Source organism: Sphingopyxis sp. H115 (assembly GCF_001468465.1).
In the GTDB taxonomy this organism is placed as follows: domain Bacteria; phylum Pseudomonadota; class Alphaproteobacteria; order Sphingomonadales; family Sphingomonadaceae; genus Sphingopyxis.
The window spans coordinates 1-55,315 of sequence record NZ_LNSA01000025.1 but is presented as its reverse complement, the minus strand read 5'-3'; the positions used below and the strand labels follow the sequence as shown (position 1 = coordinate 55,315).

Genomic DNA, 55,315 nt, shown 5'->3' with positions numbered 1-55,315 from the left:
CAATTCTGGCTTGGCAATGAACGGGACGGAGTGAAAATCCTCCCCATGCCCGGGGGCATGGGGAGAATCAAAGATTAACGGTAGAAGATATGATTGTCGATCTGCGCGATGCGCGTCTTGCGCCAGCCCGGCGAAACATAGCGTGCATGGAAGAAAAGCGCGCCGGGCGCATGGTTCTTCCAGGTGCCGTCGCGCGCGATCTGCGCGATCGCGAGGGCATTGTTCCACTGCGCCCCGTTCCGGATCGCGGGCATCCGGCCGCCGCGTACGAAGCTGAACTGGCTTTTCTGGTGGACGACGCCGCATAGGCTCTTTGGAAAGCGACCCGACTGCGCGCGGTTGATCACGACATGCGCGACCGCGAGCTGGCCCGGAAGCGATTCGCCGCGCGATTCGAAATAGACCGCGCCGGCAAGGCAGCGCAGTTCGGGATCGATTTCGGCCGGTTTCGGCGTCGCGGCGACGAGTTCGGCGAGCGAGGCAGCGGTCACCGGGGCCGGGGCAGGCGGGGGAGCGGTTTCGCTCTCGATGATATTGTTGTCTTCAACCGGGGTTTCGATTTCGGTCGAAAGGTCCGCTTTTTCGACTGTCGGCGCTTCGGCGTCCGGCAGGAGGATCGCAGGAATATTGGCTTCGGCGGCAAGATTGCTTGCAAAGCCCGGTTCAGCCAAAAGCAGCATGGCGGCGGCAGTCATGCCGACGGCGGCCATACCGGCAGCATTCAGAATGCGACTCATAGTGTCCGTCAAACGTGCGGCCGATGAACCGAACCTCTCAAAACAGGCGGGGGACTATGGTCCAGTATCGCCGCCTGCGGTCATCGTCCGACTGCGTGTCCAATCCGTTTTGCCGGGGCCTTGCAAAGGGCAGGGAACCCGCGGAACGACCTACGCGTTATCGAAGCAGCGCCAGTTATTGTGCGCCGCAACAGAGTCAAGTTAACGCAGCCCACTCCGCGACGAGTCGTGGCGCATCTGCGATATCCAGTTCGACGATCCACAGGTCGGGATCGGCCCGTTGCCGCCTGTCCTGATAGTTTTTACGCAATTCACCATCTTTTGCGTCGTCAGGACCGACAGCTTCCCAGATATAGCGTCCGTCCGCCGAAAAGCGCCGTTCGAGCAGCGGCCCCGGCTCGCCGCGTTCGCTGCACTGGACGAGGATGATTCCCGATGTGTCGTCGCCTTTGGCGAGTACGGTCGCGAAACCGCCGGCCGCTTCGGTACTGCGGAGCAGCAAATCGACTAGGAAACGGCTCTTAAGCCGGGTCATAATGATCACCCCTGGCGCGCAGCGATGGGAGATGGCAGCGACGAAGCCACTGACGGCGGGGCAAGGACGCCACGTTGCAGCACCTCCGCCATTCGCTTCGCGAACGGTCCCCCTCCCCGTGTTTGCGGCACAGGGAATATCCAGCTTGAGCGCGTCGCCTTGTCAGGCCGCGTCGCGCGTTTCGGTGTCGGCGAGCAGCGCATAGAGCGCCTCGTCGTTCTTCGCGCCGCGCAGCCGGTCGGCGATCGCCTCGTTGCGTAGCATCCGCGATACGCCCGCGAGCGCCTTCAGATGATCGGCGCCGGCATCCAACGGCGACAGCAGCACGAAGAGCAGATCGACCGGCAGCCCATCGACCGCGTTGAAGTCGATCGGCCGCGCGAGCTGCAGGAACAGGCCGCGAACCCCGCCGAGGTCGGCCATCTTGGCATGCGGCAGCGCGATCCCGCGGCCGAACCCGGTCGAGCCGAGGCGTTCGCGTTCGAGCAGCGCCTCGCTGACTTCGCCGGCATCGAGGCCGAGCGAACGGCTGGCGAGATCGCCGACGAAGGGAAAAAGCGCCTTTTTCGAATCGAGCTGAACATGCGCGCGCACGGTCGCCGGATAGAGAAGGGAAGAAAGATTCATTGCTCTGGTCAAATCTTGTATAACGCCGGCCGCCGCCAGGAACTTGGCTGGCAAGCGATCGCGGATCTGTCGTGGCAGGCCCCCCGCCATCCCGGCTTCGGGCATCGTTGGGCGCGGCCCTTAAGCCGGATGGCGGAGAAAATCCAGCCCTATCGTGGTTCGACCCAGCCGATCGTCCCATCGTCGCGGCGATAGACCATATTATGCGCACCGGTCTTGCTGTTGACGAAAAGCAGCGCGTTGGTGTTGCGAAGGTCGAGCATCATCACCGCGTCCGAGACGCTGCTGCTCGGGATATCGACCCGCGTTTCGGCGATAATCGCGGGCGCATCACCCGCATCCTCTTCGTCGGCGCCGCCATCGAAAACCGTGTAGCTGGCGTTATCCTCGATCTCGTCGATCGTCGGCGACGGCTCGGCCGGACCGTTGTTGCGATCCTTTAGTCGGCGCATATAGCGCCTGAGCTGCTTTTCGATGCGTTCGGCCGCGCCCTCAAACGCGACATGCGCGTCCTGCGCCTGGCCATGCCCCTTGAGCACCAACCCCTGCATCACATGCGCGACGATGTCGCATTGGAAACTGTCGTGTGGTCCTTTTCCGAAGGTCGCGTGCGCCCCGATCGCGCGCGAGAAATATTTGTCGGCAATCGCGTTCATCCGGTCCGACACATGCGCCTGGAGCGCTTCGCCGGTTTCGATCTGGTGGCCAGAGACGCGGATTTCCATTTTTCTTCTCCTTCTTGGCCGGTGTGATGACTTAAGGGAGCGTCATCACACCGTATCGAGCCACAGCGGCTGGTTCAGCCCTGCGACAAATTCGGCATGGCGCGCGAGTTCAGCGGCCGACGCCATATGGGGACGGGGTTCGCGAAAGGGACGGTCGGGACGCGGCGGCGCGGGTGCCACCGCCACCGACGGGGTGATGCTCACGGCCGACGCGGCAAGGCCGAGGCCGATCTGCCTGCCCCCGGTCATCTCGATATAGAGATGCGCGAGCAGTTCGGCGTCGAGCAGCGCGCCATGCTTGACCCGGTGGCTGCGGTCGATGCCGTAGCGCGTGCAGAGCGCGTCGAGGCTGTGCTTGGCGCCTGGATGGAGCTTGCGCGCCATCTGCACCGTGCAGCACATGCGCGCCATGTCGAGCGCGCCGCGCCCGGCACGCGCCAGTTCGGCATTGACGAAGCCGAAGTCGAACGCGGCATTGTGCGCAACGAGCGGCGCGTCACCCAGAAATTCGAGCAGTTCGTCGACGCGAGTCGCGAACAGCGGCTTGTCCGAAAGGAACTGGATCGACAGCCCGTGCACCGCTTCGGCGGCGGCGGGCATATCGCGCTCGGGATTGAAATAGGCGTGAAAGGTGACGCCGGTTTCACGACGGTCGATCAGCTCGACACATCCGATTTCGACCAGCCTGTCCCCGTTCCTGGGATCGAAACCCGTGGTTTCGGTATCGAAAATAATCTCGCGCATCGAGGTTATAATCTGGACCCTATCGGGCGTGGAAACAAGAGGTGATGAAACGAATTTGGCGGTGCGTCTCGCTTTTGGGACGGCCCGTTTCGATGATGAAATCGGCGCGCGAGCGCTTGACGCGGTCGGGAACCTGCAGGCGGCGGATCGCTTTCAATTTCGCCGGCGTCATGCCGGGGCGTCGCATCACGCGTTTGCGTTGCATCCACGCCGGCGCCGAGACGACGGCGATCGCGCCGACCTTGCGCCAGCCGCCCTTTTCGAAAAGCAGCGGAATGTCTAGCACGACGACGTCGCGCGCTCGGTGGCGAGCGAGAAATCGCTTCTGCGCTTGGGCGACCGCCGGGTGAACGATCGCCTCGAGCGCGGCGAGCTCATGGCGGTTGCCGATCACGCGCGCGCCGAGTTCCTGCCGGTCGACGCCGTTTGGGCCCGTGGTCCCCGGAAAGCGCGCCTCGATCGCGGCGACAAGCGCGCCACCGGGCCCTTGCAGCCGGTGCACTTCGGCATCGGCGTCGAACACGGGAACGCCCTCACGCTCGAACATCGCCGCCGCGGTCGACTTGCCCATGCCGATCGAGCCGGTGAGGCCGAGAATGAACGGGCGGCGCAGCCGCGAGCCGGGGTGCGGCCAGTGGGTCATGCGGTCAGCAGCGCGCGGAGTTCCTCGTCGCGGCCCTCGGGGGGCGCGGCGCCGAAGAAAAGCTCGAAGGCGAGCGCGGCCTGGCCGATCAGCATGTCGAGCCCGTCGACCGTGTCGAGCCCGCGCGCTTCGGCCGCCTTGAGAAGCCCCGTTTGCAGCGGTGAATAGACAAGATCGTAAACGATCGCGTCGCCGGGAAGCGGAGAGAGGTCGAGGTCGAGGGGCGGCTGACCCTTCATCCCGAGGCTGCTGGCATTGACGAGCAGGGATGCCGGGGGAAGCTGCGCGTCGAGCGCGACGACGTCGCCTTTAAGCCCGAACGTCGCAAGCAGGCCCATCGCTTTCAACGGGCTGCGATTGAGGATCGTAACCGGGCCGACATTGGCCCGTGCGAGCGCGAACAGCACCGCGCGCGCCGCGCCGCCGGCGCCGACGACCGCGACCGGCGCGCCCTCAAGATCGAGTTCGGCGAGCGGCGAATAGAAACCCGCAGCATCGGTGTTGGTGCCGATCAGCGCACCGTCGCGCTGGCGGACGACGGTGTTCATCGCACCGATCGTGCTGCGGATGTCGCCGGGATCATCGACGAGTTCCATCACCGCGCCCTTATGCGGCATGGTGACATTGCAGCCGCGCCAGTCGGGATCGGCGCGGCGCTGGGCGATATAGGCCGCGAGATCGTCGGGTTTCAAATGCGCGTGACGGTAGTCGCCCGAAAGGCCGAGCGCGCGGAGCCAGAAACCATGGATCAGCGGGGATTTCGACTGCACGATCGGATCGCCGATCACCTCTGCGTAAGGCGTGCTCATTCCGGCGCCAGCCCGATCGCGCGGAGCCAAGCCAGCAGCGGAAGCATCGGCATGCCGATGATGGTCCAAGGGTCGCCTTCGACCCGGTCGAACAATTGCACGCCCGCTCCTTCGATTTCGTAACAACCGACGGTCCAGCGGATGCTGTCCCAGTTTTGCGCGACATAGTCGGCGATGAAGGCGTCCGACAAGGGGCGCATCCACAGCTTCGCTTCGCCGATCGCACGCCAGACAGGCGCGCCGTCGCGCGCAGCAACCGCGGCGCTGAACAGCCGGTGGCGGGTGCCCGCCATGCGGCGGAGATGCTCGGCCGCATCGTCGGGGCTCGCCGGTTTCGACAGCATCGATCCATCGTCGAGCGCAAGGGTCGAATCGGCACCGATCACGGTCACGCCGGGCAGGCGGGACGAGATTTTTACGGCCTTTGCCTCGGCAAGCGCGTCGGCGATGTTGCGCGGGGTCTGGCCTGCCACGCGCAGCGAGGCGGTGAGCGCTTCCTCGTCGACATGCGCGGCGCTGGTTTCGAAGGCGAGACCGGCGGCGCGGAGCATCGCGGCGCGGCCGCTGCTTTGCGAGGCGAGAAGCAGCGTCATGCCGCGCTGCGATCTTCGACCAGCTTGATCACCGCTGCGGCGGTTTCTTCGATCGAGCGGCGCGTCACGTCGATCACCGGCCAGCCATTGTCGGCGAACATGCGACGCGCATAGGCAAGTTCGGCCTTGACGCGCTCGTCGTCGACATAGGCGGTCTCGGGCGCCTGGTTCAAGGAGAGCAGCCGGTTGCGGCGCACCTGCACGAGCCGGTCGAGTCCGGTGGTGAGCCCGACCACCATCGGCCGTTTCAGGTTGAACAAGGCGTTCGGTGGCGGCGATTCGGGAACGATCGGGATATTCGCGGTCTTGAAGCCGCGGTTGGCGAGATAGATGCTCGTCGGCGTTTTCGAGGTGCGTGACACGCCTGCAAGGACGATGTCAGCCTGTTCCCAATTTTCCCAGCCGATGCCGTCGTCGTGCGCGACGGTGAACTGGATTGCCTCGACGCGCGCGAAATAGGCGGCGTCGAGCTGGTGCTGGCGACCGGGGCGCGCCTTGGCTTCCTGGCCGAGCATGCGCGACAAGGCATCGGTCACCGCGTCGAGCGCCGCGACGGTCGGAAGACCCTGCGCCCCCGCGCGGCGTTCGAGGCTGGCACGCAGCTCGCCATTCACCAGCGTGAAGAGGATCATGCCGGGGCTGGCCTGCACTTCAGCCATGATCCGGTCGAGATGCGATTCCGATCGCACCATCGGCCAGAAATGGCGCACGACCTCGACATCGTCGAACTGCGCGATCGCCGCCTTGGCGATATTTTCGAGTGTCTCGCCCGTGGAGTCGGATATGAGATGCAGGTGAAGCCGGCCCATCGCGGCACCATGGCGGGAAAGCCCCGAAAAAGGCAAGTCAGGAAGCGTTCAGCGGCCCTGTGGATAAGTTTAGGCATAAGCGCAGGGACAAATTCGGCACGCAGGAATCATCCCCGGACGCGTCGATTCCGCGCCACCGCTTATCCACATGGGATGAATCTTATCCACAGGCTGTGAATAAGGAGGAAAGCCGGAGACGACTCCGCTGCAACTCCTGCCCGTCCAGGAGTCAAGCTGTTGGCAAAAGGGACGCCCGGCCCTAAAGCCACGATTGTCCGCCGACCAACAAACCACCACAATCTTATTAAGTATTATATTGTGAAGAGAGAAAGAAGGGCCGCGTGAAGGCGTCACCGAAAAGCTTGCTGGCAGTGCTGCGCGGGGTGCGACAGGAGCGTCCGCCCCTCTGGCTGATGCGTCAGGCGGGACGTTATCTGCCCGAATATCGAGCCCTTCGCGAAACCAAGGGCGGTTTTCTCGAACTCTGCTACGATCCCGAAGCGGCGGCCGAGGTGACGTTGCAGCCGATCCGACGCTTCGGTTTCGACGGGTCGATCCTCTTTTCCGACATCCTCGTGATTCCGCACGCGCTTGGTCAGAATCTGTGGTTCGAAGCCGGTGAAGGCCCGCGGCTCGCACCGCCGCTGGTCGACAGCGCCTTGACGTCGCTCGACGCGGCGCCGCAGCGGCTCGATCCAGTTTATGCGACGGTCTCGCGCGTTGCCGCAGCCTTGCCGCGCGAGACGACGTTCCTTGGCTTCGCGGGCAGCCCTTGGACCGTCGCGACCTATATGGTGGCGGGGCAGGGGTCGAAGGATCAGGCCGCGGCGCGGCGCATGGCGTTCGGCGATCCGACCGCGTTCCAGGCGATCATCGATGCGATCGTCGATTTGAGTGTCACCTATTTGTCGGGCCAGATCGAAAATGGCGTCGATGCCGTCCAATTGTTCGACAGCTGGGCGGGCAGCCTGTCTCCCGCCCAATATGAGCAATGGGTGATCGCGCCCAACGCCGAGATCGTGCGCCGCTTGCGCACGCTCCATCCCGACACGCCGATAATCGGCTTTCCGAAGGGAGCGGGCGGCAAGCTGCGCGCCTATGCCGATGAAACCGCCGTAGACGCGATCGGGCTCGACGAGACGGTCGATCCAGCCTGGGCCGACGCGATCCTGCCGTCACATCTGCCCGTGCAGGGCAATCTCGACCCGCTCGCGCTCGTCGCTGGCGGCGCCGCGCTCGACACGGCGATCGACCGCATCCTTGCGGCTTTCCCGTCGCGTCCCCATATCTTCAATCTCGGCCATGGCATCGTGCCCGACACGCCGATCGCGCATGTCGAACATCTCATCAAACGCGTTCGCGGCGGATAATCTATGGAACTGGCAGGTTTTTTGGGGGCGACGATGCTTTGGGTCAAAGCGGCGCATATCATTTTCGTGATTTTCCTGATGGCCGGGCTGTTCATGATGCCGCGCTTCTTCGTCTATCATCACCAAGCGCCCGTCGGATCCGAAGAGGACAGGAAATGGATCGAGCGCGAGGACCGGCTGCGGCGGATCATCCTGAACCCGTCGCTGGTCATCGTCTGGATTTTCGGGCTGATGCTCGCCTTCAACGGTGATTATTGGCGCGAGGGCTGGTTCATCGCCAAATTGCTGCTCGTGATCGCACTGTCGGGCTATCACGGCTGGATGATCAGCTATTTCAAGAAGCTCAAGAGGGGCGAGCGGCCGCTGAGCGAAAAGCAGCTGCGCCTGCTCAACGAGGTTCCCGGCATCGCCGCGGCGATCATCGTCATCCTCGTCGTCGTCCGACCCTAAATCTTGGTTGTCCGGCGCAGCCCGATTGACTTGCACCCGGCCCGGTTATAGGGGCCGGTCAATCCCGCTCCGTGCGGGCGGCGCGTCCCCCGCGCCGATGCTATCGAAACGGTCGTCCCACGACCGGATAGGCACCCCGGCGGTGCATATGATTATGTCTTAATTTCTCCCGAATACCTATCTGGAATCCATCCATGCATCTCAAAGAACTTAAAACCAAAGCCCCCGCCCAGCTTGTCGAAATGGCAGAAGAACTGGGTGTCGAGGGTGCATCGACGCTGCGCAAGCAGGACCTGATGTTCTCAATCCTGAAGGAGCTCGCCGAAGAGGGCGAGGAAATCATCGGATCGGGAACGATCGAGGTTCTCCCGGACTCGTTCGGTTTCCTGCGCTCGTCCGACGCCAATTATCTCGCCGGTCCCGACGACATCTACGTCTCGCCGAACCAGGTCCGCAAATATGGCCTGCGCACCGGTGACACCGTCGAGGGCGAGATTCGCGCGCCGAAGGATGGCGAACGCTATTTCGCGCTGACCAAGCTGATCAAGGTCAATTTCGACGATCCCGAAGCGGTGCGCCATCGCGTCAATTTCGATAACCTCACCCCGCTCTATCCGAACCAGAAACTGTCGCTCGACACCGTCGACCCGACCGTCAAGGACAAGTCGGCGCGGGTGATCGACCTCGTCAGCCCGCAGGGCAAGGGCCAGCGCGCGCTGATCGTCGCGCCGCCGCGCACGGGCAAGACGGTGCTGCTGCAGAATATCGCCAAGGCGATCACCGACAATCATCCCGAGGTCTACCTGATCGTCCTCCTCGTCGACGAACGGCCCGAGGAAGTCACCGACATGCAGCGCAGCGTGAAGGGCGAGGTCGTATCCTCGACCTTCGACGAACCCGCGACGCGCCACGTCCAGGTCGCGGAAATGGTGATCGAAAAGGCGAAGCGCCTCGTCGAGCACAAGAAGGATGTCGTCATCCTGCTCGACTCGATCACGCGTCTCGGCCGCGCTTACAACACCGTCGTGCCGAGCTCGGGCAAGGTGCTGACCGGCGGTGTCGACGCCAACGCGCTCCAGCGCCCGAAGCGCTTCTTTGGCGCTGCGCGCAACATCGAGGAAGGCGGCTCGCTGTCGATCATCGCGACCGCGCTGATCGATACCGGTAGCCGAATGGACGAAGTGATCTTCGAAGAATTCAAGGGCACGGGTAACTCGGAAATCGTCCTCGATCGCAAGGTCGCCGACAAGCGCATCTTCCCGTCGCTCGACGTCGGCAAGTCGGGCACCCGCAAGGAAGAATTGCTCGTCGAGAAGGACAAGCTTTCGAAGATGTGGGTACTGCGCCGCATCCTGATGCAGATGGGCACCGTCGACGCGATGGAATTCCTGCTGGACAAGATCAAGGATTCGAAGACCAACGAGGATTTCTTCGACAGCATGAACCAGTAAGCCTGGATCATGGCCGTCATCGAACACGCGTTGCTGCCCGTCAGGGAGGGCAGTGAGGAAGCGTTCGAGGCGGCCATAGCCAAAGCAAAACCGCTGATCGAAGCGTCGCCGGGCTTTATTTCTCTCGAAATTCGTCGCCCTGTGGCAACCGGACAGGCCTATCTGCTTTTGGTGAGGTGGAGGTCGGTCGCGGATCACCGCGACGGCTTCCGGCAATCGGACCGCTACAAGCAGTGGCGGGCATTGCTGCATCACTTTTATGACCCTATGCCAGAGGTCAGCTATTTCGGAGAGCCGCTGTGATTTTGGAATTTCTGACTCAGGCCGCTGCGCATGCCGGCGGTTTCGGCGGTCCTGCGGGAATGTGGGACGCGATCGTCAAGGATTTCTCGAACATTACCGAGCCCGCCGCCTTCGCCGCCTTCCTGCAGGTGTTGATGATCGACCTCGTCCTGGCGGGCGACAATGCGATCGTCGTCGGCGCGCTCGCCGCTGGGCTGCCCGCCGATCAGCGCAAGAAGGTCATTCTGATCGGCGTGTTGGCCGCGCTGGTGCTTCGCATCGCCTTTGCGCTCGTCGTGACGCAGCTGATGCAGATCGTCGGGCTGATCTTCGTCGGCGGGCTGCTGCTGATCTGGGTGGCATGGAAAATGTGGCGCGAGCTGCGCCACGCGGGTCAATCACAAGGGTCGCCTGAGATTGCGGGCGACGAGCATTCGGGCCTGAAACCGGCAAAAAGCTTTGCCGGCGCCGCATGGGCGGTTGCAGTCGCCGATGTCAGCATGAGCCTCGACAATGTGCTCGCGGTCGCGGGTGCGGCGCGCGAACACCCTGGCATCCTGATCGTCGGCCTGATCTTTGCCGTTGCGCTGATGGGCGTCGCGGCGAACATCATCGCCAAATATATCGAACGTTACCGCTGGATCGCCTATCTTGGTCTCGCGGTGATCGTCTATGTTGCGGTCAAGATGATCTACGAAGGCTGGATCGACCCGAGCGTCGGCGTCGGGACGCTGTTCGGCTGAAGCTTTTTCGGCGTGAAATGAAGAGGCCAGCTCCGGAAGGGGCTGGCTTTTTCGTGTTAGCTTCCCATCTCGCTGCCATGTCCCAGCTCCACATGACTCGCGTTGCCGTCGGCTGTTCCGATTATCCGGCGCTTGAGGCGCGGATCGCCAACTATGCGCAAGATGGCGAAATCCGGTTCACGACGCGCTTTAAGCCGAAGCGTGCCGATGAGCTGATCGGCGGCAAGCTGCATTTCATCGTCAAGCATACGCTCGTCGCGCGCGTCGAAATCCTGCGCTTCGACGATCGCAGCGACGGGCGCGTCGATATCGTGTGCGTTGCATCGCTGGAGCGGGTGCACCCGCAGCCGAAACGCGCGCATCAGGGATGGCGTTACCTGATCGACGCCGACGCGCCAAAGGGCATCGACGATGCGGACGGTGTCGGCGACCTGCCGCCCGAGCTATATCGCGAACTCGCCGGACTGAGCCTGATCTAGCTGGCAGACTGCGCCGTGAGCATTTCGGCCATTTTTTCCCACACCTTGTTGATCGCCTTTAGCGGCCTGACCATCACCTTGAAATCACTTATTTTTCCGTCTTCGTTCCAGCGAATGATGTCGACGCCGTTGATCTGGATGTCGTCGAGGCTGCTCTGGAACTCGAGCACGGCCTGATCGCCATCGACGATTTCGCGCAGATATCGGAAATCGTCCCCCCCGAGGACATGACTCGCTGCGTGGAGATAGGCGAAGACCTTGTCGCGCCCCGCCTGCGGCGTGTGGACGACGGGCGAATGGAAAACCGCATCCTCGGCGAGCAGGTCGCGCAACGCCTGCGGATCGCCGCCGCCCGCCATATAGGCGTGCCAGGCGGCGAGACCGATATTTGCGCTCATGCGAGATGCTCGGCGAAAAAGGCGCGCGTACGGCTGTCGGCGAGCTGCGCGCCGTCCTCGTCGCGCCGGTTGCCCATCGTCGCGGCAAAACCATGGTCGAGCCCCTGATAGTCGTGGAGCGTCACTTTCGGATGCGGATCGAGCCCTTCATGGATTTTCTTCTGCGCCTCGTGGTCGACAAGATGGTCCTCGGTCGGGATGTGGAGCATCAGCGGCCGCGCGATCGCGTGGCTTTCGCCCAGCATCTGGTCGATCATGACGCCATAATAGCCGACCGACGCGTCGATGTCGGTCCGCGCCGCGGTCATATAGGCGAGACGGCCGCCGAGGCAGAAGCCGACCGCCCCGACCTTGCCGGCGCCTTGCGCGTGAAGCCAGCGGATTGCCGCCTCGATATCCTTGACCCCGTCGTCGGCATCATATTGGCCGAAATAGCCGAAGGCTTCCTGCAATTCGGCTTCGACATCGGGATTGAGTTCGACCCCGGGCGCGAAACGCCAGAAGATGTCGGGGGCGATCGCAAGATAGCCCTCGGCCGCCCAGTCGTCGCATTTCTTGCGGATGCCTTCGTTCACGCCGAATATCTCGGGAATAACGATGATCGCACGCATGCTGTCGGCATCGGGACGCGCGACATAGGCGGGGAGCGTACCGGCGCCGTCGAGCTTCGGGATGTCGGTGTTGGTCGCGGCCATGTGGGGAGCTCTCCTGTCTCTTGCTTCTTTGCTGTGAAAGCGCGAAGCTAGCGGGGCAATGAGCAGGGCTCAAGCGGCTAACCGGCATTTTCGGGGCGGAGACAGGCGATGAAGTTCAATATCGAGATCGATTGCACCCCCGAGGAGGCGCGGCGCCTGTTCGGGCTTCCCGACCTCGAACCGTTGCACGACATCTACCTTGATCGTGTCAAGGAGCTGATGGCAAAGGGGATTACCCCCGACATGGTGCAGTCGATGGTCAAAACCTGGGTGCCGATGGGAGGCAGCGGGCTTGAACTCGTCCAATCGCTGCTCGGCCAGTTCGGCGGCGGGCTGATGGGTGGCGCGGCCAAATCGGCGGACGCGACCGATGACGATAAGCCCGGCAAGGGACGCAAAACCTGAGTCAAACTTCTGTAAAGGATACGATTTTTGCGCTTTCGAGCGGCAGGCCGCCGGCGGCGATTGCTGTCGTGCGCGTGAGCGGGCCGATGGCGGGGGCCGCATTGACGGCGCTGGCGGGCCGCCTGCCGCCGGCGCGCCGAGCCTCGCTCGCCCTGTTGAAGGACGCCGCAGGCGCGCCGCTCGATCGCTCATTGCTGCTGTGGTTTCCCGGACCCGCGACGGCGACGGGCGAGGATCTCGCCGAACTGCATCTGCACGGCGGTCGTGCGGTGGTCGCTGCGGTCGAGGCGGCACTGGCGACAATCGACGGATTGCGGCGCGCCGAGCCGGGCGAATTTACGCGCCGGGCGTTCGAGAATGAACGGATCGACCTTGCCGAGGCCGAGGGATTGGCCGACCTGCTCGCGGCGGAGACCGAAAGCCAGCGCGTGCAGGCACTCGGTATGGCGAGCGGGCATGTGTCGCGCACGGTGGCGGGATGGCAGGAGCGGCTGCTCGAACTGATGGCGGGGGCGGAGGCCGAACTGAATTTTGCCGATGAGGATGATGTCGAAGTTGTCGAAGGTGCCGTGCAGCGGTTAATTGCGGGGATGCGTGGGCTGGCCGAGGAGCTCGGTCTTTGGCTGGCACGGCCGGCGGCGGAGGTGATCGCCGAGGGGCTGTCGGTGGTGATCGCGGGGCCGCCCAACGCCGGAAAATCGACTTTGATCAATGCCTTGGCGCAGCGCGAGCTGGCGATCGTGTCGCCGATCGAAGGAACGACGCGCGATGTGATCGAAACCCCCTTGGCGCTGGACGGAATCGCGATGCGCTTTTCGGACACGGCGGGGATCAGGGCGGAAGGTGCCGATGCGATCGAAACGATCGGTATCGACCGCGCGAAGGCGGCGGTCGAGGCCGCGGACATCCTGCTATGGCTGGGCCCGCCGAAAGCGGTGCCCAATCACCCGCGCGCGATCCTGATCGCGGCGCAGGCCGACCGCTGGAAAGGCGATGCGGCGGCCGAAGCCGATGCCGCACGATGCGACCTCACCCTGTCGGCGATGACGGGCGAGGGGATGGACAGGCTGCACCGGATGATCGTCGAGATGGCACGGACGCTGTTGCCGCGCGAGGGCGAGGCCGCGCTGCGTCAGCGCCAGCGCGCTGCACTCGCCGAAGCGAAGCTATGGCTTACGGTAGAAGCTGATTCGCGCGAGGCTAGAGATTTAATCCTTCTTGCAGAAAGACTTAGGCTCTCCGCTACGGCGCTCGACCGCATCACCGGGCGCGCGGGGGTCGAGGAGATGCTCGACGCGCTGTTCGGTCGTTTCTGCATCGGGAAATGATGTTCCACGTGAAACATCGCATCGGTCGCGGGGCGGTGGATTCGAGGCGCGCTTTACGCTATGCGCGCCGCCATCATGCAAGATAGCGCGATTTTCGATGTCATCGTTGTCGGCGGCGGGCACGCCGGGACCGAGGCCGCCGCGGCTGCGGCGCGGCTCGGCGCGCGCGTCGGGCTCGTCAGTTTCGATCCCGCGCTGATCGGGACAATGTCGTGCAACCCGGCGATCGGCGGGCTCGGCAAGGGCCATCTAATGCGCGAAGTCGACGCGCTTGACGGGTGGATGGCGCGCGCCGCCGACAGCGCCGCGATCCATTATCGAATGCTCAACGCGTCAAAGGGCGCGGCGGTGCAGGGACCGCGCATCCAGGCCGACCGGAAATTGTATCGCGCTGCGATCCAGAATTTTCTTGCCGCCGAGGAGACGATCACCGTCGTTGCGGGCGAAGCGGCGGCGCTGCGGTTGTCGGGGAATGGGCGCGTCGCGGGGCTCGAGCTCGCCGACGGAACGGCGCTCACCGCGCGCGCGGTCGTGCTCGCGACGGGGACCTTCCTTGGCGGCAAGCTGTTCCGCGGCGAGGAACGTATGGAAGGCGGGCGCATCGGCGAAGCCGGCGCGCATCGGCTGGCGCAGCAGCTCCGCGCCGCCGACCTGCCGATGGCACGACTCAAGACGGGCACGCCGCCGCGGCTCGACGGCCGCACGATCGATTGGGCGCGGCTCGCCGAACAGGCGTCGGACAGCGCCGAGGGGGCGAGCTGGACCTGTTCCACGTGGAACAGCGACCGCATGGTGCCGCAGATTTTCTGCGCGATCACGCGGACTAACGCCGAAAGCCACGCGATCATTGCGGCGAACCTCGACCGCTCGCCCTTGTTCACGGGCGCGATCGGTGCGGCGGGGCCGCGCTATTGCCCGTCGATCGAGGACAAGATCCACCGCTTTGCTGATCGCGACGGGCATCAGGTGTTTCTTGAGCCCGAAGGTCTCGATACGCATCTTGTTTATCCGAACGGCATTTCGACCTCGCTGCCCGCCGACGTCCAACTCGCGATGCTGCGCACGATGGAGGGGCTCGAAACGGTCGAGATGGTCGTGCCGGGCTATGCGGTCGAATATGACCATATCGACCCGCGCGCGCTCGACCGGACGCTGCAGGTGCGTGGCTTGGCCGGGCTGTGGTGCGCGGGGCAGATCAACGGCACGACGGGATATGAAGAGGCCGCGGCGCAGGGACTTGTTGCGGGCGCCAATGCCGCGCTTGCGGCACAGGGTCGCGAACCGCTGATCCTTGACCGGTCCGAATCCTACATCGGGGTTATGGTCGACGATCTGGTGCTGCAGGGCGTGACCGAGCCGTACCGGATGCTCACCGCGCGCGCAGAGTATCGGCTGCGGCTGCGTGCGGATAATGCCGCGACGCGGCTGACGCCCAAGGGGATCGCGCTCGGACTGGTGCGTCCGGCGACCGCGGCGTTGTTTGCCGGGCGGCAGGCCGAGCGGGTGAGGGCTGAAGCGCTGCTCGATGCGCCGGTGGCGACCGCCGACTATGTGGCGATCGGACTGGCGCTGCCCGGCGACGGAACCGCGCGCAAGCGGATCGACCTGCTGCGCTATCCCGATATGTCGATGGCGCGGCTCGCTTTGCTCGCGCCCGAGCTGGCATCGATCGATCCAGTGATCCTGTCCGAAGTCGCCGAGGACGCGCATTATGCGCCCTATATTGCGCGGCAGGACGCCGAACTGCGGTCGCTCGCTGCAAATGAGGCGATTCTGCTCGATCAGGGGCTCGACTATGCCGCGATCGGCGGACTGTCGCGCGAGATGGTCGAGCGGCTGACCAAGGCACGCCCCGAAACTCTGGGGCAGGCGGGCCGGATCGACGGGGTGACGCCGGCGGCGCTCACCGCGATCATGGTGCATAGCCGGCGGCGCGCGGCTTGAGCTTTCGGGTGCCGTGGGAGAGCGTTAGTTAGGGGGTGGGAGCGGACCTTGCTCGCCCGCCCTTTCCGAGCCATAACGAGGCATGGACTGGGAATTGGTTTCAACTGGCTTTGAGCCAGATGGCGCGCTCAGAGACATCAACATTCGCAACACCACGATTGCTGATTGGCAAGCCGTCATCAACGTGTTGACGACCCACGTTCCCGGGCTGGAATATCGCATGGCCGGCGAGGCAGTTGACCCGCCCACTGACATTTCAAGATTGTTCCGTAGGCAGACTAGTGATGTGGGTTTTGAGCTGCATGTTCCAATGGGCATGACCACCTTGAACTGCCACTTCTTTACTGAAGACGAGGTTGAGTTCGATCTGGACCCGCGAGAGATGAAACCCGAGTTTTTTGCCACGCTTGTCGACTTCTTCAGGCTGCTGGGAGAGGCCACGACCAAGCCAGTCCTGCTGACGATGGAGAACATGCCTGAAGCCGTGATCATGCGCTTCGAGCCTGCGACCGGAATGGTGGAATATGTCGGCCCGGCGTTCGATTAGCGAACGTCAAAAATCGGTCGAGAGTAGTCGCTTGATTGGTCCCCGGACGAAAGCGCGCTCATCCGGCGCGCAATTGGGCCCCGGCTTTCGCCGGGGTGCACAATGGGCGTTCCCTGTCGTTTCACTCTCATTGCCATCCTCGAACGCGACAGGTGACTTGTTCGACTTGATCCGGGATCCGTTGTAGCGCCGAAGTCATGGGCCCCGGAGCAAATCCGGGGTGACGGGGAGGTGCTTCCCGTCTCCTTTGGGCATGAGGACTTTCACTGCCGCATGCAAAGGCGCTAGGGCGCGAAGAGTGGCTGGATTCCCGCTTCAGCGGGAATGACGAAAGGTGGGCGGGTAGCTGGTGAATACAGGCAGCGTGATTCTGATGAGCGAAGATGAGGCGCGGGCCTGGATCGCGAATGAGCTTTCGCCGACCGCGGCGCAATGGGCGCGGCTCGATCGATTCGCTCAAATGCTCGTTACCGAGAATGCGCAACAGAATCTGATCGCGGCGTCGACGATTCCGACGATCTGGGTGCGGCACATCGCCGACAGCGCGCAGTTGCTGGCGCTCGATGCGGGTGAGGGAAGGGGGCTCTGGATCGACCTGGGGAGCGGGCCGGGGTTGCCAGGGCTGGTTGTCGCGATCTTGTCGGAGCGGCCGATGCTGCTCGTCGAATCGCGCAAACGGCGGTGCGATTTCTTGCGCGTGGTCGCCGCTGAACTGGATCTCAAGCATGTCGAGGTCGCCGAGGCGCCGCTCGAGCGCGTCGAAACGCGGCCCGCGGCCACGATCAGTGCTCGCGCCTTTGCCCCGCTCGACAAGCTCGTCGACTTATCCGCCCGTTTTTCCACCGAATCGACGCACTGGCTGCTGCCAAAAGGCCGAAACGCGGTTAAGGAACTGGCTTTGCTGCCCCAGCCATGGCAGAGAATGTTCCACGTGGAACAGAGCCGCACCGACGCCGAGAGCCAAATTTTGGTCGGCACCGGGAAAATTGCGGAAAAACAGCGAGGAAAGCGATGATCCGCATTGCCGTGGCGAACCAGAAGGGTGGGGTCGGCAAGACGACGACCGCGATCAATCTGGCGACCGCGCTCGCGGCGACGGGTTGGCGCACGCTGATCATCGACCTCGATCCGCAGGGCAACGCTTCGACAGGGCTGGGGATCAAGCAGTCGCAACGCGAACTTTCGAGCTACGAATTGCTGCGCGGCGACGCGACGGTCGCCGAATGCGCGATTCCGACCGCCGTACCTCGGCTCGACATCGTCAGCGCGACGGTCGATCTGTCAGGCGCCGAAATCGAACTCATCGAATTTCAGGACCGGTTGCACCGGCTCCAACAGGCCCTCTCGGGCGCCGAGGCGGGGCAGTGGGACATTTGCCTGATCGACTGTCCGCCTTCGCTCGGCATGTTGACGCTCAACGCGCTGATCGCGGCCGAATCGTTGATCGTGCCGTTGCAATGCGAATTTTTCGCGCTCGAGGGGCTCAGCCAGCTGCTGACCACGGTCGAGCGCGTGCGCGAGCGTTTCAACCAGAAATTGTCGATCCTCGGCGTGGCGCTGACGATGTTCGACCGCCGCAACCGTCTGACCGACCAGGTCTCGGACGATGTGCGCGAAGTGTTGGGACCGGTGGTGTTCGAAACGGTGATCCCGCGCAATGTCCGCTTGTCCGAGGCGCCCAGCCACGGGCTGCCGGCGCTGATCTACGATCATCGCTGCGCCGGGTCTGCGGCCTATATCGCCCTTGCGCGCGAGCTGATCGATCGGCTCCCCGAAATCCGCAAGGCAGCATAAATGACTGATAGTAAAGATGAAAATGGACCAACGCCGGCGCGCAAGCGGCCGTCGGGGCTGGGTCGCGGGCTAAACGCGCTGTTCGGCGATGTCGCGGTCGAGGCGCCGGTGCTCGCAACGCCGGGCGGCGCCGCCAAGGCTGCCCCGGTGGCGGGCGACGCCGTTCAGCATGTCGCCGTCGGGTCGATCCGCCCGCTCCCCGGCCAGCCGCGGCGCCATTTCGACGAGACGGCGATCGCCGAACTCGCCGATTCGATTGCCCTGCGCGGACTGTTGCAGCCGATCATCGTGCGCCGGTCGCCGGATGGTGAGGGTTTCCAGCTTGTCGCTGGCGAACGGCGGTGGCGCGCGGCGCAGCGCGCGGGGTTGCACCAGATCCCCGCGCTCGTGCGCGAGCTTGACGATGCCGCGACCTATGAGATCGCGCTGGTCGAGAATATCCAGCGGCAGGACCTCAACGCGATCGAAGAGGCAAGTGCCTATCGCCGCCTGATCGAGGATTTCGGCCACAACCAGGAGGCGCTGGCGAAGCTGGTGGGCAAGTCGCGCAGCCATGTCGCGAATTTGATGCGCCTGCTCGACCTGCCCGACAGCGTGCAGGCGCTCGTCGGCGACGGGTCGCTGGCGATGGGCCATGCGCGCGCGCTGATCGGCGCCGACGACGCCGAAGCGATCGCACGCCGCGTCGCGAAGGAAGGCCTGTCGGTACGCGCGGTCGAGGCGCTGGTGCGCGCCGGCAAGGGCGGGGCCGCACCGCGTCAGGCGCCGCTCGAATATAAGAGCATGGACGGCAATCGCGACCCCGATATCGTCGCGGTCGAACGCCATCTGTCCGAGCTGCTCGGTATCGGCGTCGGCATTCAATATGCCGGCGAGGGCAAGGGGTCGTTGACGCTGAAATTCGCGTCGCTCGACCAGCTCGACATGATTTGCCAGCGGCTATCGGGCGAAGCGATCTGATCCCTCGCGTCGGACCGACGACGCCCGAAAAGGCCTTGCCTTCCCCCCGGCGCAGGAGCAGCGATTCGCGCGCCATGTCCAGTTGGGCGAATCGGCGGGGCACCTACTCATATTGTGCCAGCCCGGGCCGCCGAGGCGGGATAAACGGTCGCCCAAGCCCACTCGACATGGAATCAAGTTTTTGATTTACAACGATTATCTCGGTTTGGGTGCGTCAATTGCTACCGCGCCGTTAACCATGCTTGCTGGCAAAAGCTGAACGGGTCGTCCTCTAAACGGGTCGGCGAATGGGGTGGGATATCCATTCGAATTTCGACTGTTTCAAGGGACCAAAACTTATGCGCAAATTTGGAATGAAGCGCGCCATCGTTGGCGCCGCGATTGCTGCCCTCGCCATGAACGCCTCGGCGGCGCATGCGGCGTCGGCCACGGGCACGGCGAAGGCCAAGATCCTGCGCCAGATCACGCTCACCAATACCAGCGACCTGCAATATGCGACGATCATCAGCGGCGCGACCGCTTCGACCGTCGCGGTGTCGACCGGCGGCACGCGCACCTGCGGCGGTTCGTTGACCTGCACCGGCACCGCCACGGCGGCGAACTTCGACGTCGCCGGCACCGACGGCGCGGTGGTCGTCGTCGGCGGCGATTCGAGCGTGACGCTCAACGGGTCGCTCGGCGGCACGATGACGTCGTCGCTGACCTATTCGTCGGCGACGATCACGCTCGGCGCCACGGGCGGCAGCTTCCAGGTCGGCGGCACGCTGAACGTTGGCGCCAACCAGGCATCGGGCGACTATTCGGGGACGTTCAACGTCACCGCCAATTACCAGTAATTGAGGGGGGACGGCGGGCGCTGCGCTCGCCGGCCGAACGAAGGGAGGCCGCCGGACGATCGTCTGGCGGCCTTCTTTTTGTACGGGCGGCGCCGATGGTTAGCGAAATATCAACCATGTTGGCGCAGGCAGGATGCGACCATCGGGACGGTGTGGGGCCGTATCCCGAAACGATTGTGGGGATCGTATCCATGTTGCGTTTTGTGAAGGGCTTCGGCCTGTTTACCGCGGTTGCGCTGGGCGTCGCCGCTGCTCCCGTCCATGCCGCGGGCGACCTGTTGGTGGCGCCGACGCGCGTCATCCTCGACGGGTCACGTGGCACCGAGGTTGTGCTGAACAATATCGGCTCCGAACCGGCAACCTATCGCATCAGTCTCGAGATCAAGCGGATGACCGCCGAAGGCGGGCTCGACGAGATCGCCGAGGACGAGGCCAACCCGGCCGAGCGGGCCGCGCTCGACATGATCGCGTTCAGCCCGCGTCGCGTTACCCTGCCGCCAAACCAGCCGCAGGTGATCCGCGTCGGCGTGCGCGTTCCCGAAGGAACGCCGCAGGGCGAGTATCGCGCGCATATGCTGTTTCGCGCGGTGCCCGATGCGGCCGCCGCGGCGCCAGCCGCCGCGGCCAAGCCCGCGGGCGAAGGCGTGTCGATCGCGCTGACCCCGATTTACGGCATCACCATCCCGGTGATCGTCCGCGTCGGCGACCTCGGCGCCGAAGCCTCGATTGGTGAGGCGTGGGTCGGCGAGACGCCCGACGGCCCGGCCTTCAACTTCGACCTGGCGCGTACGGGCAATCGTTCGGTCTATGGCGATATCGAAGTGACACGGCCGGGGGTCGCGGAGCCCCTGCTCGTCGCGCGCGGTATCGCGGTCTACCCCGAAGTGGCCAAGCGCAACGTATCGCTGCGCGTACCCGGCGAGCTCGCCGCGAAGCTGAAGGGCCCGGTGCGGATTCGTTATACCGAGGACCGCGAAATCGGCGGCGGCACGATCGACGAGGCCGAGCGGATCGTGAAATAGCGGGAACCGGCCGGAAGGAAAGCGGGCGGGGCGATGATCCACGCGGCGCTGGCTCGATGGAAACCGGCGATCCTCGCCGGGCTGGCGCTGGCCGGGCTTGTCCCCGCCGGCGCGCAGGCCGTCGACAAGGCACCGGCCGCGATCGCTCCGGACAATTGGGCGCCGAACGACGAGGATAGCTGGCTGTTCGACGTGCGATCGGGACAGTATCGGCTCGGCGACGGGGTGCGCGGTTATCAAACGCCGCAGGGAATCTGCGTCGACCTTGCCGATGTCGTGCTCGCGCTCGACCTCGCGGTGCGCGTCGATAAGAAGTTGCGCCGCGCAACCGGCTGGGTGTTCGACGAGCGCCGTAGCCTGACGATCGACCGCGACACGGGCGAGGTTCGCGCGGGCAGCCAGCGGTTCCGCCTCGCCCCGACGACGATCCGCGACACGCCCGCCGGCTGGTGCGTCGATCTGGACAGCCTCAACAATTGGCTCGGCGTGCCGCTGGCCGCCGACCTGTCGAACGCGGTGCTGCGCATCGATTCCAAGGAAAAGCTGCCGTTCCAGCTCGCCGCCGAACGCCGCGCGCGCGCTGCGGGAATTCGGCCGCAGGCGTCGTTCGACCTTGCCAGCCTGCCGCAGGCGGCGCGGCCCTATCGTGCGTGGGCGACGCCGTCGGTCGATGTCGTCGCGTCGGCGGGGATGGTGTCGGACAAGCGCGGCGGATCCTATGTCCAGGCGCGCTACGAGCTGTTCGCCGCGGGCGAACTGCTCGGGCAGAGCTTCGACGCGCGGCTGTCATCGGACAATGAGGGCGTGCCCGACAGTTTGCGGATGCGGCTGTACCGCACCGACGCGGAGGGGCGGCTGCTCGGGCCGCTGAAGGCGACGCATTATGCGGTGGGCGATGTCAGCCTGTTGTCGACGGGAATCGTCGCGGCGTCGGCGCCGGGGCGCGGCGCGGTGCTCACCAATCGCCCGATCGAGCGCCCCGACGCGTTCGACAAGACGGACTTTCGCGGCGACCTTCCCGCGGGCTGGGATGCCGAGCTCTATCGCAACGGCCAATTGCTCGCCTTCACCAGCCCGAATGGCGACGGCCGCTATGAATTCATCGACGTGCCGCTGCAATATGGTGCGAATCGCTTCGAAATCGTGCTTTACGGGCCGCAGGGGCAGGTCCGGCGCGAGATCCGGCAGGTGCAGGTCGGCATGGATTCGATCCCGCCGCAGCAGACCTGGTACTGGGCGGGCTTTGCGCAGGAAAATGCCGATCTGATCGAATTCGGGAACCCGCGCCGCGGCGCGTTCCGGCGCGGCTGGCGCGGAACATTGGGGATCGAGCGCGGACTCGACACGCGGACCTCGGCCGCCGCCTATGTCCACAGCCTGATGATCGAGAATGTCCGTTACAATTATGGGGAGGCGGCGCTGCGCCGATCGATCGGTCCGACCCTGCTCGAAGTCGCCGGTTCCTTCGCCGACAATGGCGGCGCCGCCGCGCGCGCCAGCTGGCTTGCGGCATTCGGCGAAACCTATGTCCGCGCCGATGCCATGCGCGGGTGGGGCGGGTTCGTGTCCGACCGGTTCATCAACAATATCACGGGCATTTACGCGATCTCGGTCGACCAGTCGGTGAAACTCGGCCGAACGATCCTGCCGCTCCATTTCGACGTGCGGCAGGTCAACCGGCGCTCGGGCATCGAGAGCCTGGAAGCGAGCGCACGTGCGTCGGCGAGTTTCCGCGCGATGACCTTTACCGGCCAGCTCGATTGGGCGCGGACCAAGGTGCCGGTCGGGCCCGACCCGCCCGACAATCTGACCGCCAGCCTGCTCGCCAACGCCCGCATCGGCCGCGTCCGCGTGCGTGGCGAGGCGCGTTTTGCGCTGTCGGGCGACAATGGCGACACGCGCATGACCGTGATCGGCGAATGGGCCGGCGCCGGAAAGCGCGAGGGCGACGCCGAATGGCGCGCCGAGCTCGGCTATGACCGCGCGCTCGACCGCGCGCGGGCAGGCGTTGGGTATACGCGCCGTTTCAACAAGTTGCAGCTAACGGGCTTTGGCGAAATCGCGAGCGACGGATCGGTCGCCGCGTCGCTGGCGCTCGCATTCAGCTTTGGGCCGAAGCCCGATGGCGGCTGGCGCGTGTCGAGCGAGAAACTCGCAAGCCGTGGTCAGGTGATCGCCGACGTGTGGATGGACGATAATGGCGACGGCGTCCGCCAGCCCGGCGAAGCGGCGCTGCCGGGGGTGCCGTTGACCGCGGGGCATGCCTATGTCGAAGCGTCGACAGACAAGGCAGGGCGGGGGACGATCGACGGGCTGGAGCCGTTCCGCCCGGTGATGATCGGCATCGACACCGGCAGCCTGCCCGATCCCTATATCCAGCCCGCGCTGCCCGGCGTCGTCGTCTCGCCGCGTCCGGGCGTGGCGACGCGCGTCGCACTGCCGATGGCGGCGGCGGGAGAAATCGAAGGCAGCATCCGCCGCAATGGCGGCAATCCGATCGAGGGGCTGAGCCTTGAGCTGGTCGATGCCGAAGGCCGCGTGCGCGCAACGACATTGACCGAGTTCGACGGATATTTCCTTTTCGAAGCGGTCGCTTACGGGCGCTACACGGTAAGGTTGGGCAAGGCCTCGGCCGCTGCGCTGAGGCTTGATGCGGGCTTCGCGATCGGCGCGGTACCCGGCAAGGCAACGCCGCGCGTCCGGCTCGGCACACTCGCGCTGAAGCCGCTGCACCGCGATGTCGCGATGCAGGACGATGACACCCCGCCGGGAGCGAACAGTGCGCGCGGCCCGCCGGTGCCGCGCGAAAAGGGCGGTGCGCCGGCTCGATGAGGTGCGCGGCTTTTCGGGCGTTCGAGACGTGCCGGGGCGGGAAACGGCGCCTTTCGGCGAGAAACGGGGCCCGCGTTAACCAGTTTTTATCCATGATTGGTCACAGCGGACAGGAGCTGAATTGCCTGTGGGGAACAATCGAATGACCGATGCTTCTGGTTCTACGAACCGACCGACCAGCGCCGACGTCGCCATCATCGGCGCGGGGCCGGCCGGGCTGACCGCTGCTTATCTGCTGACCCGGCAAGGCTATAGCGTCACGGTGATCGAAAAGGACCCCGTCTATGTCGGCGGCATCAGCCGCACGGTCGAGCATGAGGGGTTTCGCTTCGATATCGGTGGGCACCGCTTCTTTTCGAAGAGCCGCGAGGTCGTCGATCTGTGGAACGAAATCCTTCCGCACGACTTCATCGAGCGCCCGCGGATGAGCCGCATCTATTATGAAGGCAAATTCTACTCTTATCCGTTGCGGGCATTCGAGGCGCTGTGGAACCTCGGGGTCGTACGCTCGACCTTGTGCATGGTGAGCTATGCGCAGGCGAAACTGTTTCCCAACAGGAATGTCCGCAGTTTCGAGGACTGGACGATCAACCAGTTCGGCAAGAAGCTCTATTCGATCTTTTTCAAGACCTATACCGAGAAGGTGTGGGGCATGCCGTGCGACGAAATGTCGGCCGACTGGGCGGCACAGCGGATCAAGGGGCTCAGCCTCGGTGCGGCGGTGATCGACGGGCTCAAACGCAGCCTGGGGCTCAACAAGAAACCCAATGACGGCATGGCGACCAAGACCCTGCTCGAAACCTTTCGTTATCCCCGGCTTGGCCCCGGCATGATGTGGGAGGCAGCGGCAGGCAAGGTCGTCGCGGGCGGCAACCATGTGCTGATGGGGCACAGCTTCAAGCAATTGACGCAGGATCAAAAGACGGGGCGCTGGCGGATGACCGCGACCGGCCCCGACGGGGATGTCGTGATCGACGCGGCGCATGTCATCAGTTCGGCGCCGATGCGCGAGTTGGCGGCGCGTATTCATCCCTTGCCTGCCTGCGCGCTGACCGCCGCGCCGAACCTCAAATATCGCGACTTCCTGACGGTCGCGCTCAAGATCCGGTCGGAGGACCTGTTCCCCGACAACTGGATCTATATCCACGACAGCAAGGTCAAGGTTGGCCGGGTGCAGAATTTCCGCAGCTGGTCGCCCGAAATGGTGCCCGACCCCGAACTTGCCTGTGTCGGGCTCGAATATTTCTGTTTCGAGGGCGACGGGCTCTGGTCGGCGAGCGACGAGAAGCTGGTCGCGCTGGCGACGAAGGAAATGGAAATCCTGGGTCTTTGCGACCCCGAGGATGTCGTCGGCGGCGCGGTGGTGCGGCAGGAAAAGGCTTATCCCGTCTATGACGACGATTATGCCGCGCATGTCGAAACGATGCGCGGCGAGCTCGAGGCGCGCTATCCGACGCTGCACATGGTCGGGCGCAACGGCATGCACCGGTACAACAACCAGGATCATGCGATGATGACCGCGATGTTGACGGTGCGCAACATCGTCGCGGGCGAGAAAATCTATGACATCTGGGGCGTTAACGAGGACGCCGAATATCATGAAAGCGGCACCGAGGGCGAACAGGCCGCGCTGGCATCGGTCCGCGAGGTGCCTGTGCGCGTCGCGAAGGCGGCCTGAGGCTTGGCGAGGGGAGCGGCGCCATGCAACCCGTTACGCGGCTGATCGCGTCGGTGCGGCGCGGCGAAATTCGCTGGCTGAACTATCTGCTCGCGAGCGGGCTGGCGCTCGGCAGCGACGCGGGGCTGTTCCTGCTTCTGCTCGACGCCGGGCTGGCGCCGGTGCCGGCATCGGCGACCGGCTATTGCGCGGGCATCCTCGTCCACTGGATGATTTCGAGCCGGCTCGTCTTCGCCGATGGCGCCGCGGCGCGCGGCACCGGTGAGCGGCATCGCCAAAAACTGCTTTTCGTCGGCTCGGCGCTCGTTGGCCTGGCGGTCACGACCGCGATCGTCGGCGGCGGCAGCGCGCTGGGGCTCGATCCGCGGCTCGCGAAGCTCGCGGCGATCCTCGTGAGTTTCCAGACCACCTATTTGTTGCGCCGTCATATCGTGTTCCGGGCCGCCGCGGCATGACCGACGCCCCCGCCTATGCGGGGGGCGCCGCCGCGCCGCCGCCGCCCGCCGCATCCGAAGCGCGCGCGATCGAGCGGTTGCGCTGGTTGACGCCGGTACGGATCGCGCTGATCGTCTGGGCGGCGATGAGCCTGCTCACGATCATCGTCCAATGGCGCGCGATCGGCGCGCTCGACCTCGCCGACACCGACGATGCGATGCGCATGGTGCAGGTCCGCGACCTGCTCGCCGGGCAGGGCTGGTGGGACCTTTCGCAATATCGCGTCAATCCCGCCGGCGGCGGCGTGCTGATGCATTGGTCGCGCATCGTCGACGCGCCGATCGCTGCCGCTATCCTGCTCCTCAAGCCATTTTTCGGGCAGGCGATGGCCGAACGCATCGTGATGGCGTTGTGGCCGCCGCTGCTCGGCGCGGCGCTGAGCGTCGCCTGTGTCCTTGGCTACCGCAATCTGCCCGACCGGCGCCTTGGCTATGCAGTACCGCTGTTCCTCGTCTTTTCGGTGTTCATTGCCGCCCAATTCCGGCCCTTGCGGGTCGATCATCATGGCTGGCAGGTCTTTCTTGCGATGCTGGTGATGGGGCAGGCGCTGCGGCCCGCGACCTTGCGCGCAGGCCTGACCGGGGGGCTTTGCGCAGCGGCACTGCTTGCGATTTCGATCGAGGGCCTACCGATCGTTGCGCTGTTCGCGGGCCTCGCCGCGCTGCGCTGGATGCTACGCGGACATTATGCCGATCGCGACCGATTGTGCGGCTATCTGGGCGCGCTCGCGGGCGGGGCGATCCTGCTTCAATTCCTAACGCGCGGGCCGCTGGGGCTGACCGGGGCATGGTGCGATTCGCTCTCGGCGCCCTATATGGCGGCCTTCGTCGCGGCGACAGCCGTGACATTCGCGGCCGCCCGCGCAAATCCCGCGCATCGCGTGAGCCGCTTTCTGCTGCTGGGCGGGGCCGCCGCCGCCGCCGCGGGCGCGCTGCTGTGGACCGAACCGCAATGCGCAAAGGGGCCATTCGCTTCGCTCGACCCGATCGTCGTCGAATATTGGTACCGGCACGTCCTTGAGGGCCAGCCCCTATGGGCCTCGAAACCGCGGGTCGCCGTCCATGTGCTCGTGCCGACGCTCGTCGGGCTTGCCGGATCGTGGCTTGCCTGGCGCGCCGCCGCCGATGACGCCGACCGCCGGAACTGGACGACCGTGATCGTCGCGCTCGCCGCAGCTGGCGGCTTGTCGCTGCTTGTCATGCGCAGCGTTTCGACCGCGCATCTTTTTGCCTTGCCGGGCTGCGCCTGGCTCGGGCTGCGTATCTGGGACCGGGCGCGGACGATCGCCTCGACCGTGCCACGCATATTGGCTTCGGTGGCCGCCGCGCTGACGCTGCCACTGCTCGGCGGTACAGCGGCAGCCGCACTGCTCGGCCTCGTTTCCGCCGATAGCGAAAAGGATCCGGCAGGGCCGGCGGCCGAACAGACCTGCCTTGCGCCGTCGGCGACCGCGGCGCTCGCCCGCCTGCCGGCAACGACAATCCTGACGCCGATCGACCTTGGCGCGCCGCTGCTGTTCTGGACGCCGCACAGCGTTGTCGCAACGCCGCATCATCGCAACAAGGCGGCCATGGCGGACACGATCCGCGCCTTTGCGGGCGATCCCGCGAAGGCCGAGGCGATCGTTCGCGGGCACGGGGCGGGGCTGGTCATATTCTGTCGCGGCGCGAATGATTTCGTCGCCTATCGCCGCGCGCGCAAGGATTCGCTGGCGGCGCAGCTCGACGGGGGAATGCCCCCGGCCTGGCTCGAAGCGGTACCGATCGGTGCCGACACGGGGCTTTCGGTGTGGCGGGTGAAACCCGACTGAATCAGGCGGGGCGGAAGCGCAGCGCCGCGCCGTTCATGCAATAGCGCTTGCCCGTGGGTTTCGGCCCGTCGTTGAAGACATGACCAAGGTGGCCGCCGCAGCGCCGGCAATGGACCTCGGTGCGCGCATAGCCGAGGTCGTAATCGGTCGATGTGCCGATCGCGCCTTTCAGCGGCGCCCAGAAGCTCGGCCAGCCGGTGCCGCTGTCGAACTTGGTCTTGCTCGAATAGAGCGGCAATGCACAGCCCGCGCAGGCGAAGATGCCGGCGCGCTTTTCCTTGTCGAGCGGGCTGGTGAAGGCGCGTTCGGTCGCCGCCTCGCGCAGCACGCGATATTGCAGCGGCGACAGGCGTTTTTTCCACTCGGCATCGCTGAGCTGCCAGCCGGCCTGCGCCTTGGGCCGCGCCGATTTCGCGAAGAGCATCGGTGCGCCGATGATGGCGCCGCCGAGCGCAAGTCCGCCGAGAAGATAGCGACGTTGGATCATATCTTCGATACGCATGCCGCGGCCCCGGGGTTACAGGGGCGCGTCAATATTTTTCGAGCTGGACCGGCATGTGGCGATAGCCGTGGACGAAGCTTGCATGCACGCGCTCGGGCTCGGCGAGGACGTTGACGCGCAGACGGCGGCGCTGCATTTCGGATATCAGCGTGGTGAGCTGCAATTCGGCAACACGCGCTCCGACGCAGCGATGGATGCCGTAGCCAAAGGCGAGGTGGCGCCGTGCGTTCGCACGATCGACGATGATGCGGTCGCCGTCGGGAAATACGCTCTCGTCCCGATTCGCCGACGCATACCACAGCGCGATCTTGTCGCGCGCCTTGATCTGGTGGCCGAACAGCTCGGTGTCCTCGGTCGCGGTACGGCGCATATGTGCGAGCGGGGTCTGCCAGCGCAGAATCTCGTGCATCGCGTTGATGGCGAGTTCCGGGTCGTGATTCGTTTCGAGCTTCGCGCGTTCTTCAGGAAATTTGTGGAGGCCATAGGCGTAGGCCGACATCGAATTGCGCGTCGTGTCATTGCCTCCGACGATGAGCAGGATGAGGTTCCCCATGAACTCATTCTCGCTCATATGTTTCATCGCATCGGACTGGAGCATGATCGAAATCAGATCATGCTCGCCAGGGTTCTGGGCCTTTTTGTCCCACAATTGCTTGAAGGCGGCGCCCATTTCAAAGGCCTGGGCGAGGCGCGCCTGGCGTTTTTCGAGCGTGTCGAAGCTTTCGATGTCGCCAAGCGCGTCGGACCAGCCGGTGAGCCGGTGGCGCTCTTCCCACGGGAAATCGAACAGAATCGCAAGCATGTCGGTGGTGAGTTCGATCGACAGGCGTTCAACCCAATCGAAAGTCTCGCCAACCGGGAGCGTGTCGATCAGCGCGGCGGTGCGCGCCTGGGTGTCGGCGCGCATACGTTCTATTTCAGAAGGGCCGAAGGCGGGGGCGACGGTGCGGCGCTGTGCGGTGTGCTGCGGAGGGTCCATCGCGATAAACATAGGCATCGGGATTTCTCCCTCCTGAAGATGCTCGATGCCGTCGCCGGCGACCGTGATCCCGCCATACTCCCATGAAGAGGAGAAGATTTTCGGAAGTGCTTCGATATGCTGGATCGGTTTGTAGGTCGTCACCGACCAATAGGGACCGAATTTCGAATCTTCGCAGCGATAGATCGGCGCCTCGGCGCGCAGCTGGCGCATCGGTTCCTGCCAGCGATCCTCGCTCCACAGCTCGGCGCGGCTGACATCGAGCGGGTTGGCAACTTCGGGGGCGATACGCATCTGGGTGGCCATGGACTGCTCCTCTCAAGCGGCCGTCGGGCGCGGCCGATTAAGTTGCAGAATGCCACTATTTACAGCTTTGTCAATGGAAGCGGAACAATGCTGCGGCGGCGATTACGCCGGCCGGTCTCGCCTCCAGAATCGCCAGCCTTTGCCGCTGCCGAGAACGCCCGAACGGAAAAGACGCACCGAGATCCAGACGACAAGGGCAACCCAGAGCGCCTGCCAGCCGAGCGCGAGCAGGTGGACCGCCCTGGAATCGTCGGTCGCGGCGCGCGCGGCCATCGCGAGCGGCGACGAAAAGGGGAAGATCTGCGCAAAACGGGCAAGGCCGCTGTCGGGCGCGCTTGCGGCGGCCGCACAGAGGCTGAACATGCCGACCTGGAAGATGGTGATCGGCAGGCTGAGCATCTGGATTTCGCGCACCGTCGCCGCTTGCGCTCCGACACCAAGGAAAACTGCGCCGAGCAGCAGGAAGGCCATGACGAAATAGACCAGGCCGATGCCAAGGAAAAAGCCCCAGCCCGTCGCGGGCATCGCTGCTACCGCCGCTGCGGCCTTGCCGGCGCCGCCCCCGGCGGCGAGCAGGGCCGGATCGGCGAAGAGCGCGGCGACCAGCCCACCGCCCATTGCCATCGCAAGCCAGAAGGCGATGAACAGCACCGCGACGCCGAGAAATCCCAGCAGCTTGCCAAGGAAGACGCTTTCGAGCGGGACGGCGGCAGCCAATATCTCGATCACCTTGTTGCCCTTTTCCTCCGCCAGCGAGCTGACCGTCTGGCCGGCGAGCAGCAGGGTCAGCAGGAAAATGACGAAGACCGCGCCAAACCCCAGCGATTGTTGCAGGGCGATGGATGTGCCACCGCGCGACAAGGCCTCGAAACGCGGTGCCACGGCAGCCACGGGGCCGGAGGCACGCGCGCGTTGGACCTCGCCCGCGAGCAGCGCGAGATACCGGCCCGAACGGCTGCCCGTCTCGCGTTCGACGATGCGCGGAGCGGCGAGGTCGCCGCTCATCACCGCATAGGTGTCGCTGCCCTTTTCGCGCGCGATCGCGACCGGATCGGCGGCCGTGGCGCCGTTGATGCGGATATCGAGCGTCGCGAGATCGCGACCGAGCGCGGCGCGCAGCCGGGTGTCGGCTGCGCGCAGTGCGTCGACGTCCGCCGCATCGGCAACGACAACGATCCGGCCGGCGCCGCGGGCGCTGTCGGCAAGCTGCGATGCGCCCATGCCGCCGGCAAGCCCCATGCCGACCATGAAGAGCGGGGCGAGCAGAAAAAGGAGGAAGGTCGGCGTCGCAACGATCGCGAGAAAGTCGCGCCGCGCAACGACAAACAGGCTCTGGATGAAGGGGGTCATGCGCTCGCCTCCTCGATGGCGTCTTCGGCGGCGTCGGCATCGAAGCCTGCGTCGACCTGTCGCACGATATGGACAAAGGCGTCGTGAAGGGCGGGGCGGCTGATCGACAGGCCTGTGACGCCATGGCCGCTCGCGGTGATGCGGGCGAGCAGCGGTTCGACGCCCGCGTCGTCGATGGCGAAATGCCAGGCGTCGCCGCGCCGGTCGGCGCCGGCGGGCAGGTTCGCGGCGACGGCGGCTGGATCGGCCTGGTCGCGCGGGATGTAGCGGACCTGCATCGGCAACAGCGCGCGCGCTTCGTCGACTGTGCCCTCGAACCGCCGCGCCGAGCGTGCGATGATGGCGATGCGGTCGCACAGGCGTTCGGCATGCGCCATGACATGCGTCGAAAAAAGGATCGTCGCGCCGCGGTCGCGCTCGCGGCGGACGAGCATTTCGAGCCGCTCCTGATTGACCGGATCGAGCCCCGAGAAAGGTTCGTCGAGCACGATAAGGTCGGGGGCGTGGACGATCGAGCCGATCAGCTGGATCATCTGTGCCATGCCCTTCGACATCTTGCGGATTTTTTCATCAACGACGCGCTCGAGCCCGAGTTCGGTCATGAAGGCTTCGGCGCGGCGGCGGCCTTCGCGCCATTCGAGCCCGCGCAGCGCGCCCATGAAGGCGATCGCTTCGCGCGCCTTCATGCCCGGATAGAGGCCGCGTTCTTCGGGAAGATAGCCGATGCGGTTGCGCACCGTCTGCGGTCGTTCGCCGAAGACCCGGCTCGATCCTTCATCGGGATCGATGATGCCGAGCGTCATGCGCAGGCTGGTCGTCTTGCCCGCGCCATTGGGGCCGAGCACGCCGTAGATGCTGCCCGTCGGCACCGTGAGGCTGACCTGATCGACCGCCTTGTAATCGCCGAAATATTTGGTGAGGCCGGTCGCCTCTACGCTGAAATCGTTCAAATCATGGTCCCCGACTGGCGCACGTGCAAGCTATGGCACGGCGAGACGGCTCGCGTATAGAGCGCCAATGGTTGCGGAAGCCTTGCCCCCTCTGGAAGAACGCCTGGAAGCCGTCGCGCGTGCGCATGGTTTCGTCGCCTTTGGCATCGCCGATGCGGACGCGGCGCCGCAGACTGCCGCGCGGCTGGACCAGTGGCTGGCCGAGGGGCGGCACGGCGACATGATCTGGATGGAAAGCCGGGCCGGACAGCGCGGGTCGCCCAAGGGGTTGTGGCCCGAGGTCAAATCGGTGATCGCGCTCGGCATGAGCTATGCGCCGGCGTTCGACCCGCTGCTGCTTGCCGATCATCCCGATCGCGGCCGCGTTTCGGTGTATGCGCAGGGCGGCGATTATCATGACGTCGTCAAAAAGGCGCTGAAGGCGGTCGCGCGCTGGCTGGTCGCCGAAGCGAAGGACGCCGAGGTCAAGGTGTTTGTCGACACCGCGCCGGTGATGGAAAAGCCGCTGTCGGCGGCGGCGGGGCTCGGCTGGCAAGGCAAGCACACCAACCTCGTCAGCCGCGAGCATGGCAGCTGGCTGTTCCTCGGCGCGATCTACACAACGCTCGATTTGGAAGGCCGCAAGCCCGGGCGCGACACGTGCGGAAGCTGTACGGCGTGCCAGGATGCGTGCCCCACACAAGCCTTTCCCGCGCCCTACCGGCTCGATGCCAGACGCTGCATTTCCTATCTGACGATCGAGCATAATGGCCCGATCCCGATCGAGCTGCGGCGCGGGATCGGCAATCGCATCTATGGCTGCGACGATTGCCTCGCCGCCTGTCCGTGGAACAAATTCGCTGACAGGGCGCACGCGCACCGTGCCTTCCTCCCGCGCGCCGAGCTGGTCGCGCCATCGCTCGCCGACCTGCTTGCGCTCGACGATTCCGGATTCCGGCAGGTGTTCGCGGGATCGCCGATCAAGCGGATCGGGCGCAACCGCATGGTTCGCAACGCGGCGATCGCGGCGGGTAACAGCGGCGACACACGTTTCGTTCCGGCCTTGGAGCGGCTGACCGGCGACGAATCGCCGATGGTCGTCGACGCGGCATTCTGGGCGCTTGCCGAGCTGACGCCATGACGCCGGCTTAGCGGCGCAGCGCCTCGATACAGCTCGGAACATTTGCGTCGCGACCGTCGGGCGTGCGCGCGTCGACATGCGTGGCGAGCGGGTCCGCGCCTTGTTTGGGCGCGTAATAATAGACGTCGAGGATGCAGGGGGTCCCGGCGAATTGCAGCTTGCGCCCCGACCCTTCGGCGACATCGAGCCGTGGCTTGCCGAACAGGCCGAGCGCGGCGTTGGCATTGCGACCGATCAGACTGTTGTTCTGCACCGGCCGCGGCGACGCGACCGGTGCGGTTGACGATGGCGATTTCGGCGGCGTTGCGTAGGGAATCGCGGGGCCCGCGCAGGCGCCGAGCGTCAAGGCAAGCATGGCAACGGCTGCCAGGCGGCGGTTTTTGATCATTTTTCGGGGTCCCCATTGCGCAAGTGCAGCATGTGCACGGCCATAGCGGCGCTCACGATGGGCGCCAACAGATTGGCGACGGGCACCACGAAGCTTGCGGCGGATAACAGGCCCATCGACCAGCGCGCCGCGCGGCCGAAGCGCGGCCGTTCGGGGTGGCGCGCGAGGACCATCGCCTCGAGGTCGCGGCCGAGCAGCAGCGCGTTGACGAGCAGCGCGAAGATCGGCGTCCCGATTCCGGTGACGAGCAGCAGGATATAGACCGGCAGCGCGAGCAGGTTGCCGCCGATCAGGCGCCCCAGCGACGCGAGCGCGAGCGCGATATTCTGCCGCCAGCCGACATCGCGGGCGCGGGCGGCGGCGGCCGGATAATGGCGCCCCTCGACATCGGCGACGATGCCGTCGGCGAACAGGCCGACCACGACGATCGCCACGGCGCGAAAGAGCAGCCAGCTCCCCGCGATCAGCGCCAGCACGATCAACACGCCGGCCATGTCGAGGCTGTCGCCGCCGAGCCATTGCCAATGCGCGAGCGCCCAGCGCGCGCCAAAAAAGATCGCGGCGCCGGCGCCGATGAAGATGAGCAGCGTGAGCGCAAGGCTTTGCGCGAGGACGCGCAGCACGCGCGGATTGTCCAGGTCCCTGACGGCAAGGAGGAAAGCCTGAAGCGCGCGAGCCATGCGCCGGGGATGGCGCGTGGCGGGGGCGTTCGTCAAGGCTTCCGCTTGCCTTGAGGAGCGCTCCCCACTAAGGCGCGCGCAGCTTTTCCCATACAGCACAGGATTTTTCATGGCCGCCACCGCCCGTTTCGATGTCGTCGCCATCGGCAATGCGATCGTCGATGTTCTTGCCCGCGCCGACGATGCGCTGATCGAAGCCGAAGGCCTGACCAAGGGATCGATGCGGCTGATCGATGGCGAAGAGGCCGAACGGCTCTATGCGGCGATGGGCCCGGCGGTCGAGGTCTCGGGCGGCTCCGCAGCGAACACGCTTGCGGGTATGGCGGCGCTCGGCGAACGGTGCGCCTTCATCGGCCAGGTCGCCGACGACCAGCTCGGGCAAGTTTTTACCCACGATTTGCGCGCGCTCGGAGTCGCCTATGAAACGCCGGCGCTGAAGGAAGGCGCGCCGACCGCGCGCTGCCTGATCCTCGTCACTCCCGACGGCCAGCGCACGATGAACACCTTTTTGGGCGCGAGCCACCTGCTCGACCAGGCGATGATCGACGAGGCGTGGATCGCCGATGCGAAGATCCTCTATCTCGAAGGCTATCTGTGGGATCCGCCGCTGTCGCGCGCCGCGATGCGCCGCGCAATCGACGTGTCGCGCGCCGCCGGGCGCAAGGTCGCCTTCACCCTGTCGGACGCCTTCATCATCGACCGCCATGGCGAGGATTTCCGCAAGCTGATCGCCGAAGGGCTGTTCGACATCCTCTTCGCGAACGAAGTCGAAATCTGCGCGCTTGCCGAAACCGACGACTTCGAGGCGGCGGTTGCCAAGATCGCGCCGCAGGTTCCGCTGCTCGTCGTCACGCGGGGCGCGCATGGCGCGATCGCGCTGCATGACGGGGTGCGCACCGAGGTCGGCGCCGAACCGATCGACCAGGTCGTCGACACGACCGGCGCCGGCGACCTCTTCGCCGCCGGTTTCCTCGCGGGCCATGCCGAGGGCCGGTCGATGCACGACTGCCTGACGATGGGCGCGGTGTGCGCGCGCGAAATCATCGCGCAGGTCGGCCCGCGAGCGCAGACCGACCTCAAGGCGAAGGTTGCCGCGCGGTTGGGATAGGAACTTTCGCCGGTCCCGAAGCGTCCTATGCGCCATCAGCATAGGGAGAGTTTCTTATGGCCGACGAAATCCACACGACGCGCGATCCCGACGGGACAACGCACACCACCACGGTTATCGACCGCGAACCGCGCCGCGGCGGCGGGATGGGCCTGGGCCTGATTTTTCTCGCCGCGATCCTGATCGCCGCCTTTTTCGCCTTCCAGTTCCTCGCCAATGACAAGGCGCAAAGCGGGGCGATCACCGAGGCCGCGCAAAAGGTCGGCAATGCTGCCGAGGATGTAGGCGACGCAGCCCAGAAGGCGGTCGAATAAGGGTCAGGCGGCGGCCGCTTCGGCCGGATCGGGGTGCTTCTTGAACAGCGCGCGATCGGCAGGGCCGAAACCGCGCGTCCAGATCAGCCACGCGTAAACGCCAAGGATGAAGGGCACGCCGATTAGCAGCTCGGCCCATTCGGGAAGCTGGGTCGCGCCCCAGCCGAGCACCGCGGCGCCCGCAGTCGCCCACACAAGCGCCCAGCGCAGGCTGTTGACCGGCGCGCCGAGCACGCGCGCGAGCAGCCGCGCCTTGACCACCGAGGCGAAACCGAGCGCGAGCATCAGCGCCAGCGCCACCGCGCCGGCGTAATAGATGGGCGGCAGGCCCATCGATTGTGCGACCAGTATCAGCGCGACGCTGAGGGCGGCTTGCAGCGCGAGCGTGGCGATGCTGATCAGCAGGTTGCGGTGGCGCGCGACATAGACGAGCGCCGCTTCGCTGACGACCGCGGTCGCCGCCACCACTTCGGCTGCGAGCAGGAAGGCGAGCGCAGCGGTGCCGCTCACAAATTCGGGGCCGACGAGGCCCATCACCGCCTCACCCGGGATGCCGAGCGCGAGCGCGACGCCCGCCTGCGCCGCGATGATCCAGAACCCAACCTGACTCACTTGCGCGGCCACGGCGGCAAGCCGCTTTTCGGCGAGGTTGCGCGTGATGACGGGGCCGAGAATCGGCTCGAAGCTCGTCTTCAGCTTTTGCGGCAGCGAGGCGACCTGCTGCGCCATATAATAGATGCCGTAGATCGTCGGCGAGGTGAACTGGCCCAGGATGAATAGGTCGAGCCGGCGGGTGCCCCATTCGATTGCGTCGGCGGCGGCGAGCGGCGCGTTGCGCCGCGCAACTGCGATCAGGTGTGCAGGGTGTGGTTGCCACCCCTGCGGCCCGCCATAATGGCGAAGCATCGGGATCAGCGCGGTCAGGAAGGCGCCGAGCATCGCGGCGGCATAGGAGAGCATGAGGCCGTCGCGCACCGACACGAACCAGAATCCGGCGGCGGCGGCGCTGATGACCCAAGGTTCGACGACCGCGCGCGCGCGCACCGTCGCGCCGATATCGAATTTATAGGCGCAGGCGGCAAGCGCGATGTCGGTCCCGGCGATCGCGAAGACGAGCAGCGCCATCCAGCGGTCGGTGCCGTCGATGCCGCCCGACGGAAACATGATCTGCGGGAAGAGCACAAGGAGTAGCGACCCGGCGGAGGAGGCGATGAAGGCGACGAACATGCCGTCCCAGACGACGGTGCGGTGGTCGGCGCCAGGCGCGCTCAATTGTTCGGCGAGTCCGCGCTTGAGTCCCAGCGTCGCGAGCTGTGCGACAAGTTCGATGACAAGCACGGCAAAGGCGAAGCGCCCGACCGCTTCTGGCCCGTACCAACGGCCCGCCACATACAGAAAGGGCAGGCGCGCGACGAGGCGGAGGATGAAGCCGAAGAAGTTGGTGCGCCCGCCCTTCGCGAGGGCCGCAGTATCCGCGTCCCGCGGGGGACCGTCCGGCGAAGCGGGCGCGGCTGCGCTGTCCGTCTGGCTCAAGCCTCGCGCCCCTTCTGCCTCGCCCTGCCGGTCAGTCTAGCGTGGCGCAGGCGAGCAGGCAATTGTGTGCGGCCCATCATCGGCCTTCGGATCGCAGCGGCCGGCTGAGCAGGGCATGAATGGCGTCGGCGACGCGCACTTCACCCGCAACGAGGCGCGCGACGGTATCGGTGATCGGCATGTCGATGCCGTCGGCGCGCGCGGCCGCAGCGACAACGGGGGCGCTGAACGCCCCTTCGGCGACGGTGCGGCGATCGGCCATCAGCGTGGCGGCCTCTTCGCCGCGACCGAGCCCCTGACCGAGCGCGAAGTTGCGCGAATTGGACGAGGTGCAGGTCAGCACGAGGTCGCCGAGGCCGGCGAGTCCACCAAGCGTTTCGGCTTGCGCGCCGCGCGCTAGGCCGAAACGCGTCATTTCGGCGAAACCGCGGCTGATCAGTGCCGCGCGCGCGTTGAGCCCGAGCCCGGCCCCGTCGACGATGCCGCAGGCGATCGCGAGGATATTCTTGACCGCGCCGCCGATTTCGGCCCCGATGACGTCGGTCGAAACATAGGGGCGGAAATGCGGGCGTGCGAGCGCCTGCGCGAGGGAGGTAGCGAGCGCGGCGTCGGCAGCGGCGAGCGTGATCGCGGTCGGCAGGCCCGCGGCGACCTCGTGCGCGAAAGTCGGGCCCGAGAGCACGGCATGGGACCGGCCGGGTGCAAGATCCTGCGCCATGTCGATGGGGAAAGCGAAACTGTCCGCCTCCATGCCCTTGCTGCAGAAGATCAGCGGGGCATCGCCGGGGGGCAGATCGCCAAGCACCGCGCGCAGAAACGGAACCGGGACCACGACCAGCAATGCGTCGAGGCCGGCCATGGCGGCGAGATCGGTCGTCGCGGTGAGCGACGGCGACAGCGCTGCGCCGGGAAGGAAGAGCGGATTGCGATGCTCGCTATTGATTGAAACGACGACATCTTCTTCGCGTGCCCACAGGCGCACCGGTGCCCCGTCCGCGGCAAGCAATTGCGCGAGCGCGGTGCCCCACGCTCCGCCGCCGACGACGCCGAAGTTCGAATAGGACGTCATGCCTTCACTCCTGCTCCGCGGACCGTCTCGGCATCGGGATCGAGCGGCCACCGCGGGCGCGCGGCGGTATCGAGCGGGTCGGTGAGTCCTGCGGCGAAGCGTTCGGCGCCCGCCCACGCGATCATCGCGCCATTGTCGGTGCAGAGCCAGAGCGGCGGCGCGACGAAGGCCTTGTCGAAACGCGCGGCGAGTGCGGTGAGCGCGGTGCGTATCGCTCCGTTCGCGGCGACACCGCCGGCGACAACGAAAGCGGTCGCTTCCGGGCAAGCGGCGAGCGCGATGCGGCTGCGATCGACGAGGCAATCGACGACCGCCTGCTGAAAGGACGCTGCGAGGTCGGGGACGTTATGCTCGCCGCTCGCGGCTGCGCGCGCAACCGCGCTCTTGAGCCCTGCGAAGGAGAAATGCGGCTCGGCGCTGCCGACAAGCGGTCGCGGCAGCGGCACGGCGTCCGGCTTGCCGTCCTTCGCGATACGCTCGACCGCGGGACCGCCGGGATATCCGAGGCCGAGCAGCTTCGCGGTCTTGTCGAACGCCTCGCCCGCGGCGTCGTCGATCGTCGTCGCGAGGCGGCGGTAGTCGCCGACGCCGCGCACGAGCAGCAGCTGGCAGTGCCCGCCCGAGACGAGCAGCAGCAGATATGGGAATGCGAGGGTCGGATCGGCGAGGCGCGGGCTCAGCGCGTGGCCTTCGAGATGGTTGACCGCGATCAGCGGCTTGTTCGCGGCATGCGCGAGCGCCTTGCCGGTGACGAGTCCGACCATGACGCCGCCGATCAGCCCCGGCCCGGCGGTTGCGGCGATCGCGTCGACCTCGGCGAGCGTCACGCCGGCATCGGTCAGGACGCCCTCGACGATCGGCGCGAGCCGGTCGACATGCGCGCGTGCTGCAATCTCGGGCACGACACCGCCATAGGGTTTGTGCTCCGCTTCCTGCCCCGCGACGCGGTGCGCCAATATGCGCCGTTCGCTGTCGACGAGCGCCGCCGCGGTTTCGTCGCAGCTCGATTCAAGGCCGAGGATGAGAGTCATATTGTTGCGCGCTCCTTTACCCGCCCCTTTATCGCGAGGGCAAGCCGCGCTAGCAGCATCGGCATGATTGGCATTCCCACCCCCGAAAACCCGTTGCGTATCGGCACAAGGGCCTCGCCGCTGGCGATGGCCCAGGCCCATATGGCGGCGGCGGCGCTGATTGCCAGCCATGGCATCGACATGGCGGCGCTCGAAATCGTGCCCATGACCGCGACGGGTGACAAGATCCAGGATCGCGCGCTCGCCGAAGTCGGCGGGAAGGCGTTGTGGACCCGCGAGCTCGACGCCGCGCTGGATTCGGGACGGATCGATATCGCCGTCCATTCGCTGAAGGACGTCGAAACGCTGCGCGACGCGCGCTTTTTCCTTGGCGCGATGCTCGAGCGTGCCGACCCGCGCGACCGGCTCGTCGTGCGCGAGGGGATATCTGCGGCGACGATCGCCGACCTGCCGCACCGCGCGCGGCTCGGCACGAGCAGCCCGCGCCGCGCGGCGCAGGTGAAGCGCATCCGTCCCGACCTCGAAACGGTGCTGCTGCGCGGCAATGTCGCGACGCGGCTCGCCAAGATTGCGGATGGCGACGCCGATGCCACCTTGCTCGCGGCGGCGGGGCTCGACCGGCTCGGGATGCATGACGTCGGATCGGTGCAGGCGGCCGACATGCTGCTTCCCGCCGCGTCGCAAGGGGCAATCGGGATCGAATGCCGCGCCGACGACGATGCGGCCTGCACCTTGCTCGCGGCGATCGATCATGAACCGACGCACCGGGCGGTTGCGGGGGAGCGCGCATTTCTTGCCGCGCTGGGCGGCGATTGCCGGTCGCCCGTCGCCGCGCACGCAAGTTGGCAGGCAGACGGGAATCTGCGTCTCGACGCCGAGATTTTTTCGGATGACGGCGCCGACCATGGCGCGGGACATGCCATTTTGGACGGCCCCGAAGCGGCGGAAGCGCTGGCGCGACGCTTGCTTGCCGCCGCGCCCGACAATGTCCGGCGCCTGTTCGGCGGGGCATGAAAAGCGGCGCGCCGCTGATCGTCACGCGGCCCGAACCGGGCAATGGCGCAACCGTCGCGCGCGCCCGCGCGATGGGATTTGACGCTCGCTCACTCCCGCTTTTCGCTGCGCGGCCGCTCGACTGGACGGTCCCTGCGGCCGGCGCGTTCGATGCCTTGCTGCTGACCAGCGCGTCCGCGCCGCGTCTCGCCGGTCCGGGGCTTTCGGCGTTGGCATCGCTGCCCGTCCATGCCGTCGGCGCGGCGACTGCGGACGCGGCGAACGCGGCGGGTCTGGCGGTGGATGCAGTGGGCACAGCCGGCGCGCAGCAGCTTCTTGATGGTATGGCGTCACGAAATATTCGCCGTATATTATGGCTTTGCGGGCGCGACCGCTCCGAATTCGACGCCCGGGGCGCCGCGATCACGTCGCTGCCCTGCTATGCCGTCGACCCGATTGCGCCGTCCGCCGAATGGGCGCACCTGATCGACAGGCCGGCGCTGCTGCTTGCGCATTCGGTGCGCGCCGCCGCCTATGTTTCCGAGCTGGTCGGTGCGGCCCGCGGGCATCTGGCGCTCGTCGCGATAAGCGCGCAGGTTGCCGCTGCGGCGGGCGACGGCTGGGGCGACCTCGCCATCGCGGGACAGCCCGACGACGGCGCAATGTTGGCACAAGCGCATGCTTTGTGGCACAAGGTCCCCAAATAGGGTCGTTCGAAAGAGAAACATGGCAATCGACAGCATCGACACCTCCTTGCCCGCGAAGGACGAGGGGGTTCCTGCGCGAGGATTATCGTTTCGCGCACTCGCCATTGGCGCTTTTCTCCTGCTCCTGATCGGGGTCGTCGGGGGTGGATGGGCGGTGAATCGCTGGCTGACGGGAAATGACAGCGTGCCGGTCACGAAAATGATCGAATCGCCGGGCGGTGCACCGACCCCGGTCGTAGTCGCCAGCGGGGCCGTAAAAGCCCCCGCCGCCGGCCAACCGCTGGTCGTTGCGCCGATCGACGGTGCCAATGCGCTCGCCGCGCGCGTCGCCGAACTCGAGCAGCGGCTCTCGCGCATCACCCTCGAAGCCGAATCGGCGTCGGGCAACGCGTCGCGTGCCGAAGGCCTGCTCGTAGCCTTTGCGGTGCGCCGCGCGCTCGATCGCGGCTTGTCGCTCGGCTATCTCGACGCGCAGCTCCGCCTGCGGTTCGGCGACGACCAGCCCAATGCGGTAAAAACCATCATCGACACGTCGCGCGAACCGGTTACGCTCGAACAATTGCGTGCCGAACTCGATACGCTGGCACCACAGCTGGTCGGGCGCGGCGGCGACAGTAACGGCAGCCTGTGGACCGGGCTTCGCCGCGAACTCGGCGAATTGTTCGTCGTACGCGCCGCGGGGACGCAATCGCCGCGCGCGTCCGAACGGCTCGAACGCGCGCGTCGCTATCTTGCCGGGGGCCAGGCCGACAAGGCGATCGCCGAGGTCGAAGCCATGCCCGGATCGGCGGCGGCGACCGACTGGCTGATCGATGCACGGCGCTATCATGAAGCGCGCCGCGCGCTTGACCTGATCGAGACCGCGGCGATATTGGAGCCGCGCGACAGCCCCGCTGCCGCAATGGCCCGCAAAACGGCCGAACCGACCCCGTAGCGCGCATTCCGTAAGGGCTGCCCGCCCTTTTAAGGAAGCCCGTTCCATGGCCCTCGCCGACCCGCAACGCATCGAAGCGCTCGATCCGCTCGATCCCCTCCAGCTCGACGCCGAACTGAGCGACGAGGAGCGGATGGTGCGCGACACCGCGCGGTCCTACGCGACCGATGCGCTGTTGCCGCGTGTGACCTCGGCGTTTCTCGACGAACGGTTTGACCGCGAGATCATGTCGGAAATGGGCCAGCTCGGCCTTCTCGGCGCGACGATCGACCCCGAATATGGCGGCGCGGGGCTGAACTATGTCAGCTACGGCCTGATCGCGCGTGAAGTCGAACGCATCGATTCGGGATATCGTTCGGCCTGTTCGGTGCAGAGCAGCCTCGTGATCCACCCGATCAACGCCTATGGCAGCGAGGAACAGAAACGCAAATATCTGCCCGGCCTGACCTCGGGCGACCTCGTCGGCTGCTTTGGCCTCACCGAACCCGACGCCGGCAGCGACCCCGGCGGCATGCGCACGCGCGCCGAAAAGATCGAAGGCGGCTACCGCCTCAAGGGCGCGAAAATGTGGATCACCAATTCGCCGATCGCCGATGTGTTTGTCGTGTGGGCGAAGTCCGAAGCGCATGACGGCGCGATCCGCGGCTTTGTGCTTGAAAAGGGCATGAAAGGGCTGTCGGCGCCGAAAATCGAAGGCAAGGTGAGCCTGCGCGCCTCGGTCACTGGCGAGATTGTGATGGACGGGGTCGAGGTCGGCGAAGATGCGCTGTTGCCGCATGTGTCGGGACTCAAGGGTCCGTTCGGCTGCCTCAATCGCGCACGTTACGGCATCGGCTGGGGCGCGATGGGCGCAGCCGAATTCTGCTACGAAGCGGCGCGCAACTACACCGGTGAGCGCAAGCAGTTCGGACGTCCGCTTGCGGCGAACCAGATCGTGCAATTGAAGCTCGCCAACATGCTCACCGAAATCGCGCTCGGACTCCAGGCGGCGCTGCGCGTCGGCCGGTTGATCGACGAGGGGCGCCTGGTCCCCGATGCGATCAGCCTTTTGAAGCGCAACAATTGCGGCAAGGCGCTCGATATCGCGCGCGTCGCGCGCGATATGCACGGCGGCAACGGCATTTCGGCCGATTATCATGTCATCCGCCACGCGGTGAACCTAGAGACGGTGAACACCTATGAAGGCACGCACGACGTCCACGCGCTGATCCTCGGCCGTGCGATCACGGGCATTTCGGCCTTTGCCTAAACCGCTGGAGGGCATCCGCGTCGTCGAATTGGCGCGTGTGCTCGCGGGCCCCTGGTGCGGGCAATTGCTCGCCGACCTTGGCGCCGAGGTGGTCAAGGTCGAACGGCCGGGTGCGGGCGACGACACGCGCCAATGGGGGCCCCCCTTCGTCACCGGCGCCGACGGCGAAGCTCTGGGCGCGGCCTATTATCACAGCTGCAATCGCGGCAAGCGCAGCGTCGCGATCGATATCGCGCGCGCCGAGGGCCAGGCGGCGGTGCGCGCGCTGCTCGCCGACGCCGATGTCGTCATCGAGAATTACAAGGTCGGCGGGCTTGTCAAATATGGGCTCGACCCGGCGCGGCTGCGCGCCGATTTTCCGCGGCTGGTCGTCTGTTCGATCACTGGTTTTGGCCAGACGGGGCCTTATGCCCACCGGGCGGGTTACGACTATATCGTGCAGGCGATGAGCGGCTTCATGTCGCTCACTGGCGAACCCGACGGGCCGCCGCAAAAGGCGGGTATCGCCTATGCCGACATCTTTACCGGCATGTATTCGGCGGTGGCGATCCTCGCCGCCTTGCGACGTCGTGACGTCGCCGGGGGCGGAGCGCATATCGATATGGCGCTGCTCGATTCGCAGGTCGCGGTGCTCGCCAACCAGGCGGCCAATTACCTCGCGAGCGGCGCTGTGCCGAAACGGATGGGCAACGCCCATGTCAATGTCGTTCCCTATCAGGTCTTTGCGACCGCCGACGGCCAGCTCGTGATCGCGGTCGGCAACGACGGGCAATATCGAAAGCTTTGCGGGATATTGGGGGTGCCCGAATGGGCCGACGATCCGCGTTTCGTGAACAATGCCGCGCGGCTTGCGAACCGTGCCGAACTGATCCCGCTGCTCGCGGCGAAGATTGCCGCGTGGAACGCGCAGCCCCTGTCGGTCGCGCTCGAGGCCGAAGGCGTGCCGGCGGGGCCGATCAACGATCTGGCGCAGGTATTTTCCGACCCGCAGGTTATCGCGCGCGGCATGCGTTTCCGGCCCGAGGGCGCGGGCGCGTCGATCGACGGGGTCGCGAGTCCGATCGTGATCGATGGCGAGCGCATGGTGGCATCGACAGGCGCGCCGGCGCTGGGCGATTGACGGCGGGCTCCGACCGTTAGTTGCCATTTCCTTTCTTCGTCATTCCTGCTTTCGCGGGAATAACGAAGATGGGGAGGAACGTCCGCTCACCACCCCAAAACGGCCGTTACGCGGCCAAAGAAAAGGGGTGCCGTTGCCAGCGCCCCTTTCCCCTTTTTGACAAACCGCCGGTCAGAATTTTACGGTGCCGGTCACGAACAACTGGCGCGGGTTGCCGTAGAAGGCGGTTGCGACACCTTCGCGGCCGAGCGAGGGGATCGGATTGCCGTTCGGTGCCGCAAGCGGCAGACCCGTGGTCGGGCTGGTCAGCAGGAACTGGTAGCCCGACGTCTTATATCGTTTGTCGAGGATATTTTTCGCGTGGAGGCCGATCGAATAGCGGTCGCCGGCGAAATTATAGACGAGGCTGGCGTCCCACAGCGCGTAACCCTTCTGATCGAGATAGGGGCTGGGATATTCGAACTGCTGCGTCTTGCTGCGATAGGAGACAGTGGTCGACAGGTTGACGTCGCCGTCGCCCACGGGGACCAGCGCGCCGAGCGTGCCCGATGCGGTCCAGGTCGGCGTGTTCTGGATATCGGTGATATCCGACACGTCGGTACCGAGGTTTCCGATGAACTCGTCATATTGCGCATCGATATAACCGAGCGTGCCGGCAAAGGTCATGCGCGACCCCGCGCCCGCGAAATCATGCGCAAAGCGCGCCGAGGTTTCGAGCTCCAGGCCCTTGAAGGTTGCCGAGGCGGCGTTGGTGGTAACGCCCGAAAAGCCCTCGAACACCCCGTCGTTGTTCGCGTCGATGCCGACCGATCCCGGAATCTGGACATTCTTGTAATCGGCGTAGAATCCCGTCAGCGCGAAATTGATGTCGCCATTCGCCGACGCGCCCTTGATCCCGGCTTCGTAGCTGTCGACCGTTTCTGGCTGGAACAGAAAGAAATTGTAGATTTCGTCATAGGCGAAGATGCCGTCGTTGTTGATATCGATCGCGCGGACATTCGCGCTGCCGCGCGGGTCGAAACCGCCACCCTTGAAGCCCTTTGAATAGGAGGCGTAAATCATCAGGTCGTCGTGGATGTCGAACGACACCGAAGCGCGCGGGGTGAATTTCTTGAAACGGGCCTTGCCGTCGAAATCGGTGATCGGCGCGCCGATCGGGACGCTCTCGCCTCCGAACTCGGGATCGGCGCCGAGGATCTGGTTGGTCTTGAAGATATAGCTGTCGCGATTGTCGACGGTGTAACGCCCGCCGACCGACAGGTGCAGCCGGTCGGTCACGTCGAAGGTGACATCGCCGAACACCGACCAGCTATCGGTGCGTACGTCGCCGATCGTTTTTTGGCCGAAACCCAGCGCGACGGGAACCGGCGTCGGCAGCAGCGGACCGGTTTCCGCAAGGATCACGTCGAACTTGGTATAGGCGCGCGCGTCGAGATAATAGAAGCCGACGAGGCCGTGCACCCGGTCGCTTTCATAAAGGAGCTGGAATTCCTGGCTCAGCTGTTCATTACGATAGACGGCGGGGACATCGACGTCGACCGCGGGCAGCGCGTCGAAATCGATTGGCGTGAAGCTGTCGTCCTTGCGCCAGGCGCTGATCGAGCGGAGCGTCAGATTGTCGCTGAGTTCGGCGGTGACGTTGAGCGCGAGGCCCCACGCTTCGACATCCTGCTTCGGCGCGTTGAGCCCGGCGCGCGTGTCATAGACATCGTCGAGGACGGGCGCGCCCGACAGCAGGCCGGGGATCAGGCGGTGGCCGTTGCGCGGATCCGACTTGTCACGCGTATAGTCGCCCGAGAGGCGGATGAGGACGGGCGCGTCATAGCCCCCGAATTCGATCGTGCCGCGGCCCGCCCAGACGTCCTTGTTGTAATTTTCGACGCCGGGGATGTTGAGATTGTCGCCGAATCCGCCGCGCGACAATCGCGCGAGCGACCCGCCAACGCGCAACATGTCGCCGATCGGCGCGCTGACCGTCAGCACGCCTTCGGCCTGGTCGTAGGTGCCATAGGTCGCGCGCGCTTTCAGGCTGAAATCCTGCGGCAGCGCCTTGGTCACATATTTGACCGCCCCGCCGATCGTGTTGCGGCCATAGAGCGTTCCCTGCGGGCCGCGCAGCACCTCGATCCGCTCGACATCGTAAATATCGAGGACCGCCGCCTGCGGACGGTTCAGATAGACATCGTCGAGATAGATGCCGACACCCGCCTCGAAACCGGGGACGGGATCCTGCTGGCCGACGCCGCGGATGAAGGCGCTGAGGGTCGAATTGGTCCCGCGCGAGGTTTCGAGCGTCGTATTGGGGGTGATATTCGCGACATCGGTCAGATCGAGCGCGCCCCGCGCTTCGAGCGCATCGCCCGAAATCGCGGTGACCGCGACGGGAACATCGAGCAGTCGTTCGTCGCGGCGGCGTGCCGTCACGATAATCTCGTCGTCACCGGCATCGCTGGCGCCGGCGTCCTGCGCAAAGGCTGCGGGCGTGAAGGCGATCATCGAAAGGGCGCTGGTGGCAAGGACCGCGCGACGCAGCCGGGGGGCGAAAGGACGCATATGAGTCTCCCATGTCTCGGGTGACCCCGCGCCACCCTGATTCTGCTTTTCTTTGGGCCGGTGCTTGCCAAGCCGCGCCGCATCCAATAATGAAACATGAACCAAGTTTCAACTTGGAATATGCATCGGTCGTTTTTTGCTTGCCTGTGGTGCCGAAAAGCCACGATGCAGGGTCGGGGCAGCGACGGAGGGGAGACGAAGGCAGCCATGGACCAACCGCCAGTCGCGACAGGAAATGCGGGAAGCGATGCGCGCGACAAGACGCCGCGTACCGAGCGTGGCCGCCGGACGCTTCGCAAGCTGCTCGACGCGGCGGCGGTCGAATTCGGCGAGCGCGGCTTTCACGAAGCGTCGATCAGCGCGATCACGCGCCGCGCCGGCACCGCGCTCGGCAGCTTCTACACCTATTTCGATTCAAAGGAGGAGATCTTCCAGGCGCTCGTCCGCTACATGAGCGAACAGTTGCGCGACCATGTCACGCCGCTGGTCCAGGCCGCGCCCGACGAGATCAGTGCCGAACGGATCGGGCTCGAATCCTATCTGGGCTTCGTGCGCGAGCATAAGGAAATCTATCGGATCATCGACGAGGCCGAATTCGTCGATTATGCGAGCTATCGCCGCCACTATGAGACGACGGTCGAGCGTATGCGCCAACGGCTCGAAGCGGGCGCGGCGCGCGGCGAAATCCGCACGGATGCGAGCGAAGTCCATGCCTGGGCGATTGCCGGAATGAACGTGTTCCTGGGGATGCGCTATGGCCTTTGGGACGACAGGGCCGACATCGAAGAGGTCGCGCGGGTCGCGAACGATATGCTCGCGAACGGGCTGAAGACGCGGGGCTAGCGTTATCGCCCCGCCGGTCGGCGCCTCAACGCCGAAGCCATGATGGCAGCAGCGACACCATTGCCCGTTCGATTTTTCCCACCCGTTCCATCACGGCATCCGACCGGGGCGTGTCGCCGGGCAGTTCGCAGTCGAAGGAATGATGAAAATCCTGACGCGCATAAAATGCTGCGTCATTCTCGATCGTCCGGCCGTTGCGGTCGTGGATAAGATCGGGGTGGGTGCGAAATAGCGGATTATCCAGTCGCTTCTCTTGCTCTGCAAGATCAACATAATCCTTTTTCGTCCATGTGTCCGGCGCATAGGCGATTTTCGATCGCGGATAGCCGCCCTCGCCGATGCGGTTTGCGATATAGGCGCAGATACGTCTGTTGAGGTAGGAGAAGCCGTTCGGTCGATCCGGCGTCGACCCCGCGTCGCCGATCCAGCATGCAGGTTGGCCCCTCCAGAAAATCGTCAGCGCGGTCGCGACGTCGCATTCGGCCTGCCGCACGATCCAGTCGAGCAAATAGAGAGGCTCGCACCAGTTGAAATCCAGAGCAACCCGGTGCCAGTCGTCCGGGTCGGCGTTTTTGAGTCAAGCGATATTCGCGGTGAGACGATCGCGCTCCTCGTCATGCAAGTCATCCATCGGCCTGCCGAATCCTCCAAGCGTTTTGCGCCTGATAAACGGAAGAAAATTAAACTTTCGTTCGACGTCAACGGAAAGCTTGCGCGCCTGCGGATGACCGGAGAGCTAGCGCGCGATCAAAAAGATCGCATGTTCGGCCCGCCAGCTCGCGGCGGCGTCGCTGGCCGGTTTGTCGCCCGACAGGTGCCAGACGCGCTCGACCCTGATGCCCTTGTCGCGGACGAGGTCGCGAAAGTCGCTGACCGTGACATGGTGGATATTCGGCGTTTCGTACCAGGCGACGGGCAGCAGGCGCGTCACCGGCATCCGCCCGCCCCACAGCAGCGCGAGCCGGATGCGCCAGTGGGCAAAATTGGGAAAGCTGACGAAGGCGCGCGGGGCGATGCGGAGCAGTTCGTCGACGACCCGGTCGGGGCGCTCGGTCGTCTGTAGCGTCTGCGACAGGATCGCATAGTCGAAAGCATCGTCGGGGTAATCGGCAAGGTCGCGGTTCGCGTCGCCTTGCACCACCGACTGGCCGCGCGCGATCGCCGCAGTGACGTTCGCGGGGTCGATTTCGAGCCCGCGCGCGTCGACCCCTTTGCCCTGCAGCGCAACCATCAGCTCGCCGTCGCCGCAGCCGACATCGAGCACACGCGCCGATGACGGCACGGCGTCGGCGATGATCGCAAGGTCGGGGCGCAGCGCCATCAGAAGCCCGATCCGAGCGCGCCGGCGACGAGACGGTCGAGCGCGGGCACGTCGAGGAGGAAGCTGTCGTGGCCGAAGGGCGCCGACAGTTCGACGAAGCTCGCCGCGGCACCGACGCTTTGCAGTGCCTGCACGACGCGGCGCGATTCGGAGGTCGGATAGAGCCAGTCGGTGTCGAAGCTGACGAGCGTGAAGCGCACGTCCTTCGCCGTTGCGAAGGCGCCCGCGAGGCGCCCGTCGTGCGGGTCGGCGAGGTCGAAATAGTCCATCGCGCGCGTGATATAGAGATAGGCGTTGGCGTCGAAGCGGTCGGTGAAGGCCAGCCCCTGATGTCGCAGATAGGATTCGACCTGGAAATCGGCATCGAAACCGAAACTCTTGATATCGCGCGCCTGCAGCCGGCGCCCGAATTTCTCGGTCAGCCCTTCCTCGGAGAGATAGGTTATGTGCGCCGCCATGCGCGCGACCGCGAGCCCCTTGGTGGGCGCGCGCGCGCTGCCATAATATTGGCCGTCCTGCCAGTCGGGGTCGGCCATGATCGCCTGTCGCCCGACCTCGTGGAACGCGATATTCTGGGCCGAATGACGCGCGGCGCTCGCGATGACGAGCGCCGAGGCGAGCCGCTCGGGATAGGTCGCCGCCCAGGCGAGCGTCTGCATGCCGCCCATCGACCCCCCGACGACGGCATGAAGCCGCGAAATGCCGAGATGATCGAGGAGCATCGCCTGCGCGCGCACCATGTCGGTGATCGTAATGACGGGAAAGGCCATGCCGAGCGGCGCGCCGGTCGCGGCATCGGGCGTGGCGGGGCCGCTTGTCCCCATGCAGCTGCCCAGCACATTGGCGCAGATGACGTGGAAGCGGTCGGTGTCGATCGGCTTGCCGGGGCCGACCATGCGCGCCCACCAGCCGGGCTTGCCGGTCGCGGGATGGTCGCTCGCGACATATTGGTCGCCGGTGAGCGCATGGCAGATCAGCACCGCGTTCGACCTGTCGGCGTTGAGCGTGCCATAGCTTTGCCAAGCGATCGTCACCGATGGCAGCACCTGTCCGCTGTCGAGGGGCAGCGGCGCGTTAATCGTCACGCCTTGATGCTGAATCTGGTGGAGCAGGCTCGCCATGGTGCGCGCGGGGCTAAGCGGACGGGCGGGGCGTGTCAACGTGCTGGACTAGGTGCTGGACTCGGGGCGCACAGCCGTTAAACGGCGCGGCATGACCGACGCGACCGAGACCCTTACGCCCAAGCCGTGGATCAGCGGCATCGCTCCCTATGTCCCTGGCAAGTCCGCAGGCGTCGACGGGCGTCCGCTAATCAAGCTCAGCGCGAACGAAAATCCGCTCGGGACGGGCGAAAAGGCACGCGCGGCGTTCGCGGCGGCACAGGGTGCGGCCGATGCGCTGTCGCGCTATCCCGATCCGGGCTCGAACGAGCTGCGGGCTGCGATCGCGGCGAAGTTCGGCCTCGACCCGGCGCGGATCATCTGCGGCAACGGCTCCGACGAATTGCTCCATCTCGCGGCGGGGACCTATGCGGGGGCGGGCGACGAGATTCTTTATGTTCGGTACGGCTTTGCGGTCTACGAGATCGCGGCGCGGCGCGTCGGCGCGGTGCCGGTCGAGGCCGACGACAAGGATTATGCGACCGACGTCGATGCGCTGCTCGCCGCAGTGACCGACAAGACGCGCGTCGTCTATCTCGCCAACCCCAATAATCCGACCGGCACGCTCGCGACGCGCGAAGAGGTTCAGCGGCTCTATACCGGACTGCCGAAGAATGTGCTGTTCGTGATCGACCAGGCCTATTCGGAATATCTCTCGGAAGCCGAGGACGATGGCGGGCTCGAGCTCGCCAAGACGCAGCCGAACGTGTTCGTCACGCGCACCTTTTCGAAGATTCACGGGCTGGCGTCCGAGCGCATCGGCTGGGGCTATGCTGCGGCCGAGGTGATTTCGGCGCTGCACCGCATTCGCCTGCCGTTCAACGTCACGCGCGCGGGGCAGGCCGCAGCGGTCGCGGCGCTCGGCGACACGGAGTTCGTCGCGCACAGCCGCGAGCATAATGCGAAATGGCGGGCCTGGCTGGCGGGCGAACTCGAAAGCCTTGGCAACCATGGCGTGCGCGTGGTGCCGTCGGCGTGCAATTTCCTGCTCGTGCTGTTCGAGGGCGATGTCAGCGCCGAGACCGTCTATAACCGGCTGATGGACGCGGGCTATATCGTGCGCTGGCTGCCCGGCCAGGGGTTGCCGAATGCGCTGCGCATGACGATCGGCACCGAGGACGAGACGCGCGGGCTCGCGGCGGCGATCCGCGCGGCGCTGAACGGCTGATGGCGTTCCAGCGCGTCGCGATCGTTGGGCTAGGCCTGATCGGCTCGTCGATCGCGCGCGCGGTCGGAGAACGGCTGCCGCATGTGGCGGTCACCGGCCACGATGCAAGCGCCGAGGTGCGCACGCTCGCGCGCGAACTCGGGCTTTGCGATACGATCGCCGACGATGCAGCCGCGGCGGCGGTCGACGCCGACCTCGTCATCCTTGCGGTTCCGGTCGGGCGCATGGCCGATGCGGCCGCATCGATCGCGCCGGGATTGAAGGCCGGCGCGATCATCTCGGACGTCGGTTCATCGAAGGCAGGGGTAGCCGATGCGCTGGCGAAAGCGCTGCCCGATCATATCGTCATTCCCGCGCATCCGGTCGCAGGGACCGAAAATAGCGGACCCGCAGCGGGTTTTGCGACCCTGTTCGACAGCCGCTGGTGCATCGTCACTCCCGGCGCGGGCGCGCCCGGCGAAGCGGTGGCGGCGGTGACGGGCTTCTGGCAGGCGCTCGGCGCGCGGGTCGAGACGATGGATGCGGCCCACCACGACATGGTGCTGGCGGTGACGAGCCACCTGCCGCACCTTATCGCCTATACGATCGTCGGCACCGCGAGCGAACTCGAAGAGGTCACCGAGAGCGAGGTGATCAAATATTCGGCGGGCGGTTTTCGCGATTTCACGCGTATCGCGGCGAGCGATCCGGTGATGTGGCGCGACGTCTTCCTTGCCAACAAGGAGGCCGTGCTTGCGACCCTGCAGCGCTTCAACGAGGATCTGACGGCGCTCCAGCAAGCGATCCGGCGCGGCGACGGCGCGAAGCTCGAGGACTGGTTCACGCGCACGCGCGCGATCCGCCGCTCGATCATCGAACAGGGCCAAGATGATGCGGCGCCCGATTTCGGACGCAAACATTAGTCCGCCGAATCAACTCGAACCCTCGCTCGACACGAACGGGATTAGGAGGCTGTGTAGCCTTCCAATAACGCTTCGGGCGGGTTCAGCGCGTTGATCGCACGCCACACGCGTTCCTCGGCTTCTTCGCGTGGCAGGCCCGCGGGGATGGTTTCGCCGACCTTGTAGGTGATTGTGCCAGGCCATTTGACCCAGCGGCGCGGCGGATAGGCGATGCCGCTGTTCACCGCGACCGGGATCACGGGCACACCGAGCAGGCGGTAGATGCCCGCGAAACCCGAACGCAGCGGCGGCGCCAGCCCATGCGGGATGCGCGTTCCCTCGGCGAACAGGACCAGCGGCCGCTCTTTGGCGAGCGCGGCCTTGGCGGCGTTCAGCATCGCGCGCATCGCCTTGCCGCCGCCGTCGCGGTCGACGGGAATCAGGCCATAGAAATGCGCCGCCTGTCCCCAAACGGGGATGTTGAAGAGCTGTTCTTTCGCAAAGACGGCCGGATGTTCGAACAGCCCCGGCTGTTCGATCGTCTCGAACGCGCCCTCATGCTTGAAGACATAGAGCACGGGAATATCGGGCATGTCGCCCTCGACGACGATTGTCTGGCCAAGGACCAAGCGACAGATCAACCGATGGAACTGCGCCCAGATGCGCACGAACCAGATCGTCGCCTTGTGCGAGACGGGCAGCGAGATCACTGCGCCGATCGAACTGACACTGCTCATCAGGACGAACAGCAACCAAAAGAGGATCGAGCGGAGAAGGGCGACGGTATAGCGCATCGGCGCGCTTCTTAAAGGCCGAGGAGGCCGCCCGCCAGCCCCGCGAGATATTTATGATATTCGCGGAACAGCGTCGCGAAATTGGGCTGGCTGCGCACCGCGTCGGGCAGGATCGTCACCGTGTCGCCGACCGCGCGGCCGATTTCATACTCGGCGCGGCGCATGTGCCAGTCGGTGGTGACCAGCCGGATGCTCTTATATTTGCGGCGCTGCGCCCAGGTTGCGACTTCGGTCGCGTTCGAGCGCGTATCCTCGGCCTCGAACCCCAGCGCGATGCAGCAGTCGAACAGCGACACCGGGCGCTTGTATTCGGCGGCGAGTTCGCGCGGTTTCACCTCGCGTGCGACGCCGCTGATGAGCAGGCGCTTGGCATCACCCGCCTCGAGCCGTTCGAGCGCGCGGTCGATGCGGCCGGGGCCGCCGGTCAGCACGACGATCGCGTCGGTCTTTTGCGCTCCCGCCGGCAGCGGCAACAGCAGCGCAAACCATGCGAAGCCGAGCACCCAGGCCAGAAACAACAGGGAAAAGAGGCGCTTGATCATAATATCTTCTTGAGCGCCGCGAGCAGGGTCTGGCGCGCGGTCAGGGCTGCGAGCGCGATAGCCAATAGCGGCAGCGCCAGCAATAGCACCCAGCCTGCGGGGCCGAGCGACGCGGTCGTCGCGAGCCCCGCGGTGACCCCCGACCATTGCCAGCCGATCAGCAGCAGGATCGCCGCGGCGACGGCGCTGCCGAGCGCGATGCCATAGGCGGTATCGATCGCGATGCGGCGCTGGAACAGCCGTGTAATCTGGCGGTCGGTCGCGCCGATCAGGTGGAGCATCTCGATCGTCGGATAATGGGTGGCGAGCGCGGCGCGCGCGGTCATGATCACCACCGCCGCACTGGCGAGCGTCATCAGCACGACCATGCCGCCTGCGATCCAGGCGAGCGAACGGATCAGCCGCGCGACCGGGCCGAGCCATTCGGCATGCGGGATGATGCGCGCGCCGGGCGCCTCGCGCGCGACGAGCGCCTGCAGGTCGCGCATATGGCCGCTGCGGTCCTCGCCCACGAAATCGATATCGACCAGCGCCGGCAGGGGAAGCGATTTCAGCACCGGGTCGTCGCTACCCTCGCCGCTTCCTTCGCTGCCGAACCATTGGCCGAGCGTCGCCCGGAGCTCCTCCTGTTCGACCGAGCGCGCGGAGCGGACGAAGGGCTGCGCGGCGGCGGCGCGGCGTAACGACGCGGCCTGCTGGGCGCGCGTGACGGGATTTGCGGTGACGATCTGCACCGTGACGCGCCCGGCGATCGCGCTGCCGATCGCATTGGCCGAGCGCGCGAGGCCTACGCCGGCGGCGGCGGCGAGCAGGGTCAGCATCATCAGGATCGCGATCACCCACGGCGTCGGACCCGACAGGCGGCGATCGGGAAGCAGGCGGCGATGCTGGACCGGGACGCGCGGGATGATCATCGGTCAGACCCGGTTCGCCGGCGGATAGCGCAGCGCGCCGGTCGGGTCGGACAGGCGCCCCTTTTCCAGCCGCATCATCTGGGCATTTTCAATCCGGCTGATCAGGTGGATGTCGTGGGTTGCGACGACGACGGTGGTCCCGAGGCGGTTCAGCGCCTCGAACAGGCCGAGTAGCCGCATCGCCATGTCGGGATCAACGTTACCCGTCGGTTCGTCGGCGACAAGCAGTTGCGGGCGTGCAATCACCGCGCGTGCGATCGCGACGCGCTGTTGCTCGCCGCCCGACAGCGTGGCCGGGCGCGCGTCGGCGCGATCGCCGAGCCCGATCCAGCTCAGCATTTCGCCGACCGGCCCCGACAAATCCTCTTCGCCGACGCCCGCGACGCGCAAGGGGAGCGCGATATTGTCGCGCGCCGACAGATGCGGGATCAGGCGGAAGTCCTGAAACACCACGCCGATGCGCCGGCGAAAGCCAGGCAGGCGGTGGCGGGGCATCGCGACCAGATCTTCGCCGAACAGGCGTACGATACCGCGGCTCGGCCGCTGCGCGAGATAGAGCATCTTCAAAAGCGACGTCTTGCCCGCGCCCGATGCGCCGGTGAGGAAATAGAAGCTGCCTGGCTGGAGGTTGAAGCTGATATCACTGAGCACTTCGGCATCGGGGCCGTACCGTAGCCCGACCCCGTCGAATTCGACCATGGCGCCGCCGGGCCGCGCGGGAGCTGCATCGGTCATGGCGTCACGCGCGCGCCATAGTGCGCCTGTGTTGGGGCAAGGAACAGGGGCGCTGGTCCGCTCATTCCGCAGCCTGTCGCACGGCTGTCCACAGAGGACAAGCCGGGAGTGCGACGCAAGGCTTGCAACACCGCGAATCAGCGTGTTTAGAGGAACCCCATGATCCTTGCCTGCCCGTCCTGCCACACACGCTATGTCGTTCCCGATACGGCGATCGGCCCGACGGGCCGCACGGTGCGCTGCGCCAATTGCCGGCATAGCTGGTTTCAGGAGCCCGCGAATGCGCCGACGACGGCCGCCGCCGCACCGCCGCCGCCTACGCCCGAACCC

The 55,315-nt window shown here is 65.7% G+C and carries 58 protein-coding genes and 1 pseudogene; 31 read left to right on the top strand and 28 right to left on the bottom strand.

Annotation, left to right across the window (positions count from 1 at the left end; genetic code table 11):
- Window positions 1–74: 74 nt before the first annotated feature.
- The 9 genes from ATE71_RS16225 to ATE71_RS16185 form a co-directional block, all read right to left on the bottom strand.
- On the bottom strand, window positions 75–737 hold the full coding sequence (locus ATE71_RS16225; protein ID WP_058804355.1) for a cell wall hydrolase: 663 nt from the start codon (window positions 735–737) through the stop codon (window positions 75–77).
- 196 nt (window positions 738–933) lie between these two features.
- The gene (locus tag ATE71_RS16220) at window positions 934–1,272 is read right to left on the bottom strand and encodes a DUF1491 family protein (protein WP_058804354.1); all 339 of its coding nucleotides are present in this window, start codon (window positions 1,270–1,272) and stop codon (window positions 934–936) included.
- 162 nt (window positions 1,273–1,434) lie between these two features.
- Window positions 1,435–1,899 (bottom strand): PTS sugar transporter subunit IIA, encoded by a 465-nt coding sequence (locus ATE71_RS16215; RefSeq protein WP_037557497.1) that lies wholly within the window; start codon window positions 1,897–1,899, stop codon window positions 1,435–1,437.
- 149 nt (window positions 1,900–2,048) lie between these two features.
- Window positions 2,049–2,624: a ribosome hibernation-promoting factor, HPF/YfiA family gene (hpf, locus tag ATE71_RS16210; protein WP_058804353.1), complete on the bottom strand. Its 576-nt coding sequence runs from the start codon at window positions 2,622–2,624 to the stop codon at window positions 2,049–2,051.
- Window positions 2,625–2,669: 45 nt separating this feature from the next.
- Window positions 2,670–3,368 carry a DNA polymerase III subunit epsilon gene (gene dnaQ / locus ATE71_RS16205; RefSeq protein WP_058804352.1) on the bottom strand — a complete coding sequence of 233 codons (699 nt, stop codon included), beginning with the start codon at window positions 3,366–3,368 and terminating at the stop codon, window positions 2,670–2,672.
- Between the two features lie 19 nt (window positions 3,369–3,387).
- Window positions 3,388–4,011, bottom strand: a complete 624-nt coding sequence (coaE, locus tag ATE71_RS16200) for a dephospho-CoA kinase (RefSeq protein WP_058804351.1) — start codon at window positions 4,009–4,011, stop codon at window positions 3,388–3,390.
- Complete coding sequence (gene aroE / locus ATE71_RS16195; protein WP_058804350.1) at window positions 4,008–4,820, bottom strand: shikimate dehydrogenase; 813 nt, start codon at window positions 4,818–4,820, stop codon at window positions 4,008–4,010. The genes coaE and aroE overlap by 4 nt, the downstream gene beginning before the upstream one ends.
- Window positions 4,817–5,413, bottom strand: a complete 597-nt coding sequence (locus ATE71_RS16190) for a Maf family protein (protein WP_058804349.1) — start codon at window positions 5,411–5,413, stop codon at window positions 4,817–4,819. Before ATE71_RS16190 ends, aroE begins: the two co-directional genes overlap by 4 nt.
- A complete protein-coding gene (locus tag ATE71_RS16185; RefSeq protein WP_058804348.1) occupies window positions 5,410–6,222 on the bottom strand; it encodes a pyruvate, water dikinase regulatory protein in 813 nt (270 codons plus the stop codon). The genes ATE71_RS16190 and ATE71_RS16185 overlap by 4 nt, the downstream gene beginning before the upstream one ends.
- 341 nt (window positions 6,223–6,563) lie before the next feature.
- On the opposite strand from ATE71_RS16185, the gene hemE reads away from it, so the two are divergent.
- The 6 genes from hemE (at window position 6,564) to ATE71_RS16155 (ending at window position 10,997) form a co-directional block, all read left to right on the top strand.
- Entirely contained in the window at window positions 6,564–7,592 is a 1,029-nt protein-coding gene (gene hemE / locus ATE71_RS16180; RefSeq protein WP_058804347.1) for a uroporphyrinogen decarboxylase, read from the top strand.
- 33 nt (window positions 7,593–7,625) lie between these two features.
- Window positions 7,626–8,042 carry a CopD family protein gene (locus ATE71_RS16175; protein WP_414893028.1) on the top strand — a complete coding sequence of 139 codons (417 nt, stop codon included), beginning with the start codon at window positions 7,626–7,628 and terminating at the stop codon, window positions 8,040–8,042.
- A gap of 194 nt (window positions 8,043–8,236) precedes the next feature.
- Window positions 8,237–9,493: a transcription termination factor Rho gene (rho, locus tag ATE71_RS16170; protein WP_058804345.1), complete on the top strand. Its 1,257-nt coding sequence runs from the start codon at window positions 8,237–8,239 to the stop codon at window positions 9,491–9,493.
- Between the two features lie 9 nt (window positions 9,494–9,502).
- Complete coding sequence (locus ATE71_RS16165) at window positions 9,503–9,796, top strand: antibiotic biosynthesis monooxygenase family protein (protein ID WP_058804344.1); 294 nt, start codon at window positions 9,503–9,505, stop codon at window positions 9,794–9,796.
- A gap of 59 nt (window positions 9,797–9,855) precedes the next feature.
- Window positions 9,856–10,518, top strand: coding sequence for a TerC family protein (locus ATE71_RS16160; protein ID WP_414893030.1), 663 nt, complete (start codon window positions 9,856–9,858; stop codon window positions 10,516–10,518).
- Between the two features lie 92 nt (window positions 10,519–10,610).
- Window positions 10,611–10,997, top strand: coding sequence for a DUF1489 domain-containing protein (locus tag ATE71_RS16155; RefSeq protein ID WP_235588046.1), 387 nt, complete (start codon window positions 10,611–10,613; stop codon window positions 10,995–10,997).
- Here the strand turns inward: ATE71_RS16155 and ATE71_RS16150 are convergent.
- Both ATE71_RS16150 and ATE71_RS16145 read right to left on the bottom strand, forming a co-directional pair.
- A complete protein-coding gene (locus ATE71_RS16150) occupies window positions 10,994–11,395 on the bottom strand; it encodes a nuclear transport factor 2 family protein (protein ID WP_058804342.1) in 402 nt (133 codons plus the stop codon). The genes ATE71_RS16155 and ATE71_RS16150 overlap by 4 nt on opposite strands.
- Window positions 11,392–12,090: a dienelactone hydrolase family protein gene (locus ATE71_RS16145; RefSeq protein ID WP_058804341.1), complete on the bottom strand. Its 699-nt coding sequence runs from the start codon at window positions 12,088–12,090 to the stop codon at window positions 11,392–11,394. The genes ATE71_RS16150 and ATE71_RS16145 overlap by 4 nt, the downstream gene beginning before the upstream one ends.
- A gap of 108 nt (window positions 12,091–12,198) precedes the next feature.
- Here ATE71_RS16145 and ATE71_RS16140 point away from each other — a divergent pair, with 108 nt between their 5' ends.
- The 13 genes from ATE71_RS16140 (at window position 12,199) to ATE71_RS16080 (ending at window position 27,741) form a co-directional block, all read left to right on the top strand.
- A complete protein-coding gene (locus tag ATE71_RS16140) occupies window positions 12,199–12,495 on the top strand; it encodes a DUF6489 family protein (RefSeq protein WP_058804340.1) in 297 nt (98 codons plus the stop codon).
- A 23-nt stretch (window positions 12,496–12,518) separates the two neighbouring features.
- Window positions 12,519–13,823 carry a tRNA uridine-5-carboxymethylaminomethyl(34) synthesis GTPase MnmE gene (gene mnmE, locus ATE71_RS16135; RefSeq protein WP_268801435.1) on the top strand — a complete coding sequence of 435 codons (1,305 nt, stop codon included), beginning with the start codon at window positions 12,519–12,521 and terminating at the stop codon, window positions 13,821–13,823.
- 75 nt (window positions 13,824–13,898) lie between these two features.
- Window positions 13,899–15,767, top strand: a complete 1,869-nt coding sequence (gene mnmG / locus ATE71_RS16130; RefSeq protein WP_058804364.1) for a tRNA uridine-5-carboxymethylaminomethyl(34) synthesis enzyme MnmG — start codon at window positions 13,899–13,901, stop codon at window positions 15,765–15,767.
- Between the two features lie 82 nt (window positions 15,768–15,849).
- Window positions 15,850–16,314 carry a hypothetical protein gene (locus tag ATE71_RS16125; RefSeq protein WP_058804338.1) on the top strand — a complete coding sequence of 155 codons (465 nt, stop codon included), beginning with the start codon at window positions 15,850–15,852 and terminating at the stop codon, window positions 16,312–16,314.
- A gap of 373 nt (window positions 16,315–16,687) precedes the next feature.
- Window positions 16,688–17,329 carry a 16S rRNA (guanine(527)-N(7))-methyltransferase RsmG gene (gene rsmG / locus ATE71_RS16120; RefSeq protein ID WP_058804363.1) on the top strand — a complete coding sequence of 214 codons (642 nt, stop codon included), beginning with the start codon at window positions 16,688–16,690 and terminating at the stop codon, window positions 17,327–17,329.
- Window positions 17,326–18,108, top strand: a complete 783-nt coding sequence (locus ATE71_RS16115; RefSeq protein WP_058804337.1) for a ParA family protein — start codon at window positions 17,326–17,328, stop codon at window positions 18,106–18,108. Before rsmG ends, ATE71_RS16115 begins: the two co-directional genes overlap by 4 nt.
- A complete protein-coding gene (locus tag ATE71_RS16110; protein WP_058804336.1) occupies window positions 18,109–19,068 on the top strand; it encodes a ParB/RepB/Spo0J family partition protein in 960 nt (319 codons plus the stop codon).
- 353 nt (window positions 19,069–19,421) lie between these two features.
- Window positions 19,422–19,904: a DUF4402 domain-containing protein gene (locus ATE71_RS16105; RefSeq protein ID WP_235588044.1), complete on the top strand. Its 483-nt coding sequence runs from the start codon at window positions 19,422–19,424 to the stop codon at window positions 19,902–19,904.
- Window positions 19,905–20,095: 191 nt separating this feature from the next.
- A complete protein-coding gene (locus tag ATE71_RS16100) occupies window positions 20,096–20,926 on the top strand; it encodes a molecular chaperone (RefSeq protein ID WP_058804362.1) in 831 nt (276 codons plus the stop codon).
- Between the two features lie 33 nt (window positions 20,927–20,959).
- Window positions 20,960–23,758 carry a carboxypeptidase-like regulatory domain-containing protein gene (locus tag ATE71_RS16095; protein WP_082665258.1) on the top strand — a complete coding sequence of 933 codons (2,799 nt, stop codon included), beginning with the start codon at window positions 20,960–20,962 and terminating at the stop codon, window positions 23,756–23,758.
- Window positions 23,759–23,900: 142 nt separating this feature from the next.
- The gene (locus ATE71_RS16090; RefSeq protein ID WP_058804334.1) at window positions 23,901–25,436 is read left to right on the top strand and encodes an NAD(P)/FAD-dependent oxidoreductase; all 1,536 of its coding nucleotides are present in this window, start codon (window positions 23,901–23,903) and stop codon (window positions 25,434–25,436) included.
- A gap of 23 nt (window positions 25,437–25,459) precedes the next feature.
- Window positions 25,460–25,891 carry a GtrA family protein gene (locus ATE71_RS16085; protein ID WP_058804333.1) on the top strand — a complete coding sequence of 144 codons (432 nt, stop codon included), beginning with the start codon at window positions 25,460–25,462 and terminating at the stop codon, window positions 25,889–25,891.
- A complete protein-coding gene (locus ATE71_RS16080) occupies window positions 25,888–27,741 on the top strand; it encodes a hypothetical protein (protein ID WP_058804332.1) in 1,854 nt (617 codons plus the stop codon). Before ATE71_RS16085 ends, ATE71_RS16080 begins: the two co-directional genes overlap by 4 nt.
- 1 nt (window position 27,742) lies before the next feature.
- On the opposite strand, the gene msrB is transcribed toward ATE71_RS16080, so the two are convergent.
- The 4 genes from msrB to ATE71_RS16060 form a co-directional block, all read right to left on the bottom strand.
- The gene (gene msrB / locus ATE71_RS16075; protein WP_414893029.1) at window positions 27,743–28,165 is read right to left on the bottom strand and encodes a peptide-methionine (R)-S-oxide reductase MsrB; all 423 of its coding nucleotides are present in this window, start codon (window positions 28,163–28,165) and stop codon (window positions 27,743–27,745) included.
- 106 nt (window positions 28,166–28,271) lie between these two features.
- Window positions 28,272–29,528, bottom strand: a complete 1,257-nt coding sequence (locus ATE71_RS16070; protein WP_058804331.1) for a cytochrome P450 — start codon at window positions 29,526–29,528, stop codon at window positions 28,272–28,274.
- A gap of 102 nt (window positions 29,529–29,630) precedes the next feature.
- Window positions 29,631–30,878 carry an ABC transporter permease gene (locus ATE71_RS16065; protein ID WP_058804330.1) on the bottom strand — a complete coding sequence of 416 codons (1,248 nt, stop codon included), beginning with the start codon at window positions 30,876–30,878 and terminating at the stop codon, window positions 29,631–29,633.
- Window positions 30,875–31,828 carry an ABC transporter ATP-binding protein gene (locus tag ATE71_RS16060; RefSeq protein ID WP_058804329.1) on the bottom strand — a complete coding sequence of 318 codons (954 nt, stop codon included), beginning with the start codon at window positions 31,826–31,828 and terminating at the stop codon, window positions 30,875–30,877. Before ATE71_RS16060 ends, ATE71_RS16065 begins: the two co-directional genes overlap by 4 nt.
- Window positions 31,829–31,895: 67 nt before the next feature.
- Here ATE71_RS16060 and queG point away from each other — a divergent pair, with 67 nt between their 5' ends.
- Window positions 31,896–32,948 (top strand): tRNA epoxyqueuosine(34) reductase QueG, encoded by a 1,053-nt coding sequence (gene queG / locus ATE71_RS16055; RefSeq protein ID WP_058804328.1) that lies wholly within the window; start codon window positions 31,896–31,898, stop codon window positions 32,946–32,948.
- A gap of 7 nt (window positions 32,949–32,955) precedes the next feature.
- Here queG and ATE71_RS16050 read toward each other — a convergent pair whose 3' ends face one another.
- Together ATE71_RS16050 and ATE71_RS16045 are read right to left on the bottom strand one after the other, a co-directional pair.
- Window positions 32,956–33,336 carry a hypothetical protein gene (locus tag ATE71_RS16050; protein WP_058804327.1) on the bottom strand — a complete coding sequence of 127 codons (381 nt, stop codon included), beginning with the start codon at window positions 33,334–33,336 and terminating at the stop codon, window positions 32,956–32,958.
- Window positions 33,333–34,016: an EI24 domain-containing protein gene (locus tag ATE71_RS16045; RefSeq protein WP_058804326.1), complete on the bottom strand. Its 684-nt coding sequence runs from the start codon at window positions 34,014–34,016 to the stop codon at window positions 33,333–33,335. The genes ATE71_RS16050 and ATE71_RS16045 overlap by 4 nt, the downstream gene beginning before the upstream one ends.
- Window positions 34,017–34,125: 109 nt before the next feature.
- On the opposite strand from ATE71_RS16045, the gene ATE71_RS16040 reads away from it, so the two are divergent.
- Window positions 34,126–35,124 carry an adenosine kinase gene (locus ATE71_RS16040; protein ID WP_058804325.1) on the top strand — a complete coding sequence of 333 codons (999 nt, stop codon included), beginning with the start codon at window positions 34,126–34,128 and terminating at the stop codon, window positions 35,122–35,124.
- A 56-nt stretch (window positions 35,125–35,180) separates the two neighbouring features.
- Window positions 35,181–35,438: a hypothetical protein gene (locus ATE71_RS16035; RefSeq protein WP_058804324.1), complete on the top strand. Its 258-nt coding sequence runs from the start codon at window positions 35,181–35,183 to the stop codon at window positions 35,436–35,438.
- 3 nt (window positions 35,439–35,441) lie between these two features.
- Here the strand turns inward: ATE71_RS16035 and ATE71_RS16030 are convergent, their stop codons facing one another.
- The 3 genes from ATE71_RS16030 to tsaD form a co-directional block, all read right to left on the bottom strand.
- Entirely contained in the window at window positions 35,442–36,971 is a 1,530-nt protein-coding gene (locus ATE71_RS16030; RefSeq protein ID WP_058804323.1) for a lipopolysaccharide biosynthesis protein, read from the bottom strand.
- A 76-nt stretch (window positions 36,972–37,047) separates the two neighbouring features.
- Entirely contained in the window at window positions 37,048–38,040 is a 993-nt protein-coding gene (locus ATE71_RS16025) for an NAD(P)H-dependent glycerol-3-phosphate dehydrogenase (RefSeq protein ID WP_058804322.1), read from the bottom strand.
- Complete coding sequence (gene tsaD / locus ATE71_RS16020) at window positions 38,037–39,071, bottom strand: tRNA (adenosine(37)-N6)-threonylcarbamoyltransferase complex transferase subunit TsaD (RefSeq protein WP_058804321.1); 1,035 nt, start codon at window positions 39,069–39,071, stop codon at window positions 38,037–38,039. The genes ATE71_RS16025 and tsaD overlap by 4 nt, the downstream gene beginning before the upstream one ends.
- Window positions 39,072–39,134: 63 nt before the next feature.
- Here tsaD and hemC point away from each other — a divergent pair, with 63 nt between their 5' ends.
- The 5 genes from hemC to ATE71_RS15995 are packed head-to-tail and all read left to right on the top strand — an operon-like array spanning window position 39,135 to window position 44,074.
- Entirely contained in the window at window positions 39,135–40,085 is a 951-nt protein-coding gene (gene hemC / locus ATE71_RS16015; RefSeq protein ID WP_058804320.1) for a hydroxymethylbilane synthase, read from the top strand.
- Window positions 40,082–40,771, top strand: a complete 690-nt coding sequence (locus ATE71_RS16010) for a uroporphyrinogen-III synthase (RefSeq protein ID WP_058804319.1) — start codon at window positions 40,082–40,084, stop codon at window positions 40,769–40,771. Before hemC ends, ATE71_RS16010 begins: the two co-directional genes overlap by 4 nt.
- 19 nt (window positions 40,772–40,790) lie before the next feature.
- Entirely contained in the window at window positions 40,791–41,705 is a 915-nt protein-coding gene (locus ATE71_RS16005; protein WP_058804318.1) for a mitofilin family membrane protein, read from the top strand.
- 46 nt (window positions 41,706–41,751) lie between these two features.
- A complete protein-coding gene (locus tag ATE71_RS16000) occupies window positions 41,752–42,954 on the top strand; it encodes an acyl-CoA dehydrogenase (RefSeq protein WP_058804317.1) in 1,203 nt (400 codons plus the stop codon).
- The gene (locus ATE71_RS15995; protein WP_058804316.1) at window positions 42,947–44,074 is read left to right on the top strand and encodes a CaiB/BaiF CoA transferase family protein; all 1,128 of its coding nucleotides are present in this window, start codon (window positions 42,947–42,949) and stop codon (window positions 44,072–44,074) included. Before ATE71_RS16000 ends, ATE71_RS15995 begins: the two co-directional genes overlap by 8 nt.
- 171 nt (window positions 44,075–44,245) lie before the next feature.
- Here the strand turns inward: ATE71_RS15995 and ATE71_RS15990 are convergent, their stop codons facing one another.
- Window positions 44,246–46,627: a TonB-dependent receptor gene (locus ATE71_RS15990; protein WP_058804315.1), complete on the bottom strand. Its 2,382-nt coding sequence runs from the start codon at window positions 46,625–46,627 to the stop codon at window positions 44,246–44,248.
- Window positions 46,628–46,834: 207 nt separating this feature from the next.
- On the opposite strand from ATE71_RS15990, the gene ATE71_RS15985 reads away from it, so the two are divergent.
- The gene (locus tag ATE71_RS15985) at window positions 46,835–47,470 is read left to right on the top strand and encodes a TetR/AcrR family transcriptional regulator (RefSeq protein WP_058804360.1); all 636 of its coding nucleotides are present in this window, start codon (window positions 46,835–46,837) and stop codon (window positions 47,468–47,470) included.
- Window positions 47,471–47,495: 25 nt separating this feature from the next.
- Here the strand turns inward: ATE71_RS15985 and ATE71_RS15980 are convergent.
- From ATE71_RS15980 to metX, 3 genes and pseudogenes are all read right to left on the bottom strand, one after another.
- A pseudogene (locus ATE71_RS15980) lies at window positions 47,496–48,023 on the bottom strand (DUF4274 domain-containing protein); the annotation flags it as partial.
- Window positions 48,024–48,206: 183 nt separating this feature from the next.
- Entirely contained in the window at window positions 48,207–48,791 is a 585-nt protein-coding gene (metW, locus tag ATE71_RS15975; RefSeq protein ID WP_058804313.1) for a methionine biosynthesis protein MetW, read from the bottom strand.
- Entirely contained in the window at window positions 48,791–49,912 is a 1,122-nt protein-coding gene (gene metX, locus ATE71_RS15970; protein WP_058804312.1) for a homoserine O-acetyltransferase MetX, read from the bottom strand. Before metX ends, metW begins: the two co-directional genes overlap by 1 nt.
- A 91-nt stretch (window positions 49,913–50,003) precedes the next feature.
- Between metX and hisC the strand changes: the two genes are divergently transcribed.
- Together hisC and ATE71_RS15960 are read left to right on the top strand one after the other, a co-directional pair.
- Window positions 50,004–51,119, top strand: coding sequence for a histidinol-phosphate transaminase (gene hisC, locus ATE71_RS15965; protein WP_058804311.1), 1,116 nt, complete (start codon window positions 50,004–50,006; stop codon window positions 51,117–51,119).
- Window positions 51,116–52,021, top strand: coding sequence for a prephenate/arogenate dehydrogenase family protein (locus ATE71_RS15960; RefSeq protein ID WP_058804310.1), 906 nt, complete (start codon window positions 51,116–51,118; stop codon window positions 52,019–52,021). The genes hisC and ATE71_RS15960 overlap by 4 nt, the downstream gene beginning before the upstream one ends.
- Before the next feature lie 41 nt (window positions 52,022–52,062).
- Here the strand turns inward: ATE71_RS15960 and ATE71_RS15955 are convergent, their stop codons facing one another.
- Genes ATE71_RS15955 through ftsE form a run of 4 tightly spaced genes read right to left on the bottom strand, consistent with a single transcriptional unit; the run spans window position 52,063 to window position 54,985 of the window.
- Window positions 52,063–52,794 (bottom strand): lysophospholipid acyltransferase family protein, encoded by a 732-nt coding sequence (locus ATE71_RS15955; protein WP_058804309.1) that lies wholly within the window; start codon window positions 52,792–52,794, stop codon window positions 52,063–52,065.
- Between the two features lie 11 nt (window positions 52,795–52,805).
- A complete protein-coding gene (locus tag ATE71_RS15950; RefSeq protein ID WP_058804308.1) occupies window positions 52,806–53,336 on the bottom strand; it encodes a YdcF family protein in 531 nt (176 codons plus the stop codon).
- Window positions 53,333–54,250: a cell division protein FtsX gene (locus ATE71_RS15945; RefSeq protein ID WP_058804307.1), complete on the bottom strand. Its 918-nt coding sequence runs from the start codon at window positions 54,248–54,250 to the stop codon at window positions 53,333–53,335. The genes ATE71_RS15950 and ATE71_RS15945 overlap by 4 nt, the downstream gene beginning before the upstream one ends.
- A gap of 3 nt (window positions 54,251–54,253) precedes the next feature.
- The gene (gene ftsE / locus ATE71_RS15940; protein ID WP_058804306.1) at window positions 54,254–54,985 is read right to left on the bottom strand and encodes a cell division ATP-binding protein FtsE; all 732 of its coding nucleotides are present in this window, start codon (window positions 54,983–54,985) and stop codon (window positions 54,254–54,256) included.
- Window positions 54,986–55,144: 159 nt separating this feature from the next.
- Between ftsE and ATE71_RS15935 the strand changes: the two genes are divergently transcribed.
- On the top strand, window positions 55,145–55,315 hold a 171-nt coding region (locus ATE71_RS15935; RefSeq protein WP_201022970.1), incomplete at its 3' end, for a zinc-ribbon domain-containing protein.

Coding starts and splice junctions, on each gene's coding strand:
- ATE71_RS16225 (WP_058804355.1), bottom strand. CDS start 737: ATGAGTCGCATTCTGAATGCTGCCGGTATGGCCGCCGTCGGCATGACT.
- ATE71_RS16220 (WP_058804354.1), bottom strand. CDS start 1,272: ATGACCCGGCTTAAGAGCCGTTTCCTAGTCGATTTGCTGCTCCGCAGT.
- ATE71_RS16215 (WP_037557497.1), bottom strand. CDS start 1,899: ATGAATCTTTCTTCCCTTCTCTATCCGGCGACCGTGCGCGCGCATGTT.
- hpf (WP_058804353.1), bottom strand. CDS start 2,624: ATGGAAATCCGCGTCTCTGGCCACCAGATCGAAACCGGCGAAGCGCTC.
- dnaQ (WP_058804352.1), bottom strand. CDS start 3,368: ATGCGCGAGATTATTTTCGATACCGAAACCACGGGTTTCGATCCCAGG.
- coaE (WP_058804351.1), bottom strand. CDS start 4,011: ATGACCCACTGGCCGCACCCCGGCTCGCGGCTGCGCCGCCCGTTCATT.
- aroE (WP_058804350.1), bottom strand. CDS start 4,820: ATGAGCACGCCTTACGCAGAGGTGATCGGCGATCCGATCGTGCAGTCG.
- ATE71_RS16190 (WP_058804349.1), bottom strand. CDS start 5,413: ATGACGCTGCTTCTCGCCTCGCAAAGCAGCGGCCGCGCCGCGATGCTC.
- ATE71_RS16185 (WP_058804348.1), bottom strand. CDS start 6,222: ATGGGCCGGCTTCACCTGCATCTCATATCCGACTCCACGGGCGAGACA.
- ATE71_RS16175 (WP_414893028.1), top strand. CDS start 7,626: ATGCTTTGGGTCAAAGCGGCGCATATCATTTTCGTGATTTTCCTGATG.
- rho (WP_058804345.1), top strand. CDS start 8,237: ATGCATCTCAAAGAACTTAAAACCAAAGCCCCCGCCCAGCTTGTCGAA.
- ATE71_RS16165 (WP_058804344.1), top strand. CDS start 9,503: ATGGCCGTCATCGAACACGCGTTGCTGCCCGTCAGGGAGGGCAGTGAG.
- ATE71_RS16160 (WP_414893030.1), top strand. CDS start 9,856: ATGTGGGACGCGATCGTCAAGGATTTCTCGAACATTACCGAGCCCGCC.
- ATE71_RS16155 (WP_235588046.1), top strand. CDS start 10,611: ATGACTCGCGTTGCCGTCGGCTGTTCCGATTATCCGGCGCTTGAGGCG.
- ATE71_RS16150 (WP_058804342.1), bottom strand. CDS start 11,395: ATGAGCGCAAATATCGGTCTCGCCGCCTGGCACGCCTATATGGCGGGC.
- ATE71_RS16145 (WP_058804341.1), bottom strand. CDS start 12,090: ATGGCCGCGACCAACACCGACATCCCGAAGCTCGACGGCGCCGGTACG.
- ATE71_RS16140 (WP_058804340.1), top strand. CDS start 12,199: ATGAAGTTCAATATCGAGATCGATTGCACCCCCGAGGAGGCGCGGCGC.
- mnmG (WP_058804364.1), top strand. CDS start 13,899: ATGCAAGATAGCGCGATTTTCGATGTCATCGTTGTCGGCGGCGGGCAC.
- ATE71_RS16125 (WP_058804338.1), top strand. CDS start 15,850: ATGGACTGGGAATTGGTTTCAACTGGCTTTGAGCCAGATGGCGCGCTC.
- rsmG (WP_058804363.1), top strand. CDS start 16,688: ATGAGCGAAGATGAGGCGCGGGCCTGGATCGCGAATGAGCTTTCGCCG.
- ATE71_RS16115 (WP_058804337.1), top strand. CDS start 17,326: ATGATCCGCATTGCCGTGGCGAACCAGAAGGGTGGGGTCGGCAAGACG.
- ATE71_RS16110 (WP_058804336.1), top strand. CDS start 18,109: ATGACTGATAGTAAAGATGAAAATGGACCAACGCCGGCGCGCAAGCGG.
- ATE71_RS16105 (WP_235588044.1), top strand. CDS start 19,422: ATGAAGCGCGCCATCGTTGGCGCCGCGATTGCTGCCCTCGCCATGAAC.
- ATE71_RS16100 (WP_058804362.1), top strand. CDS start 20,096: ATGTTGCGTTTTGTGAAGGGCTTCGGCCTGTTTACCGCGGTTGCGCTG.
- ATE71_RS16095 (WP_082665258.1), top strand. CDS start 20,960: ATGATCCACGCGGCGCTGGCTCGATGGAAACCGGCGATCCTCGCCGGG.
- ATE71_RS16090 (WP_058804334.1), top strand. CDS start 23,901: ATGACCGATGCTTCTGGTTCTACGAACCGACCGACCAGCGCCGACGTC.
- ATE71_RS16085 (WP_058804333.1), top strand. CDS start 25,460: ATGCAACCCGTTACGCGGCTGATCGCGTCGGTGCGGCGCGGCGAAATT.
- ATE71_RS16080 (WP_058804332.1), top strand. CDS start 25,888: ATGACCGACGCCCCCGCCTATGCGGGGGGCGCCGCCGCGCCGCCGCCG.
- msrB (WP_414893029.1), bottom strand. CDS start 28,165: ATGCTCTTCGCGAAATCGGCGCGGCCCAAGGCGCAGGCCGGCTGGCAG.
- ATE71_RS16070 (WP_058804331.1), bottom strand. CDS start 29,528: ATGGCCACCCAGATGCGTATCGCCCCCGAAGTTGCCAACCCGCTCGAT.
- ATE71_RS16065 (WP_058804330.1), bottom strand. CDS start 30,878: ATGACCCCCTTCATCCAGAGCCTGTTTGTCGTTGCGCGGCGCGACTTT.
- queG (WP_058804328.1), top strand. CDS start 31,896: ATGGTTGCGGAAGCCTTGCCCCCTCTGGAAGAACGCCTGGAAGCCGTC.
- ATE71_RS16050 (WP_058804327.1), bottom strand. CDS start 33,336: ATGATCAAAAACCGCCGCCTGGCAGCCGTTGCCATGCTTGCCTTGACG.
- ATE71_RS16045 (WP_058804326.1), bottom strand. CDS start 34,016: ATGGCTCGCGCGCTTCAGGCTTTCCTCCTTGCCGTCAGGGACCTGGAC.
- ATE71_RS16040 (WP_058804325.1), top strand. CDS start 34,126: ATGGCCGCCACCGCCCGTTTCGATGTCGTCGCCATCGGCAATGCGATC.
- ATE71_RS16035 (WP_058804324.1), top strand. CDS start 35,181: ATGGCCGACGAAATCCACACGACGCGCGATCCCGACGGGACAACGCAC.
- ATE71_RS16025 (WP_058804322.1), bottom strand. CDS start 38,040: ATGACGTCCTATTCGAACTTCGGCGTCGTCGGCGGCGGAGCGTGGGGC.
- tsaD (WP_058804321.1), bottom strand. CDS start 39,071: ATGACTCTCATCCTCGGCCTTGAATCGAGCTGCGACGAAACCGCGGCG.
- hemC (WP_058804320.1), top strand. CDS start 39,135: ATGATTGGCATTCCCACCCCCGAAAACCCGTTGCGTATCGGCACAAGG.
- ATE71_RS16010 (WP_058804319.1), top strand. CDS start 40,082: ATGAAAAGCGGCGCGCCGCTGATCGTCACGCGGCCCGAACCGGGCAAT.
- ATE71_RS16005 (WP_058804318.1), top strand. CDS start 40,791: ATGGCAATCGACAGCATCGACACCTCCTTGCCCGCGAAGGACGAGGGG.
- ATE71_RS16000 (WP_058804317.1), top strand. CDS start 41,752: ATGGCCCTCGCCGACCCGCAACGCATCGAAGCGCTCGATCCGCTCGAT.
- ATE71_RS15990 (WP_058804315.1), bottom strand. CDS start 46,627: ATGCGTCCTTTCGCCCCCCGGCTGCGTCGCGCGGTCCTTGCCACCAGC.
- ATE71_RS15985 (WP_058804360.1), top strand. CDS start 46,835: ATGGACCAACCGCCAGTCGCGACAGGAAATGCGGGAAGCGATGCGCGC.
- metW (WP_058804313.1), bottom strand. CDS start 48,791: ATGGCGCTGCGCCCCGACCTTGCGATCATCGCCGACGCCGTGCCGTCA.
- metX (WP_058804312.1), bottom strand. CDS start 49,912: ATGGCGAGCCTGCTCCACCAGATTCAGCATCAAGGCGTGACGATTAAC.
- hisC (WP_058804311.1), top strand. CDS start 50,004: ATGACCGACGCGACCGAGACCCTTACGCCCAAGCCGTGGATCAGCGGC.
- ATE71_RS15955 (WP_058804309.1), bottom strand. CDS start 52,794: ATGCGCTATACCGTCGCCCTTCTCCGCTCGATCCTCTTTTGGTTGCTG.
- ATE71_RS15950 (WP_058804308.1), bottom strand. CDS start 53,336: ATGATCAAGCGCCTCTTTTCCCTGTTGTTTCTGGCCTGGGTGCTCGGC.
- ATE71_RS15945 (WP_058804307.1), bottom strand. CDS start 54,250: ATGATCATCCCGCGCGTCCCGGTCCAGCATCGCCGCCTGCTTCCCGAT.
- ftsE (WP_058804306.1), bottom strand. CDS start 54,985: ATGACCGATGCAGCTCCCGCGCGGCCCGGCGGCGCCATGGTCGAATTC.